At 37.6% G+C, this 57,671-nt stretch carries 57 protein-coding genes (1 of these 57 only partly in view); 41 read left to right on the forward strand and 16 right to left on the reverse strand.

The window, feature by feature from the left end; genetic code table 11:
- Window positions 1-7: 7 nt before the first annotated feature.
- The 4 genes from PEPE_RS01205 to PEPE_RS01220 all read left to right on the forward strand — a co-directional run bounded on the left by PEPE_RS01205 (window position 8) and on the right by PEPE_RS01220 (window position 7,304).
- Window positions 8-1,342 (forward strand): dihydrolipoyl dehydrogenase family protein, encoded by a 1,335-nt coding sequence (locus PEPE_RS01205; protein ID WP_011672951.1) that lies wholly within the window; start codon window positions 8-10, stop codon window positions 1,340-1,342.
- A gap of 56 nt (window positions 1,343-1,398) precedes the next feature.
- Window positions 1,399-2,559 carry a cation:proton antiporter gene (locus PEPE_RS01210; RefSeq protein ID WP_011672952.1) on the forward strand — a complete coding sequence of 387 codons (1,161 nt, stop codon included), beginning with the start codon at window positions 1,399-1,401 and terminating at the stop codon, window positions 2,557-2,559.
- 139 nt (window positions 2,560-2,698) lie between these two features.
- On the forward strand, window positions 2,699-6,124 hold the full coding sequence (locus tag PEPE_RS01215) for a pyruvate carboxylase (protein ID WP_011672953.1): 3,426 nt from the start codon (window positions 2,699-2,701) through the stop codon (window positions 6,122-6,124).
- Window positions 6,125-6,128: 4 nt separating this feature from the next.
- Window positions 6,129-7,304 (forward strand): pyridoxal phosphate-dependent aminotransferase, encoded by a 1,176-nt coding sequence (locus tag PEPE_RS01220; protein WP_011672954.1) that lies wholly within the window; start codon window positions 6,129-6,131, stop codon window positions 7,302-7,304.
- Window positions 7,305-7,357: 53 nt separating this feature from the next.
- On the opposite strand, the gene PEPE_RS01225 is transcribed toward PEPE_RS01220, so the two are convergent.
- Window positions 7,358-8,083, reverse strand: a complete 726-nt coding sequence (locus PEPE_RS01225) for a DUF554 domain-containing protein (RefSeq protein WP_011672955.1) — start codon at window positions 8,081-8,083, stop codon at window positions 7,358-7,360.
- Window positions 8,084-8,222: 139 nt separating this feature from the next.
- On the opposite strand from PEPE_RS01225, the gene PEPE_RS01230 reads away from it, so the two are divergent.
- From PEPE_RS01230 to PEPE_RS01255, 6 genes are all read left to right on the forward strand, one after another.
- Window positions 8,223-9,107, forward strand: a complete 885-nt coding sequence (locus PEPE_RS01230) for a LysR family transcriptional regulator (protein WP_011672956.1) — start codon at window positions 8,223-8,225, stop codon at window positions 9,105-9,107.
- Between the two features lie 112 nt (window positions 9,108-9,219).
- Window positions 9,220-10,695: a UbiD family decarboxylase gene (locus tag PEPE_RS01235; RefSeq protein ID WP_011672957.1), complete on the forward strand. Its 1,476-nt coding sequence runs from the start codon at window positions 9,220-9,222 to the stop codon at window positions 10,693-10,695.
- A 21-nt stretch (window positions 10,696-10,716) separates the two neighbouring features.
- Complete coding sequence (locus PEPE_RS01240) at window positions 10,717-11,313, forward strand: UbiX family flavin prenyltransferase (protein WP_011672958.1); 597 nt, start codon at window positions 10,717-10,719, stop codon at window positions 11,311-11,313.
- Complete coding sequence (lpdD, locus tag PEPE_RS01245; protein ID WP_011672959.1) at window positions 11,285-11,728, forward strand: prenylated flavin chaperone LpdD; 444 nt, start codon at window positions 11,285-11,287, stop codon at window positions 11,726-11,728. Before PEPE_RS01240 ends, lpdD begins: the two co-directional genes overlap by 29 nt.
- A 154-nt stretch (window positions 11,729-11,882) precedes the next feature.
- Window positions 11,883-12,818, forward strand: a complete 936-nt coding sequence (locus PEPE_RS01250; protein WP_011672960.1) for an NADP-dependent oxidoreductase — start codon at window positions 11,883-11,885, stop codon at window positions 12,816-12,818.
- A 126-nt stretch (window positions 12,819-12,944) separates the two neighbouring features.
- Window positions 12,945-13,883 (forward strand): DMT family transporter, encoded by a 939-nt coding sequence (locus tag PEPE_RS01255; RefSeq protein WP_011672961.1) that lies wholly within the window; start codon window positions 12,945-12,947, stop codon window positions 13,881-13,883.
- Between the two features lie 16 nt (window positions 13,884-13,899).
- On the opposite strand, the gene helD is transcribed toward PEPE_RS01255, so the two are convergent.
- Window positions 13,900-16,203 (reverse strand): RNA polymerase recycling motor HelD, encoded by a 2,304-nt coding sequence (gene helD / locus PEPE_RS01260; RefSeq protein ID WP_011672962.1) that lies wholly within the window; start codon window positions 16,201-16,203, stop codon window positions 13,900-13,902.
- Between the two features lie 336 nt (window positions 16,204-16,539).
- On the opposite strand from helD, the gene trpS reads away from it, so the two are divergent.
- The 4 genes from trpS (at window position 16,540) to PEPE_RS01280 (ending at window position 20,837) form a co-directional block, all read left to right on the forward strand.
- Entirely contained in the window at window positions 16,540-17,568 is a 1,029-nt protein-coding gene (gene trpS / locus PEPE_RS01265) for a tryptophan--tRNA ligase (protein WP_011672963.1), read from the forward strand.
- 158 nt (window positions 17,569-17,726) lie between these two features.
- Window positions 17,727-18,656 carry a Ppx/GppA family phosphatase gene (locus PEPE_RS01270; protein WP_002832672.1) on the forward strand — a complete coding sequence of 310 codons (930 nt, stop codon included), beginning with the start codon at window positions 17,727-17,729 and terminating at the stop codon, window positions 18,654-18,656.
- A gap of 5 nt (window positions 18,657-18,661) precedes the next feature.
- Window positions 18,662-19,894 carry a hydroxymethylglutaryl-CoA reductase, degradative gene (locus PEPE_RS01275; RefSeq protein ID WP_011672964.1) on the forward strand — a complete coding sequence of 411 codons (1,233 nt, stop codon included), beginning with the start codon at window positions 18,662-18,664 and terminating at the stop codon, window positions 19,892-19,894.
- On the forward strand, window positions 19,878-20,837 hold the full coding sequence (locus tag PEPE_RS01280) for an IpaB/EvcA family protein (protein ID WP_230491266.1): 960 nt from the start codon (window positions 19,878-19,880) through the stop codon (window positions 20,835-20,837). Before PEPE_RS01275 ends, PEPE_RS01280 begins: the two co-directional genes overlap by 17 nt.
- 49 nt (window positions 20,838-20,886) lie before the next feature.
- Here the strand turns inward: PEPE_RS01280 and PEPE_RS01285 are convergent, their stop codons facing one another.
- The 3 genes from PEPE_RS01285 to PEPE_RS01295 all read right to left on the reverse strand — a co-directional run bounded on the left by PEPE_RS01285 (window position 20,887) and on the right by PEPE_RS01295 (window position 22,440).
- Window positions 20,887-21,294, reverse strand: a complete 408-nt coding sequence (locus PEPE_RS01285; protein WP_011672965.1) for a hypothetical protein — start codon at window positions 21,292-21,294, stop codon at window positions 20,887-20,889.
- A gap of 68 nt (window positions 21,295-21,362) precedes the next feature.
- Window positions 21,363-22,187, reverse strand: coding sequence for a helix-turn-helix transcriptional regulator (locus tag PEPE_RS01290; RefSeq protein ID WP_002832676.1), 825 nt, complete (start codon window positions 22,185-22,187; stop codon window positions 21,363-21,365).
- A gap of 64 nt (window positions 22,188-22,251) precedes the next feature.
- A complete protein-coding gene (locus PEPE_RS01295; protein ID WP_002832677.1) occupies window positions 22,252-22,440 on the reverse strand; it encodes a PspC domain-containing protein in 189 nt (62 codons plus the stop codon).
- 144 nt (window positions 22,441-22,584) lie between these two features.
- On the opposite strand from PEPE_RS01295, the gene PEPE_RS01300 reads away from it, so the two are divergent.
- From PEPE_RS01300 to PEPE_RS01355, 12 genes are all read left to right on the forward strand, one after another.
- The gene (locus tag PEPE_RS01300) at window positions 22,585-23,250 is read left to right on the forward strand and encodes a hypothetical protein (protein ID WP_011672967.1); all 666 of its coding nucleotides are present in this window, start codon (window positions 22,585-22,587) and stop codon (window positions 23,248-23,250) included.
- A gap of 68 nt (window positions 23,251-23,318) precedes the next feature.
- Window positions 23,319-24,167: a DUF72 domain-containing protein gene (locus PEPE_RS01305; protein ID WP_011672968.1), complete on the forward strand. Its 849-nt coding sequence runs from the start codon at window positions 23,319-23,321 to the stop codon at window positions 24,165-24,167.
- Window positions 24,168-24,265: 98 nt separating this feature from the next.
- Entirely contained in the window at window positions 24,266-26,287 is a 2,022-nt protein-coding gene (metG, locus tag PEPE_RS01310; RefSeq protein WP_011672969.1) for a methionine--tRNA ligase, read from the forward strand.
- A 75-nt stretch (window positions 26,288-26,362) separates the two neighbouring features.
- On the forward strand, window positions 26,363-27,145 hold the full coding sequence (locus PEPE_RS01315; protein ID WP_011672970.1) for a TatD family hydrolase: 783 nt from the start codon (window positions 26,363-26,365) through the stop codon (window positions 27,143-27,145).
- The gene (gene rnmV / locus PEPE_RS01320) at window positions 27,132-27,692 is read left to right on the forward strand and encodes a ribonuclease M5 (RefSeq protein WP_002832682.1); all 561 of its coding nucleotides are present in this window, start codon (window positions 27,132-27,134) and stop codon (window positions 27,690-27,692) included. Before PEPE_RS01315 ends, rnmV begins: the two co-directional genes overlap by 14 nt.
- Window positions 27,685-28,578 carry a 16S rRNA (adenine(1518)-N(6)/adenine(1519)-N(6))-dimethyltransferase RsmA gene (gene rsmA, locus PEPE_RS01325; protein ID WP_011672971.1) on the forward strand — a complete coding sequence of 298 codons (894 nt, stop codon included), beginning with the start codon at window positions 27,685-27,687 and terminating at the stop codon, window positions 28,576-28,578. Before rnmV ends, rsmA begins: the two co-directional genes overlap by 8 nt.
- A gap of 126 nt (window positions 28,579-28,704) precedes the next feature.
- Window positions 28,705-29,007, forward strand: coding sequence for a Veg family protein (locus PEPE_RS01330; protein ID WP_002832686.1), 303 nt, complete (start codon window positions 28,705-28,707; stop codon window positions 29,005-29,007).
- Between the two features lie 117 nt (window positions 29,008-29,124).
- The gene (gene ispE, locus PEPE_RS01335) at window positions 29,125-29,976 is read left to right on the forward strand and encodes a 4-(cytidine 5'-diphospho)-2-C-methyl-D-erythritol kinase (protein ID WP_002832687.1); all 852 of its coding nucleotides are present in this window, start codon (window positions 29,125-29,127) and stop codon (window positions 29,974-29,976) included.
- Window positions 29,977-29,985: 9 nt separating this feature from the next.
- Window positions 29,986-30,498, forward strand: a complete 513-nt coding sequence (locus PEPE_RS01340) for a TetR/AcrR family transcriptional regulator (RefSeq protein ID WP_002832688.1) — start codon at window positions 29,986-29,988, stop codon at window positions 30,496-30,498.
- Window positions 30,499-30,606: 108 nt separating this feature from the next.
- Entirely contained in the window at window positions 30,607-31,080 is a 474-nt protein-coding gene (locus PEPE_RS01345) for a universal stress protein (RefSeq protein WP_002832689.1), read from the forward strand.
- A 28-nt stretch (window positions 31,081-31,108) separates the two neighbouring features.
- Complete coding sequence (locus tag PEPE_RS01350; RefSeq protein ID WP_002832690.1) at window positions 31,109-31,558, forward strand: universal stress protein; 450 nt, start codon at window positions 31,109-31,111, stop codon at window positions 31,556-31,558.
- A gap of 139 nt (window positions 31,559-31,697) precedes the next feature.
- A complete protein-coding gene (locus PEPE_RS01355) occupies window positions 31,698-33,137 on the forward strand; it encodes a DHA2 family efflux MFS transporter permease subunit (RefSeq protein WP_011672972.1) in 1,440 nt (479 codons plus the stop codon).
- A 62-nt stretch (window positions 33,138-33,199) separates the two neighbouring features.
- On the opposite strand, the gene PEPE_RS01360 is transcribed toward PEPE_RS01355, so the two are convergent.
- From PEPE_RS01360 to PEPE_RS01380, 5 genes are all read right to left on the reverse strand, one after another.
- Complete coding sequence (locus PEPE_RS01360) at window positions 33,200-34,369, reverse strand: iron-containing alcohol dehydrogenase (RefSeq protein WP_011672973.1); 1,170 nt, start codon at window positions 34,367-34,369, stop codon at window positions 33,200-33,202.
- 190 nt (window positions 34,370-34,559) lie between these two features.
- Window positions 34,560-35,318, reverse strand: a complete 759-nt coding sequence (locus tag PEPE_RS01365) for an ABC transporter ATP-binding protein (RefSeq protein ID WP_011672974.1) — start codon at window positions 35,316-35,318, stop codon at window positions 34,560-34,562.
- 1 nt (window position 35,319) lies between these two features.
- Window positions 35,320-36,231 carry an ABC transporter permease gene (locus PEPE_RS01370; RefSeq protein ID WP_011672975.1) on the reverse strand — a complete coding sequence of 304 codons (912 nt, stop codon included), beginning with the start codon at window positions 36,229-36,231 and terminating at the stop codon, window positions 35,320-35,322.
- Entirely contained in the window at window positions 36,228-37,223 is a 996-nt protein-coding gene (gene trpX, locus PEPE_RS01375) for a tryptophan ABC transporter substrate-binding protein (RefSeq protein WP_011672976.1), read from the reverse strand. The genes PEPE_RS01370 and trpX overlap by 4 nt, the downstream gene beginning before the upstream one ends.
- Window positions 37,224-37,558: 335 nt before the next feature.
- Window positions 37,559-38,254: a GntR family transcriptional regulator gene (locus PEPE_RS01380; RefSeq protein ID WP_002832705.1), complete on the reverse strand. Its 696-nt coding sequence runs from the start codon at window positions 38,252-38,254 to the stop codon at window positions 37,559-37,561.
- 166 nt (window positions 38,255-38,420) lie between these two features.
- On the opposite strand from PEPE_RS01380, the gene PEPE_RS01385 reads away from it, so the two are divergent.
- From PEPE_RS01385 to PEPE_RS01410, 6 genes are all read left to right on the forward strand, one after another.
- A complete protein-coding gene (locus tag PEPE_RS01385; protein ID WP_002832706.1) occupies window positions 38,421-38,732 on the forward strand; it encodes a PTS sugar transporter subunit IIB in 312 nt (103 codons plus the stop codon).
- Between the two features lie 79 nt (window positions 38,733-38,811).
- Complete coding sequence (locus PEPE_RS01390; protein ID WP_011672977.1) at window positions 38,812-39,135, forward strand: PTS lactose/cellobiose transporter subunit IIA; 324 nt, start codon at window positions 38,812-38,814, stop codon at window positions 39,133-39,135.
- A 15-nt stretch (window positions 39,136-39,150) separates the two neighbouring features.
- Entirely contained in the window at window positions 39,151-40,596 is a 1,446-nt protein-coding gene (locus PEPE_RS01395) for a 6-phospho-beta-glucosidase (protein ID WP_011672978.1), read from the forward strand.
- A 42-nt stretch (window positions 40,597-40,638) separates the two neighbouring features.
- A complete protein-coding gene (locus PEPE_RS01400) occupies window positions 40,639-41,394 on the forward strand; it encodes a MurR/RpiR family transcriptional regulator (protein ID WP_011672979.1) in 756 nt (251 codons plus the stop codon).
- A gap of 130 nt (window positions 41,395-41,524) precedes the next feature.
- The gene (locus PEPE_RS01405; RefSeq protein ID WP_011672980.1) at window positions 41,525-42,865 is read left to right on the forward strand and encodes an FAD-dependent oxidoreductase; all 1,341 of its coding nucleotides are present in this window, start codon (window positions 41,525-41,527) and stop codon (window positions 42,863-42,865) included.
- A 31-nt stretch (window positions 42,866-42,896) separates the two neighbouring features.
- Window positions 42,897-43,676, forward strand: a complete 780-nt coding sequence (locus PEPE_RS01410; protein ID WP_011672981.1) for a (S)-acetoin forming diacetyl reductase — start codon at window positions 42,897-42,899, stop codon at window positions 43,674-43,676.
- 43 nt (window positions 43,677-43,719) lie between these two features.
- Here the strand turns inward: PEPE_RS01410 and PEPE_RS01415 are convergent, their stop codons facing one another.
- Both PEPE_RS01415 and PEPE_RS01420 read right to left on the reverse strand, forming a co-directional pair.
- The gene (locus PEPE_RS01415) at window positions 43,720-44,304 is read right to left on the reverse strand and encodes a uracil-DNA glycosylase family protein (protein ID WP_011672982.1); all 585 of its coding nucleotides are present in this window, start codon (window positions 44,302-44,304) and stop codon (window positions 43,720-43,722) included.
- Window positions 44,305-44,427: 123 nt separating this feature from the next.
- The gene (locus tag PEPE_RS01420) at window positions 44,428-45,600 is read right to left on the reverse strand and encodes a GNAT family N-acetyltransferase (RefSeq protein ID WP_011672983.1); all 1,173 of its coding nucleotides are present in this window, start codon (window positions 45,598-45,600) and stop codon (window positions 44,428-44,430) included.
- Window positions 45,601-45,742: 142 nt separating this feature from the next.
- On the opposite strand from PEPE_RS01420, the gene PEPE_RS01425 reads away from it, so the two are divergent.
- The 5 genes from PEPE_RS01425 to glmU all read left to right on the forward strand — a co-directional run bounded on the left by PEPE_RS01425 (window position 45,743) and on the right by glmU (window position 50,492).
- Window positions 45,743-46,630, forward strand: coding sequence for a metal ABC transporter solute-binding protein, Zn/Mn family (locus PEPE_RS01425; protein ID WP_011672984.1), 888 nt, complete (start codon window positions 45,743-45,745; stop codon window positions 46,628-46,630).
- Window positions 46,630-47,310, forward strand: a complete 681-nt coding sequence (locus PEPE_RS01430) for a metal ABC transporter ATP-binding protein (RefSeq protein WP_002832718.1) — start codon at window positions 46,630-46,632, stop codon at window positions 47,308-47,310. Before PEPE_RS01425 ends, PEPE_RS01430 begins: the two co-directional genes overlap by 1 nt.
- Window positions 47,303-48,091, forward strand: coding sequence for a metal ABC transporter permease (locus PEPE_RS01435; RefSeq protein WP_002832719.1), 789 nt, complete (start codon window positions 47,303-47,305; stop codon window positions 48,089-48,091). The genes PEPE_RS01430 and PEPE_RS01435 overlap by 8 nt, the downstream gene beginning before the upstream one ends.
- 155 nt (window positions 48,092-48,246) lie before the next feature.
- Entirely contained in the window at window positions 48,247-49,083 is an 837-nt protein-coding gene (purR, locus tag PEPE_RS01440; RefSeq protein WP_011672985.1) for a pur operon repressor, read from the forward strand.
- A gap of 5 nt (window positions 49,084-49,088) precedes the next feature.
- On the forward strand, window positions 49,089-50,492 hold the full coding sequence (gene glmU, locus PEPE_RS01445; RefSeq protein ID WP_011672986.1) for a bifunctional UDP-N-acetylglucosamine diphosphorylase/glucosamine-1-phosphate N-acetyltransferase GlmU: 1,404 nt from the start codon (window positions 49,089-49,091) through the stop codon (window positions 50,490-50,492).
- 104 nt (window positions 50,493-50,596) lie between these two features.
- Here the strand turns inward: glmU and PEPE_RS01450 are convergent, their stop codons facing one another.
- Window positions 50,597-51,169 (reverse strand): LOG family protein, encoded by a 573-nt coding sequence (locus PEPE_RS01450; protein ID WP_011672987.1) that lies wholly within the window; start codon window positions 51,167-51,169, stop codon window positions 50,597-50,599.
- A gap of 356 nt (window positions 51,170-51,525) precedes the next feature.
- On the opposite strand from PEPE_RS01450, the gene PEPE_RS01455 reads away from it, so the two are divergent.
- Together PEPE_RS01455 and PEPE_RS01460 are read left to right on the forward strand one after the other, a co-directional pair.
- Window positions 51,526-52,506, forward strand: a complete 981-nt coding sequence (locus PEPE_RS01455; RefSeq protein WP_002832723.1) for a ribose-phosphate diphosphokinase — start codon at window positions 51,526-51,528, stop codon at window positions 52,504-52,506.
- 224 nt (window positions 52,507-52,730) lie between these two features.
- Complete coding sequence (locus PEPE_RS01460; RefSeq protein WP_011672988.1) at window positions 52,731-53,792, forward strand: zinc ribbon domain-containing protein; 1,062 nt, start codon at window positions 52,731-52,733, stop codon at window positions 53,790-53,792.
- A gap of 765 nt (window positions 53,793-54,557) precedes the next feature.
- Here the strand turns inward: PEPE_RS01460 and PEPE_RS01465 are convergent.
- Window positions 54,558-54,896 (reverse strand): hypothetical protein, encoded by a 339-nt coding sequence (locus tag PEPE_RS01465; protein ID WP_002832725.1) that lies wholly within the window; start codon window positions 54,894-54,896, stop codon window positions 54,558-54,560.
- Between the two features lie 71 nt (window positions 54,897-54,967).
- Window positions 54,968-55,387, reverse strand: a complete 420-nt coding sequence (locus PEPE_RS01470; RefSeq protein ID WP_002832726.1) for a hypothetical protein — start codon at window positions 55,385-55,387, stop codon at window positions 54,968-54,970.
- A 159-nt stretch (window positions 55,388-55,546) separates the two neighbouring features.
- On the opposite strand from PEPE_RS01470, the gene PEPE_RS01475 reads away from it, so the two are divergent.
- Entirely contained in the window at window positions 55,547-56,197 is a 651-nt protein-coding gene (locus tag PEPE_RS01475; RefSeq protein WP_002832728.1) for an MIP/aquaporin family protein, read from the forward strand.
- Window positions 56,198-56,260: 63 nt separating this feature from the next.
- Here the strand turns inward: PEPE_RS01475 and PEPE_RS01480 are convergent, their stop codons facing one another.
- Entirely contained in the window at window positions 56,261-57,013 is a 753-nt protein-coding gene (locus PEPE_RS01480) for a potassium channel family protein (protein WP_011672989.1), read from the reverse strand.
- Window positions 57,014-57,121: 108 nt separating this feature from the next.
- On the opposite strand from PEPE_RS01480, the gene PEPE_RS01485 reads away from it, so the two are divergent.
- Window positions 57,122-57,671 carry the 5' portion of an asparaginase gene (locus tag PEPE_RS01485; RefSeq protein WP_011672990.1) on the forward strand. Its footprint extends 422 nt past the window's final position, so the window shows 550 of its 972 coding nt (coding positions 1-550); its start codon is at window positions 57,122-57,124; its stop codon lies beyond the right edge, outside the window.

The raw sequence follows: 57,671 nt of genomic DNA on the forward strand, positions 1-57,671 counted from the left end.
AAATTAAATGAAAAAGTATGACGTTGTGATTATTGGAGCAGGACCTGGTGGATTAGGATTAGCTTATCCTTTAAAAGAAGCGGGGTTGGAAGTGGCAGTTGTTGAAGAAAATCTTTGGGGCGGAACGTGTCCTAATCGAGGATGTGACCCTAAAAAGGTTCTATTAGCAGCGATTGAAGCTAAAAAACAAAATCAATATTTGCTTGGTAATGGAATTAAAAATGAGACTCAAATTGATTGGCCTGCTTTAATGCAATTTGAAAAAACATTTACAGATCCAGTTTCTAGAAGCAGCCGTTCAGGTTTAACGGACGCTCAAATCGATGTTTATGATGGACATGCTGAATTTATTGACCACCACACCTTGAAGATCGATCAAACAACCATCACCAGTGAAAAATTTGTGATTGCAACGGGACAACGCCCTAGTCGATTAACAAATATTGAAAATCAAGAGATGATGCAGACTAGTACAGATTTCTTAAAGATGGATCATCTACCAAATGAACTGGCCTTGGTCGGTGGAGGATATATAGCATTTGAATTGGCGATGATTGCTAGTGGCGCAGGGGCTAAGGTACACATTATTCATCATAATCAACGCCCATTAAAAGCTTTTCCTAAAGCATATGTCGATGACTTAGTCGATCAACTTAAAACTCAAGGAGTTGAAGTTCACTTAGGAATTGATTTAAAGCGGGTAGAACCTAAGGATGAACGGTTTGAGTTGAGTGATGGACAAGGTTTCAAGCAAATCGTTGATCAGGTTTTTGTTACAGCTGGGAGAAAACCCAATGATGATAGTTTAAATCTAGAAAAGATTGGTGTACAAACTGATCGTGGTGGAATCGTAGTTAATGAATATTTGGAAACATCGGTTGATAATATCTATGCGATGGGGGACGTTGTTTCCAAGGCGCTTCCTAAACTGACTCCAGTATCTGGATTTGAAGCCCGTTATTTGGCTAAAAAGCTAACGAATGCAACCCAAGCAGCGATTGATTATCCAGCAATCCCTACCGTAGTATACGGAATGCCTAAATTGGCTAAGGTAGGAGTTGAATTGGATGAGGCGCAGCAACATCCAGAACAATATGAAATAAAGACAGCGGAGATGACAGAGTGGTTTACTTATCGGCGTTTACAAGATCCGTTCGCTAAAATTAGTGTTATTCATGAAAAGTCCAGTGGAAAAATTGTTGGTGCAATTACAATGAGTAGTGAAGCAGAACATCTAATTAATGATTTAACGATGATTATTAATCAAGGGGGATTAGTAGATCAAATCAACAATCAAATCTTAGCTTATCCTACGGAAGCCAGTGATTTAGGCTATATGTAGTATACTTAATTAGTGATTGTTATAATTTAGCTTTATTTTGAAAGGAACGTGGTTTAATGGAGTTCGTGGGCGTACTTGTACTAATTTTAGTACTGACCCTTTTAGCTGGTCATTTTGCTCAACGAATGGGATTTCCTGCAGTTGTAGGACAATTATTGGTCGGAATTATTTTAGGGCCTGGAATTTTAGGGATTATTCATTCAGACGAATTGATATCAGTGTTTTCAGAAATCGGGGTAATTATCCTGATGTTTCTAGCAGGACTAGAAAGTGATCTGAAAATGTTGAAAAAATACATCAAGCCGGCGCTGGTAGTTGCGATATTAGGGGTAGTTTTACCCATTGTATTAGTCGGTGGCGCGAGCCTTCTTTTTGGAGTCCATCCGATGGAAGCACTATTCATCGGGGTCATCTTTTCAGCTACTTCAGTTAGTATTTCTGTGGAAGTCTTAAAGGAATATCACACCCTAAATACTAAAGAGGGGGCCACCATTTTGGGGGCGGCTGTAGCCGATGATATTATTGGAGTTTTATTACTAGGTGTTATGATTGCGTTGACTAGTTCTAAATCGGGATCCAATTCAAACGTGGGGATGGCCATCTTTTATCAAGTGTTATTCTTCATTGGAGTATATGTGATCGGAAAATGGGTGGTTCCGATGCTTATGCGCCTTTCAGACCAACTGTTTATTACGGCTTCGCGCCCAGTGATGTCGATTATTATTTGTTTAGGTTTAGCGTGGCTGGCTGATGTAGCCGGTTTGAGCGGAGCGATCGGCGCATTTTTTGCGGGAGTAGCCGTTTCGTTAACCGATGAAGATGATGAAATCAATGAGAGCATTGAACCAATTGGTTATGCTATCTTTATTCCAGTTTTCTTCGTTAGTGTTGGTTTATCAATGAATTTTGATGGACTTCAAACTGTACTGGGACTAATTGTGGTATTAACTATTTTAGCCACTATTACCAAATTATTTGGTTGTGGATTAGGAGCTCGAATGTCGGGATTTGATTTAACTAGTAGTGGGGTAATTGGAGCTGGAATGATTTCCCGTGGCGAGATGGCGCTAATTACTTTACAAATTGGTTATGGTGAACATTTAATGAGTGAAACTTATTATTCAGCAATTGTATTAGTGATTGTTTTGGTTACCCTCATTGCACCGTTTATTTTGAAGGATGCTATTAAGAAAAATAAAGCAGCTACTCATGCTTAAAAACTAAACTTAGAATTTTCATCAAATTCTAAGTTTAGTTTTTTTATTTAGCAAATTACACAACAAGACCCGTTTAATTTGATACAATGAACATTAAATATTGATTAAATCACGAACAATTTAATTAGGGAGGTCCACTATGCACCGTATTTTAATTGCCAACCGAGGCGAAATTGCGACCCGAATTATTCGGGCAACGCATGAACTCGGAAAAACAGCTGTAGCAATTTATGCTAAAGCGGATGAATTTTCTATGCATCGTTTTAAAGCAGATGAAGCTTACCAAGTTGGTGAAGATAGTGATCCAATTGGAGCATATTTAAATATTGATGACATTATTCGTATTGCAAAAGAAAATAATATTGATGCAATTCACCCCGGCTATGGATTTTTGTCGGAAAATGCTGTATTTGCGCGAGCAGTTGAAGCAGCTGGGATTAAGTTCATTGGACCTCGACCCGAATTACTAGAAATGTTTGGTGATAAATTACAAGCTAAAAATGCAGCCATTAAGGCCGGTGTACCAACTATTCCGGGAACGGAAAAACCAGTTAAAGATGTCGATGACGCGCTAAATTTTGCAGAGCAATTTGGCTATCCTATATTTGTTAAGTCAGCGGCAGGTGGCGGTGGAAAAGGGATGCGGATTGTACATCATCAACAAGAAATGCGCGAAGCATTTAAGATGGCTCAGTCAGAAGCTTCTTCGTCTTTTGGTGACGATGAGATTTACCTAGAACGTTACTTAGTTGATCCGATCCATATTGAGGTTCAAGTAGTCGCGGATGAACACGGTGAGATGGTTCATTTGTATGAACGAAATTCATCGATTCAGCGACGCCATCAAAAAATCATTGAATTTGCTCCAGCGGTGGGAATTTCTGCCACCGTCCGTGATCAAATAAGAAAAGCTGCTTTAAAATTATTGAAGTCGGTCGATTATAGTAACGCTGCAACCATTGAGTTTTTGGTAGAAGGTAATCAATTTTACTTTATGGAAGTGAACCCACGAATTCAGGTTGAACATACAGTTACCGAAGAAGTCACGGGAATTGATATTGTGCAAACCCAAATTAAGGTTGCAGAAGGCCAAAGATTGCACGAAGAAATCGGTGTTCCTCAACAAGCCCAAATTGAAGCTGTGGGAGTGGCAATTCAAGCTCGAATTACCACTGAAGATCCAATGAATAACTTTATTCCAGATGTCGGTAGAATCCAGACGTATCGTTCACCTGGTGGAACAGGTGTGAGATTGGATGCTGGAAATGCCTTTGCTGGCGCCATTGTAACTCCGCATTATGATTCACTTCTGACCAAGGCGATTGTCCATGCGCCAACCTTTGACGAAGCCTTGGTAAAGATGGATCGGGTGCTCAATGAATTTGTAATTGCTGGGGTTAAAACTAATATCCCATTTTTAAAGAAATTAATTCATCATCCTATTTTTAGATCGGAATTAGCTCCGACAAACTTTGTGGATGAGACACCAGAACTCTTTGATTTAAAAGCTGAAACCCCGGTAGTTACTCAACTTTTGAGTTACATTGCTAATACTACCATCAATGGTTATCCAGGCTTAGAAAAGCAGAATCCAGTAGTGTTAACTCGGCCAGTCCGTCCACATTTTGAAGCACAAGTACCGCATGAAAATGCGAAACAGATCTTGGATAGTAAGGGACCTGATGCCATGATCAATTGGCTGTTAAAACAAAAGCAGGTCTTGCTAACCGATACGACCATGCGGGATGCCCACCAATCATTATTTGCTACGCGAATGCGGACCAAAGACATGGTAGAAATTGCCGATCAAGTCCAGAAAGGTCTGCCTAACCTATTTTCAGCTGAAGTTTGGGGCGGTGCGACCTTTGATGTTGCTTATCGGTTCCTAGGTGAGGATCCATGGGTAAGACTCCAACAATTGCGGGCTAAAATGCCAAATACGATGCTCCAAATGCTTTTACGTGGGTCAAATGCAGTAGGGTATCAAAATTATCCAGACAACGCCATTGACGAATTTATTCGATTGGCTGCCAAAAATGGAATTGATGTTTTCCGAATCTTTGATTCCCTTAATTGGGTTCCACAGCTTGAAGAATCTATCCAACGGGTGCGTGATAATGGAAAAGTGGCTGAAGCAGCCATGGCATATACTGGCGATATTTTAGATACTAATCGTACTAAATATAATTTGAAATATTATGTGGATTTGGCTCAAGAACTCCAAGCAGCAGGTGCTCATATTATTGGAATCAAAGATATGTCAGGAATTTTAAAACCACAAGCTGCTTATGCATTAATTTCAGAGTTAAAAAATCATCTGGATGTGCCAATTCATTTGCATACGCACGATACTACAGGCAACGGCATTTTCTTATATTCTGAAGCAATACGAGCTGGAGTTGATGTGGTCGACGTTGCCACTTCTGCGCTAGCGGGAACGACTTCTCAGCCTTCAATGCAGTCTCTTTACTATGCGTTGTCTAATAACCAGCGTCAACCAGATTTAGACATTCAAAAAGCGGAAAAACTAGATGAATATTGGGCTGGAATTCGACCATATTACGAAGGATTTGGCACCCAATTAAATGGACCACAAACTGAAATTTATCGAATTGAAATGCCTGGTGGACAGTATACCAACCTGCGCCAGCAAGCTAATGCAGTTCATTTGGGTAAGCGTTGGGATGAGATTAAGGAAATGTACGCGACCGTCAATCAAATGTTTGGCGATATTCCAAAGGTTACGCCTTCTTCTAAAGTAGTTGGCGATATGGCACTATTCATGGTCCAAAATGATTTGACGCCTGAAATGGTAATGAACGATAAGGGACAATTAAGTTTTCCCGAATCAGTGGTAAACTTTTTCCGTGGTGATTTAGGACAACCGGCGGGTGGTTTTCCAAAACAGCTCCAAAAGATGATTCTAAAAGAGCAAGCCCCATTGACAGTACGACCAGGAGCTTTAGCCGATCCAGTTGATTTTGATCAAGTTCGTAAACAGGCAACTAAGGTTTTAGGTCACCAAGCAAGTGATGAAGAAGTTATGTCGTTTATTATGTATCCAGATGTGATGACCGAATACGTTCAACGTCAAAATGAATATGGTCCAGTACCATTATTAGATACTCCAATCTTTTTCCAAGGCATGCATATTGGTCAACGCATTGATTTACAATTGGGACGCGGAAAATCGGTCATTATTGTCCTTCGAGAAATTAGTGAAGCAGATGAGGCGGGCCAAAGGTCACTTTTCTTTGATATAAATGGACAAAGTGAAGAAGTGATTGTTTATGATGTTAATGCGCAGGTAACGAAAGCAAAGAAGATTAAAGCTGATCCTACTAAAGCCGAACAGATTGGAGCTACTATGGCGGGTTCGGTCATTGAAGTTCAAGTAGAAGCGGGCCAAAAGGTCCAGCAAGGTGATAACTTAATTGTCACTGAGGCGATGAAAATGGAGACCGCGTTAAGAGCACCTTTCGACGCGACCATTAAGAAGATTTATGCTACCCCTGAAATGCAAATCGAGACGGGAGATTTATTGATTGAACTAGAAAAGGAGTAATCTGATGGAATTTTCGAAGCGGGCTAATCAAGTTAGTCCATCAGCAACATTAGCAGTTTCAACTGAGGCAAAAAAAATGCAGGCGGCCGGCATCGACGTTGTTAATTTGAGTACGGGAGAACCGGATTTTGCTACTCCTAAGGCGATTATTAAAGCGGCGATGGAAAGCATGGAATCTGGTAAAGCAAGTTATTACACACCAGTCGGAGGGCTCCCAGAACTTCGCCAAGCAGTTGCTACGCACATTAAAACCGATACAGGTTATGATGCCAAAATGGAACAAGTGGCAGTAACGGTAGGGGCTAAAATGGGGCTGTTCGAAACTTTCCAAGCTTTATTGAATGAAGGCGATGAAGTCATGATCGTTGCCCCATTCTGGGTTAGTTATGAGGAACAGGTGAAATTAGCCGGGGGTTCGGTGATTGCCATCCATCCTCAAGCTAGTGACTTGAAAACTACTCCTTCAGAATTAAGTCGTTTTAAAACAGCCAGCACAAAATTGTTAATTTTAAATACGCCTCAAAATCCCTCGGGATTGGTATATTCAGAAGAAGAAACACGGGCGATTGCACAATGGGCGGTCGATAACAACGTAATATTAGTTGCAGATGAGATTTACGGTAAATTAGTTTACAATGGGGCAAAATTCAGTTCAGTTATGAGTATGGGGAATGAAATTGTTAATAATACCATTTTAATCGATGGGGTTTCAAAAGCGTATGCAATGACTGGATGGCGAATTGGATATGTTGTAGCTGCTCCGCAAATTATTCGAAAAATATTGGCTTTACAAGGTCATATGACATCAAATCCGACAGCGGTAGCGCAGTATGCCGCTCTGGAAGCTTTGCGTGGAGACCAATATCCAGTGGAAGAAATGCGATTGGCATTTGAAAAAAGGTTGAACCAAACTTTTGATTTAATGCAAGTAATCCCTGGTTTTAGTTTTGATTATAAGCCGGAAGGGGCTTTCTATTTATTTCCGGATGTTACTGAAGCTATGAAAATTAAAGGATATGCCACATCTACGGACTTGGCGATGGCTTTACTAAAGGAAGCGCATGTAGCCGTTGTCGCCGGTGAAGCGTTTGGAATGCCGGGACATATTCGACTTTCGTATGCGACGAGCCAAACATTATTGAGTGAAGCAGTTCGTCGGATCCAAAATTTTATGAATTAATTAGAGCTATATAAAAAGCAGATACCTAACCGGTACCTGCTTTTTATATGGTTTTATAACATAGGTAAGATAACGGTCATCCATAGCCACGAAATGGGCATAATGATGACCATTGCTGGAATCATGTCAGCAGTTGGGAACATCTTCAACTGTACCATTCTAAAACCAGTTGCTAGCATTAAAACTCCGCCCGCAGCTTTGAAGTCAAAAATCATAGCTGGATTAGTTAATGGATAAATCGAATGAGCCATAAGAAATAAGATGATAAAAATTATAAATTGTGGAATTGCAATTAGGGAAACAACGTATCCAAGGTTAGCTGCAAAAATTGCTGCCGTGAAAAAATCAAGGATTGATTTCGAGATTAAAATGGTTGCATCTCCATTCATACCTTCAGTTAAGGCGCCATAAATCCCTGTACCACTGGCACAGAACAAAACAATTACTGTAACAAGCGTGGCATCAAAAGTTTTTTGATCTAGACCAGTGGGGCTAGATACAAAGCGGGAAATCAATTGTTGCATTTTTGCAGCTCCGCGATTAATTAAATCTCCTAAATGAATTAAGAGACCAATTCCGGTACCAATGATAACAGCAAATATGACTGCTGCCATGTTTTTCATGGGAGCAATTGCATATATTCCCATGGTCATTGAACAGATTCCAAATGCCATGTTTAATCCATCTTTAAAGTTGTTTGACATTTTTCGACCGCCAATTGCTCCGAAAATTCCTCCTAATAAAACTGAAAGAGCATTAATTATAATTCCAACTGGCATAATAAAAGCCTCCTGTGCTTAATTCATTTATATAGTTTGTTAAACTCACAAGAAAGTAGTTTACAGTTTTGAAAAGCACGGAACAATTCAAGTTTTATGGTAAAATATTCCAAACTAGAATAAGTTAGAAGGAACAAAGATGGATACAAAGAAACTAGTTACATTTGTAGATTTAGCTCAAACGAAAAACTACAGTAAAACTGCGGAACGCATTTTTACAACCCAGGCAACAGTTTCAAAACATATTATGGCTCTTGAAAAAGAGTGGAATGTCGAATTGTTTTCTAGGGCTCATCGAGAAATAAATTTAACGGATGTAGGAAAGCTTTTGTTACCTCAAGTGAAGGAATTATTGAGAGTAGAACAAAAGATACATCAAACGATTAATTTGCAACAAACCCAGAAGGAACAGTCACTGGTAATCAAAGGAGTTCCTTCAATTTCTCAGTATCAAGCCTTTGATATAATTACCAATTTTGCAAAACAAAATCCGGAAATAAAATTGAAGTTTAGTGAATCAGAAACAGAACTTTTAATTGATAGTTTGGAACAAGACGAAGCGGATATTATTTTTACTAGAACTTTCGACAAAGCTAATTCTAAATATGAAACTATCGTTAGTGAACATGATTATTTTGTACTACTAGTTCCCAAAGAGAATCCACTAGCAAAAATCCAGCAAGTTGAAATTAAAATGCTTCAAAATGAGTCTTTATTATTATTAGGTGATTCGACAAAGTTGTATACTCCAGTCATTTCAATGTTAAAAGAAGAAGGTATCAAACCCCATATTCTTTACGAAGGTAGGAGAATTAATCTAATTCTAGAAATGCTAAATCAAGGAATGGGAGTATCAATTATGATGAATAAATCTTTTGATTTAACTGATTATCCAGAAGTTGTTGCAATCCCAATTATTCCTAAAAAGACTAGCGAGTTAATCTTTTTGAAAAAGAAAAGTAATATGACCAATGCAGTAAATTCTTTTTGGAAGTTTGCGATAGCAGAAACTCGATTAGAATAAACTAAAACCCCATATATTCCATAATGGAATGTATGGGGTTTTAGTTTGAATTGTTTCGTCGTCAAATTTAAATGATAATGACCTTGTAAAATAATTTAAGGAGGTTCGTAAGATGACCGAACAACCATATGATTTAAGAAAAGTACTCGAAGAAATGAAAAAATTACCTGGACAATATCACGAAACCGATGTTGAAATTGATCCAGATGCCGATTTAGCTGGTGTATATCGTTATATTGGAGCAGGCGGTACAGTAAAACGTCCAACAGCTGAAGGACCAACGATGATGTTTAATAACGTCAAAGGATTTCCAGATAGCCGGGTTTTGATTGGACTTCAGGCTTCGAGAAAACGAGTGGGAAAAATTCTACACCATGATTATAAAACTTTAGGGCAGATGTTAAATGATGCAGTTTCGAATCCAATTGCTCCGACGGAAGTTACAAGAGCAGAAGCTCCTGCGCAAGAAGTTGTTCATTTGGCATCCGATCCCGACTTCGATATTCGCAAGTTATTAGCAGCGCCAACTAATACACAAGATGATGCAGGTCCATATATTACAATGGGTGTTGTTTACGGTCATAGTATGGATAAAAAACAAAGCGATGTTACCATCCATCGAATGGTTTTAGAAGACAAGGATACCATTGGTATGTACATTATGCCTGGTGGACGCCATATTGGGGCCTTTTTGAAAGAATACGAAGAACAAAATAAACCTATGCCTATCACTATTAATATTGGATTGGATCCGGCTATTACAATTGGAGCTACCTTTGAGCCACCTACAACTCCATTAGGTTATAACGAACTTCAAGTAGCAGGAGCCCTAAGAAATGAACCAGTTCAAGTAGTGCCAGGTGTAGAAGTCGATGCTTTAGGAATCGCTCGTTCAGAATGGATTATCGAAGCTGAAATTATGCCAAATCAATCAATGCAAGAAGACATTAACACAAATTCAGGGTATGCCATGCCTGAATTTCCTGGTTATAATGGGACTGCTAATCCGGCTGTTAATGTTATAAAAATTAAAGCAGTAACTCATCGTAAGGACAAACCTATCGTTCAAACAACTATTGGACCTTCAGAAGAGCACGTTTCAATGGCAGGTATTCCAACAGAAGCCTCTATTTTAAGTTTAGTTGGTCGTGCTATTCCAGGAAAAGTTTTGAATGTGTATAATGCGCCTGCTGGTGGTGGAAAATTAATGACGATTATGCAAATTCATAAAGAAAACGAAGCGGATGAAGGTATCCAACGCCAAGCAGCTTTACTAGCGTTTTCTGCCTTTAAAGAATTAAAGACGGTTATTTTAGTGGACGATGATGTCGATATTTTTGATTGGAACGATGTTATGTGGACCATTAATACTCGTTTCCAGGCTGATCGAGATATCATGGTACTGGAAGGAATGCGTAACCATCCGTTAGATCCATCAGAACTACCGGATTATGATCCAGCCCGAATTCGAGTTCGAGGAATGAGTTCTAAATTAGTGCTTGATGGTACAGTACCTTATGATATGCGAGATAAATTTAAACGTGCGGCTTTTAAAGAAATTGCAGATTGGAAAAAATATTTAGATTAATGTGGTAAGTGGAGGGAATAAATGAAGAAGATTGTTGTTGGAATTTCAGGAGCAAGCGGAACTATTTACGGAATTCGATTATTAGAAGTGTTGCATCGTATGCCAGATGTAGAAACCCATCTTGTTATGAGTCGCTGGGCAAAAGAAAATTTAGCCATTGAAGATACAGGTTATACGGAATCTCAACTTAAAGATTTAGCAGATTTTGTATATTCTGAGAAAAATATGGGTGCCACAGTTGCCAGTGGGAGTTTTATCCATGATGGAATGGTAATTATTCCAGCCAGCATGAAAACAATTGCTTCGGTTGCAACAGGGCTAGGTGAAAATTTAATTGCTAGAGCTGCTGATGTGACCCTGAAAGAACAGCGACAGCTGATTGTCGTTCCTCGGGAATCACCATTCAATCAGATTCATTTAGAAAATATGTTAAAGCTTTCTAAAATGGGGGTAGGAGTTATTCCGCCCATTCCTGCGTTTTATAATAATCCTAAAACGATTGATGATATCGTTAACCATACGGTTATGAAAATCCTAGATCATTTGCATATTCAAAATGATGTTAGTTCGAGATGGGAGGGATTAGCTAATGCCCGAAAAAATAATCAAAAAAAGTAGTCAGAATAAGAATTCGTTCGAAGTTAACGTAACTCAGGCTGATTATACTATGACGGCTATGCTTGAACGCCAAAGTTTAGACTTATTGATTCAAATCATTGGCGGAGACGTTGCACATTATGGTGTTGTAATGACAATTGATAAAACCGGACACGAAGAAACCATTGCACTACCAAGCCGCCCGGGACATGTTCATCAAGAAAATGTTTTGATTGACCAAGTTGCTAAAGCAATCAAACCATTGTTGCAAGGTAATGCTTTTTTTGTATCAGGAATGCATGTGAACGATATAACTCCAGAACAAATGCATGCTGCTATTCCTATGGCCCAAACTTTAGGGGAAGAATTAGCTAAGTGGCTTGAAAAACATCCTGGTAGTAAGCCAATTGTGAGCTATGCTAAGAGCAATAAATAATTAAAATAGAATCCTCAGCATTGTTTGTTTTGCAATGTTGAGGATTTTTTATAAGATTTGGCAATAAATGAGACTTAAATGTAGAACTTACTTTTTATAAGTGATATGCTTAAAAAATATATATTGAATTTATCTAAGTCTAGGGGGAACAAAAATGAAAGCAATTGCGATTAGCGCATATGGTGATGTTGACCAACTTCATGAAGAGGAGTTAGATATTCCTCAAATTGCAAACGATGAGGTCTTGGTAAAAATTAAAGCAACTAGTATCAATCCGATTGACTGGAAGGCTCGAATGGGATTTTTGAAGCAAATGTACGATTGGCAATTCCCAGTTGTTTTAGGATGGGATCTTTCCGGAATAATTACCCAAGTCGGTAAAGATGTTAAGCATTTTAAAGTTGGAGATGAAGTCTTTGCTAGACCCGATATTTATGAAGATGGGACGAAAGGGACATATGCAGAATACGCGGCAGTTAAGGAAGATAAATTAGCATTAAAGCCTAGCAATGTTTCGTTTGAAGCAGCAGCTGCAATTCCATTAGCTGGACTGACTGCATGGCAGGTGATTGTAGATCGGTTAAAGATTAAAAAGGGTGATAAAGTTTTAATTCAAGCAGGAGCTGGCGGAGTCGGGATTTTCGCCATTCAAATTGCTAAACATTTAGGAGCCTATGTAGCCACAACGGCTAGCGCCAAAAATGCAGAATTTTTAACTAATTTAGGGGCAGATGAAGTCATTGACTACCACGAACACCAAATTGGGGAAGTCCTTAATCAGTATGATGCTGTTTTTGATACAGTTGATGATTTAGAAGCGGGACTAGCAATTTTGAAACCAACCGGGAAATTGGTCACCATCGCGGGACGCCCAACCCAAGCCCAACAGGACGCTCAACCTTCAGCAACTTCTTGGTGGCTCCAACCAAATGGCAAACAACTGGCTGAACTAGGTGATTTAGTGGCTGAGGGCGAGGTCAAAGTAATTATTGATAGTACATTTCCACTTACTGAAGATGGGTTACGAGCGGCTCACGAACGCAGTCAAACTAACCATGCTAGAGGAAAAATTGTTATCAATGTGGAATAGAAAATGAAAATGTAAAAAGTCATGACATTGTTGCTTGTGTCATGATTTTTTTAGTTTAAAATAAAGTTATAGTAACGATGGAAACGCTTTAACCGAAACTAGGATAGCGTTGAAAGGAAGCACATAATGGGACTATTGATGTTAGGATTGGTTGCGGGTGCGGTAGTACCCTTTCAAACGGCGGTTAATTCACGATTAAGAACGTATGTTATTTCACCATTCGTATCGTCTTTGATTTCTTTTATGGTGGGAACCATCTTTTTGATAGTAATCATTGTTTTAAGCGGTGGACAGCTCTTATTAACTAATGCGCAATTACATGCCATTCCATGGTGGATGTATCTCGGTGGTGTTTTGGGGATGATTGGATTAACAACTAATATTCTTTTATTCCCCATTTTAGGTAGTGTTCAAACGGTGATCATGCCCGTTTTAGGTCAAATTATGATGAGTATGATAATTGATAACTATGGCATGTTTGGCACCACACGCCATCCACTTTCGTTAATGCGAATGGTCGGAGTTCTACTATTGATTGTGGGGGTATTAATTGTGGTCGCCTTACCAGAATATTTAGCACGGAATTCTATGAAAAGACCCCCTGAACAACGAGTTAAGTGGAAATGGTTATGGCAAATTTTCGGCGTGCTTGTGGGCGGAATGCTCGCAATTCAAGCAGCATTAAATGGACGATTAGGTGGGTTATTACAGGCCCCTATTCACGCTGCTTTAATATCATTTTTTATTGGAACAATAATGTTATTCCTGGTAGCTGTATTCCAAGGAACTTTAAAAAATATCCGGCTAGTTGTTCAACAGAAAACACCTTGGTGGGTTTGGATTGGCGGTTTTTTTGGAGCAGCTTATATCTTTTTAAATGCATATTTGGTACCACAGATTGGAACTGGAACGGTAGTAGTGCTAGTTTTACTGGGACAAATTATCAGTAGTTTAAATATTGATCAGTTTGGCTTATTAGGATCGATGAAATCGAGCATCTCAGTTGCTAAGATTGCGGGCTTAATCATTATGATTGCTGGAGTAGGATTAATTGAAGTAATGTAAACAAAAAACTCGACGGTTATTCGTCGAGTTTTTGTGATTTATGAGGAGTGATGTTAAATGATTTTTGAAAACTAAATTGATCAGGCTTAATTTGGGTAATTAAATTGGATACTTTACCAATACTAATTAAGTGTAGTTGATGCATGGCTCTGGAAGCTATCGTATATAAAGTTCCTCGCCACAAACGACCAGGAAAATTAGCTTCGGAAACATTATAGGCAATTACGGAATCAAACTCTAATCCTTTAGCTAAATAAATGGGTAAAACGACAATACCTTTGGGTAAGGAACGGTCGCCATCGTTTAATAAGCTCGGTTTTAATTCGTGAAGCAAGGTTGCTACGTGCTCACTTTCAGCCATGTTCTTAGTTAAAATAGCGATGGTACCATACTGCTGTAATTCATCCCGGCAAAGATTGGTCATATCGACTACGGCTTGTTGTTCATTATCAGCAATGATTACTTTAGGTAAATCTCCTTCACGACTAAAAGCTTGAATTTTATGACCATCAGGTAGAAGTGCCGCGGCAAAATTAGTGATTTGGGCGGTCGAGCGATAACTACGATTTAAGGTAATTAAATTAGCTCGCTTAACATGAAAAGCCTGCTTTAGTTTTGCTAATAGAATTTGTGGTTCGGTAACATCTTTGAACAGGGTCTGCTCACTATCACCTAGTAAGGTGAATTTAGCGCGAGGAAAAGCATGTTTTAGGTACATTAATTGTGCAACTGAGTAGTCCTGCATTTCATCAACGAATACATATTGGAATTTACGATTAGTACCACTTCCAGTAATCAAATCACGGAGAAGCATCATGGGTGCCGCATCTTCCAAATGAATCTGATGAAGTTCAATTGCATCAGTGAAAGCTTTAGCAACTTTTTGCCAATCGAAGTCACCTAAGTCGATTTGACTCAAAAAGTCCGCGTATTGAGAATAGGAATCGATGAAATAATTATTAAAGATAGCGTCATCGATAATTTGGAATTCTTTATCAACTATTTGGCGACCGATAAAATGATTTTCCTCATCATATGATTTAAAGTGACGCGTCCCCACTAATCCATGATATTTTTCGTCGCTAATTTGGTCGATTTGATTTTGAACCCAATCCTGTTTAATTTCCTGATTAACTCGTTTTTGAAGAAGTTTGATTAGCGCATTTTTAGTTTTTAAAAGACGTTCTTTATTGCTCATACTAAGAGGAAAGGTTTCAAAGATAGCTTGAATTTGTTCTTTAGAAAAGAAAATTTCGCCGCGGTAATTAATATTGGTAAATTTAATTTCTTTAGTAGAAAGTTGTTTTTCATAAGCTTGAATTAATTCAATAAAATCCTGACTTTCTTTAAAGTCAATGAGGTTTTGCTCGTATTCAGTGAGTTGGTGTTGATTTTCAAAACGGTCAAATAACGTTTGGACCTGCATGCCCTCCAAACGGCGGCTGAAAAATTCGGCTAAGGTTAGTTGACGCATGTTTCGTTCCCCTAAACTAGGTAAAACGTCCGAAATATAACGGCTATACAACTTATTAGGAGAAAAAAGTACAATTTCATCAGCATTTAATGAAGTTCGGCTATGATATAAAAGAAAGGCGATACGTTGTAGGATAGCAGAGGTTTTACCACTACCAGCCACGCCCTGAACGACTAGAAGATCACTATAAACATCGCGGATTATGTCGTTTTGTTCCTTTTGGATAGTAGCGACGATATTACGCATGTATTCGTCATTTTGTTCGCCTAAAGCTCGTTGAAGAAGCTCGTCGCCAACCGTTTCGTTAGTGTCGAACATATGTTGAATTTCACCATGATTGATAGTGAATTGACGTTTTTTAATGAGTTCAGTTTCCATCATGCCCGCTGGGGTATCATATTTAACTTTTCCCAGAGTACCATTGTAGTAAATGCTTGAAATAGGAGCACGCCAATCGTAAATTAGGAAATTACCATCCCGATCAGCAAAAGACGAAATTCCAATGTAAAGCGATTCAATATCAGGTTCATCAGCATCTTTAATATCAATTCGTCCAAAGTAGGGTGATTTTTGAAGATCGCTTAATTCATCAATTTGGCGTTTTAAAATTGCTTCATTCTCGACAGCTCGAGCTACCAGCCCTTTTTGCTGTTGGATTTCAGCATGGGTTTCGATGCGGTCATCGGCCTCAATCAAGTTAACCTTTGCATTTTGTGAGTAATTTCTTTCAACCTGGCTAGTTTCTTGATGGGCTTTATGATATAAATCTTCTGTATGTTGTTTTTGTTCGTCGATTTTTTCAATGACTTCCGTAACTCGTTGCTGTTCTTGTTGTTGTTCGTCCAAATCAGCCACCTCCTTGATTTTAATGCTTGAATAATTCTAGGTGGAGGAAGAATGAAAGTCAACCGAAAGACCAGCTTGTGAGATAAAGTTAAACTTATTTTGACAAGGCTAACGTTTCTAATTTAAAATGAAAGTAGTAGTTAACCACTAACAGAGAGAGACAGTTGTTGAGAAGTCTCATGGAAGGCGAAATGGATTGATGTTTAACAGGGCGAAATCCCTTATCTTTCACTAGAGCGGTGGCTTTATAATGGAGTCACAAGTTAGGTGGTACCGCGATTTTTCGTCCTATTATTCATTTTTGAATAGTAGGATTTTTTATATCTGGAGGAAATTATGACATCTAAAAAAATTATTTTAACTGGTGACCGTCCCACAGGAAAACTTCATATCGGACACTATGTTGGTTCACTTAAAAACCGCGTTCAACTTCAAAATACAGGTGATTATGAAACTTTCATCATGATTGCTGATATGCAGGCTTTAACTGATAATGCCCGTGATCCTGAAAAAATCCGTAATAGTCTAATCCAAGTTGCTTTAGACTATTTAGCAGTGGGCATTGATCCAGCTAAATCGACGATCTTTGTGCAGTCACAGATTCCAGCACTAAGTGAATTGACTCAACATTATATGAATTTGGTTAGCGTAGCTCGTTTGGAACGGAATCCAACCGTTAAAACTGAAATTAAACAAAAGGCATTTGGGCAAAGTATTCCAGCTGGTTTCTTTACTTATCCGGTTAGTCAAGCTGCCGATATTACAGCCTTTAAAGCAGATACTGTACCAGTAGGGGATGACCAAGAACCCATGCTAGAACAGACGCGTGAAATTGTACGTTCTTTCAACAATATCTACCAAAAAGAAGTGCTAGTTGAACCAGAAGGATATTTCCCACCTAAAGGAATGGGACGAATTCCTGGATTAGACGGAAATGCAAAGATGTCTAAATCATTGGGTAATGCTATTTATTTGGCAGATGACGAAGAAACTATCCAAAAGAAAGTTATGTCAATGTATACTGATCCTCAACATATTCGGGTAGAAGATCCTGGCCATATTGAAGGTAATACCGTATTTACTTACCTAGACATCTTTGATCCTGATAAGCAAAAAGTCCAAGAACTTAAAGATCAGTATCAAGCTGGTGGATTAGGAGACGTTAAAATTAAACGTTACTTAAATGAAGTTCTCCAAAACGAATTACGCCCAATTCGCGAGCGTCGGGAAAGGTATGAAGCAGATATTGACGCTGTATACCAAATTCTAAAAGACGGTAGTGACAAGGCTAACGCGGTCGCAGAACAGACTTTAAAGGAAGTTCGAGATGCCATTGGAATTAACTATTTTGATCACCGACTTTAATCGTAAAAGCCATGCTTCTAAAAGAAGTGTGGTTTTTTATTAAGGATTAATGTAAACGTTTGTTTTTATTTTAGTTGATAGGCGAGATGAGCTCCTTTTCTAATTTAGGTAATGGTAAAATAAAAAAGGAATATTTCAATTTAAATGAGGACACCAGGATGAAAAATTTGGTAATAGTAGATTTAGGATCAAACTCCGCTCGAATGGCAATTAATTCGATTGCTGATGATGGAACCTTTCGAGAAATTAAGCGAGTTAAAGAAGATTCACGAATTTCAGAAGGAATGGGGCGCGAGCGTCTTTTACGTCCCCAAGCAATGAATCGTACCATTGCAGCCCTACGTCGATTTAAAGAAATTTATGAAGAATATCCTAATACAGAAGTTAGAGGGATTACAACAGCAGCTGTTAGAATGGCGCGAAATCAGAACGATTTTTTAAATCGCGTTAAGCAAGAAACTGGAATTAAATTACACGTCTTGTCTGGCGACGATGAGGCCTATTACGATTATTTAGGTGTAATCAATTCCTTGGAAGTTAAGGATTGTTTGATACTTGATACTGGTGGTGCCAGCTGTGAGCTAATTGACGTCCATAATGGAAAAGCGCGAAATATGATCAGTATTCCGATTGGCGCTGTGTCTTTATCGGAACGGTTCCGCTTAACGGACGTAGTTAGAGCAGATAATTTATTTGCCGCTGAAATTTTTGTGAATAAGCAACTACGAGACGTTTGGTGGATTATGGATGCTTTCAATAAACCCATTGTTCTCTTAGGCGGAGCTAATCGGACACTGGCCCGAATGAATCGTCGTCACCAAAAAATTTCTAGAATTAATAATATCCACGGCTATCGGCTCAAAACTGAATCGGTTAACCGAACCTTCAAATCGTTAATTACGCGGAATTTAGAAGCTCGTAAAAAAATGTCTGGGCTTGAAACTACGCGTGCAGATATTATCGTTGGTGGAATGTTACCATTGGTGATGTTATTACAAATGATTGACGCTGATCGAGTAATTTTTTCTGAAAGTGGCGTTCGGGAAGGAATCATTTCGGAGTACATCAATTTTAGAAAAGAGGAATAGTTTTAATGATAGAAGGCTACCACAAATTAACGCGTCAACAGCAACTCGAGCAATTAGCGCAGGAAACTGACGTTGATTTGTCTGAACTAACTGAATTAGCTATGGACTCAATTCATCAACAACAAATTGAAAATTATCTGACTGATTTTAATTTACCAGAAGGAATCGCAGTTAATTTAGTAGTTAACGGTCAAGCTTATGTAGTTCCCATGGTAACCGAAGAACCGTCAGTAATAGCGGCGGCTAGTTATGGAGCTAAAATGGTCCAGCGAGCCGGAGGATTTTCGGCGAATAGTAGACGGATAATGTTGGGCCAGTTATTAATTAGCAGTGCGCAACCAGCCCCCATAATCGATTATGTAAAAAAACAAAAATCACATTTATTGAAGGTCGCTAATGCAGCCCACCCTTCGATGCAAGCTCGTGGAGGTGGCGCAAAAAATCTACGCATTCGGCAGTTAACCGCCACGAAACTGTCAGTTGATTTAATGGTTGATACGCGCGAAGCCATGGGAGCGAATACGATTAATTCCATGGTAGAGGCTGTTAAGAAAGATTTAGTAACACAACAAATCGATGTTGATATGGCAATATTATCTAATTTAGCTGACCAAGCTCTGACAGAAGTTACGTGTCAAATTCCAGTCAACCAACTGGGAGTAGAAGTGGCTAAAAAGATTAGTTTAGCTAGTGATTATGCACAAATTGACCCATATCGGGCAGCAACGCACAATAAAGGGATTATGAATGGAATTGATGCGGTTGTAATGGCGTCTGGTAACGATTGGCGAGCCATTGAGAGCGGAGCCCACGCTTATGCTGCTCAAAATGGTCAATATCAAGGACTTAGTACGTGGGATGTAGTTGGTGATCAACTAGTTGGCAGAATGGAATTACCATTACCAGTGGCAACCGTTGGTGGTTCGATTGGGATTAATACTCAAGCTCAGCTGAACTTAAAATTAATGCAAATTAAGAACGCTAAACAATTGGCGGAAGTAATTGCTGCGATTGGTTTAGCTCAGAATCTGGCCGCTTTGAGAGCTATTGTGTCAGAGGGAATTCAATCAGGACATATGCGACTACAGGCTAAATCACTTTTAATAGAACACGGAGCGACTCAAGCAGAGCTAGGAGATGCGGTTAACCGATTAGTCCAAGCTGAAAGAATTGATGCCAAAAATGCCCAACAAATTATTAAACAGCTAAGAAAGAAGGATAATGATGAGCAAAGTTGAAGTAAATGATACAGTAAAATCGCTTCTTGAAGAAGTTAATGCAAGTTTTCCAGGAGAAGTACGGATTGGTTTTGGTGAAGAACAGGCCGGTTTTGTGCGTCACGACCAAGCCCAGCAATTTGTTGAAGAAGGTAAGATGTTAATCAAGGTCAATGATATTACGGCACCTAATTACACTGCTTCCCATGAGTTAATTCACATGTTAATGATTTTGAAAGGTTTTCCACAACTTTATTTCCAATTATCAACAGGGGAAAAAGATACGGATAATCAATTGATGTTTTTGATTACTGAGCTTTACGATGTAATCGCCCACGAAGTTGTCGTCAAAGAACAACGTCGGCATTATTTAATCGATGATGAGGTGGAAGAAGCTTTCTTTAAAGGGATTGAAGATGCCGTAGAGGCTGAGGATGCTGGTAAAGTTGACGGATTTAGTACTATTCGTCTAATAATGATGATGGATGCCATTACGTTCTATGGAAATGGTTTAGCGAACTTTGAAACGCGGTTGATGGATGCTTTTCCAACAACCTACCAAGCTGCTAAAAAAATTATGCAAGAACTTGACCAACGGACCATCAGTAATCCGTTTGATTTCCGTCGAAAAGTAGTCAAAGCTTTCGAATTAATTGATACTCAATTAAAAGAATGGGATTTACCAGAAATTCATGCGATGGAATTTGCGACATTGGGAAGTGTATTTAGTGAACGTCAACTTCGTTTATCAGTTAAACAATTATTCCAAATCTTCCATTCAGATTTACATGAAAAAGCTCAAGATACACGTGGATTTGTTGGTTTAGGAATTAGCGACCAACAAAACGCCTTTGTGGTACCAACACCTAAAGATATGCCAAGTGACGAATACTTCCGTGAATTATATGCAAAGAATGTTAAAGACTTCTTTGAAGAAATGAAGATGCCTTATACTATTAGATAAAATAAAAATCCTGGACTAAAGTAATTTTAGTTACAGGATTTTTTGTTAGTTATGAAATTGCGATTAATCTTTCTAAACTAGACAGGTTTTCATGAAAGGCATGTTTAGCAATAGGGGCCAAGAGAGTCAACGGTAGTTTTGTTAAAGTCTCGTCCACTAATAAAGTTTGTTCGACCAAGGTTCTGTCGTCTTTGTTAGTTAAATCAAAGTGTAATTCATATTCTAAACGTCCACCAGTGCTAGTGTAAATGATAGAGTTATCCTGACTAGTAACCGAAATTTTTTCAAAATTATTTAATGCAGATGAGGAACGTGAGATTAAAAAATAATCGTCCTTAGGTGATACAGAGTTAATGTCAGGTACCCATTTGGAAAGATTTTGTGGACTTTTTAAAATTGTGGATAATCTTTCTAGATTAGATTGGATGAAGATAGTATTAGTAAATAATTTTTTCAAAGTAAAAACCTCCTTTATTTGGTAACTTAAGCATAGAAGGTTGGATAATTTTTGAAAAATAAGAGTTCTTATATTTTGAAATCCTGATAGGGACGTTCATTAAATAATTCTGTAAAAATTTTAGAACGTTGGGTGGCTTCATTTTGGAGATTAAGGTTGTTGGTTTTAGAAGCTACTTTAGCAAGTAAATAATACAAATTTGCTAACATGTAATGTGAATCATGATTTGTAATAAAACTGAGCCCATTTTCGATTGTATGTGTGCATTCTAAAAAATTCTGTTGATGATAGGCATTAAAAGCTTGTAAATAAAATAAAATATTTAGATTTGGATGGTAAATATTATCTTGAAGATTTTTGAGAGACTGCTGTAAATATACATCACCTGATGAAGAAGTATGTAAATTTAAAATTAAACCCAACGTACCTAAACATAAACGCCTAAGGACGCTTTGTTTAGAAGACTCTGAAGCAAGTGCCAATTTTAAATGTTGAACTGCATGTGTTACATCAAGTTTAAGTTGAAATTCTGAAATTGCTAAATAATAGTAATATGATTGAATTTGTGAAGGAGTGGTTAATGAATTTAAAGTTGAATCTTGGTGGAGTAGTTCAAATAATAGTTGATATTGGTGTTGGTTACATAAAAAATTTAATTTTTGGTTCAGTTTTTTATCATTACTGATTGCATAATTTTCAGCAAGGTTTAGCTGTTCTAAACTGATCGAAAGACGTTGGCAAAGAGCAATTATCAGTTGAGCATTTGGAATGTATTTATTATGCTCTAGAGATGAAAGCATAGCTTGAGAGCAAATACCATCAGCAACCGCTTTTTGAGTTAGTCCTTGTGATTGACGTGTTTGTTTTAAAATATTACCAATTGTGATTTTCATCTTAATAACCCCAATCAAAATAAAAACCAGATGCCAGTTCAATGCATCCAGTTAAAAGTAAGAATTACCTTTCAGGCATTACCATCATGGCTACAATGTAGAGGATTAACCCTGGGAAAAAACCGGTAAAGAGGGTTACGGCAGTGTAAATAATTCGTAAGAGCGTTGTATCAAAATCGTACGCTTCAGCGAATCCACCAATCACACCTGAAAGAACTTTATCGTTTCTGGATTTATACAATTTGTTTCTCATAATTCCCACCCCTTTTCATTTGTTCTCATTATATAACAGTTCGTGGATTAAAGGGAATTATGACGAATCAATCTAGATAGGAGAGCTATTAAATGGTAGAATTGAAATTACTTATGTACTTATACTATGGAGATTTTAAATACTATGAATGAAAAAGGATGGAATCGAACAGCTAATATTGCTGGAATTCTCTCATTAGTTTCAATTGGGTTATTCTTATTTAAATTATTAACAGGTAGCATTAATTTTTGGACAATTTTATTTTTCTCGTTAATTGTGGCAGGAGCGGTTTCCTACGCACTAATCCATATGCTATTAAATGTTCGTAAATTAACGCCTGCTGAAGAATCGGTAGTCAATCAAGTTTCTGATACAAAAGAATTTGTGGGCTTCTTTTTTAGTACTTTGATAATGCTAGCATCAGGTATTGGATTTGAATTTTTTAGTGGAAAACCTTCTGGAAAGGTAGCAGGGACTTTCTTGTTCGTCTATACGGTTACTGCCGCCTTAGTTAAGGTTTATGATATCTATCGTTTGACCATTGCAAAGCAAAAGCATGTCCAATTGGTTAATACTTTTGCATATCGGCGTCTATCCCAGGCTGAAAAAATTGGATTGGTGATATTTTTAATTGGATTACTTGGAATGTTACTAGTACCACCCATGATCTTATTATGTTACTTAGGCTTGATGGTTTTCTTAATCCGTTTAGTATCTAATCGAGTGGAAGGCCGCATCATTGATTTGTTTTTAATGCGTGTTAACATTGCTATGATTATTATTTCAGCAATATTAGTGTTTTTTAAATAAAAATAAATTAGACTGGAATCAAATCAGATGATTTGAATTTCAGTTTTTTTAATTAATGGGGGGATTTTATGATTCAGATTGGACTAAGTACTTGGGCCGATCATCCAGCTTTATCGGTTGAAGGTAAACCTAAATCAACGCTAGAAGAATATGTAGGCCACTTTCCGATTGTGGAAGTGGACAGTTCTTTTTATGCTATTCCATCGTTGTCCAATGTCGTCAATTGGCAACATCAAGTCCCAGATAATTTTAAATTCATCTTTAAAGCTTCTCGGGTTATGACCCTCCACGACGGCGTTGATGGGGATGAATATTTAACACCAGAACGACGAATAGAATTTACTAACTTTAAAAAGGTAATGCAGCCTTTAATCCAAAATGGACAGTTGGAATCTGTATTATTCCAATTTCCACCTTCGTTTCGATGTGATTTGACTAATATCCGCTACTTATTTGAAATTCGCCAAATGATGGATCGAATTCCGATTAGTGTTGAGTTCAGAAATCCCAGTTGGTTCATAGAGGCAGTCGAATCGGACACTTTATCATATTTGGAGCGCCTTAAAATGATAAATGTAATTGTCGATGAGCCGTTTGACGGCAACCAAGGGATGCCTTTGGTACTTCAAGTGACTAGTGCTAAAAAAGCCATGTTTCGTTTGCACGGACGTAATGCTCAGGGATGGTTTACGAGTGGCAAAGAATGGCGGAAAGAACGCACTAATTATCGTTATTCTACGGATGAATTAACGGAGTTAGCACAGTGGGTTAAGGCAGTATCTGAACGAGTTGAAGAAGTAACCATTATTTTCAATAATAATGGAAACCATGATGCTGTCGATAATGCGAAAGAGTTGCAAAAAATCTTAGGAATTCGCTTTGAGGGTCTAGGTCCAGTTCAGATGGATTTGTTTTGATTAATAAATCGTTATTTTCGTTAAAGAGACGGGTTTTTGACGCTATAAAATATGATACAATTACAATTAATTAACTTGACTAGAATAGAGGAACCATAATGGCAGAAAATAACACATACTATATTACTACGCCGATTTATTACCCATCGGGAAAACTTCATATCGGTAATTCTTATACAACAATTGCTTGTGATGCTGAAGCTCGCTTTCAACGTTTAGAAGGAAAGGACGTTTTCTTCTTAACTGGAACAGACGAACACGGTTTAAAAATCGAACAAAAAGCTGAAGCTTTAAACACTACTCCTAAAGCATATGTTGACGGCATGGCAGAGGATATCAAAAAACTTTGGGATTTACTTGAAATTACTAATGATAAGTTCATCCGTACCACAGATGATTATCATGAAAAAGCTGTTCAAAAGATTTTTCAAAAATTATTAGATCAAGGCGATATCTACCTTGGTGAATACGAAGGTTGGTATTCAGTTTCTGATGAAGAATACTTTACTGAATCTCAATTAGCTGAAGTTTACCGTGATGCTGACGGCAACGTAACTGGTGGAAAGGCTCCTTCTGGAAACGAAGTCGAATTAGTTAAGGAAGAATCTTACTTCTTTAAGATGAGCAAATATGCCGATTGGTTATTAGATTACTACCAAACTCATCCTAATTTTATTCAACCGGCAAGCCGAATGAATGAAATGATTAATAACTTTATCAAACCTGGTCTAGAAGATCTTGCGGTTACACGAACTGGTTTTAAGTGGGGAGTTCCAATTAAAAATGACCCTAAACATGTCATTTACGTGTGGATTGATGCGTTGTCTAACTATATTACCGCATTGGGTTATAGCAGTGACGAAGATGGTAACTTTAAGAAATTCTGGCCTGCCAATGTTCATATGGTTGGAAAAGAAATTGTCCGTTTTCATACAATTTACTGGCCAATTATGTTGCACGCCTTAGGCCTCGAACAACCCGACCAAATTTATGGTCACGGTTGGTTATTGATGAAGGACAGTAAAATGTCTAAGTCAAAGGGTAATGTTATTTACCCTGAAACGATTGTTAAAAACTATGGTTTGGATGCTTTACGCTACTACTTATTGAAAGCTATGCCTTACGGAAATGATGGTAACTTTACTCCGGAAGATTTTATTTCAAAAATTAACTTTGATTTAGCCAATGATTTAGGTAATCTTTTGAATCGTACGGTAGCGATGATTAACAAGTATGAAGGCGGCGTTATTCCAACTTTCCAAAGTGGCGTTAATGACGTTGATGTAGATTTGGAAACCACAGCTGCTACGACAATTAAGAACTATGAAGACTTAATGAACAACCTTCATTTTGCAGATGCTTTAGCTGAAATTTGGAAATTAGTTGCGCGTACAAACAAGTATATTGATGAAACTACGCCTTGGATTCTTGCACGAAATGATGACGACGAATCTAAACAAAAATTAGCAAGTGTCATGAATCATTTGGCTGAAAGTTTGCGTGTAATTGCAATCTTGATCCAACCGATGATGACTCAGTCACCAGCTAAAATCTTTGCACAATTGGGCTTGGATGTTAACCAACTTGAACTTCAAGGTTTGAAGTTTGGTGAAATTCCTGCTGATACAAAGGTCGTGGAAAAGGGAACTCCAATTTTCCCTCGTTTGGATGTTGAAAAAGAAGTTGAGTTCCTTAAAAACCAAATGACTCAATCAGACAAGAAAAAAGGGCGAGCTGCAATGGCTGAAGCTAACCAGAAAAAGGCTGAAGCTGTGGCAACAGACCAGAAAAAAGAAATTCGGATCGAAGCTTTTGATAAGGTAGAACTTCGAGTAGCTGAAGTTCTTGAAGCAGGTCCAGTAAAGGGTGCTGACAAGTTATTGAAGTTTAAGTTAGATGCTGGTGATGAAGAACCACGCCAAATTCTTTCGGGAATTGCTCAATCATATCCTGATCCAAGCGTTTTAGTAGGTAAAAAAGTTGTGATTGTTGCTAACTTGAAACCACGTAAGATGCGTGGGGAAATGAGTCAAGGAATGATTTTATCAACTGAACATGACGACCAAGTAAAAGTCGTGATGGTCGACGACCAACACCAAAACGGCGATGTTTTAGGTTAAAAAGATTTAACACAATGGGACTGGTGATGAAACAGGTGTTTTGTCCCAGCCCTTTTTATATTCAAGGAGGCAAAAATGCATATTTTTGATTCACACACGCATTTAAATGATGATGCTTTTTGGGGCAACGAACAAAAGTATATTGAGCATGCCCAAAAACTAGGTGTCATAGCGACTGCTCAAGTTGGTTCCAATACGGTTCTAAATGAACGAGCTATTCAGTTAGCCGAAAAATATCCTCATACCTATGCCATTGTGGGGTGGCATCCAGAGGACGCTAAAGATTTTCACGAAGCTGAACGAATAAAACTATTAGAACAGCTCCAAAACCCGAAAGTGGTAGCCTTGGGTGAAATTGGATTGGATTACCATTGGGATATTTCGCCTCAAAAGGTTCAGCGTCAAGTTTTTGAAGAACAACTTCAAATAGCTATCGAGCAAAATTTACCAATTTCAATTCACAATCGGGATGCTACAGAAGATACTTATGCGATTTTAAAAAATGCTGGTGTGGATAAAATCAAGGGAGTTATGCATAGTTTTAATGGCGATGTGGAATGGATGGAAAAGTTCTTGGATATCGGGCTTAACATTTCATTTAGTGGAGTGGCAAGTTTCAAAAAAACTAAAATAGTCCATGAGGCAGTTCGCCAAGTGCCTTTAGATCGTATTATGGTTGAAACTGACGCTCCATATCTAGCGCCAGAACCACTCCGTGGAAAACAAAATGAACCGGCTTTTTCACTATATGTTCTGGAGGCCTTAGCTCGGCATCGCGATATGGCACCTGATCAATTAGCCGAAATAACTTTTGATAATACTTGTAAATTATATGGGATTAAAAATGAAGAAAATTAAAGAAGTCATTGTAGTAGAAGGAAAAGATGATACTAAAAGAATCAACCTAGCTGTCAACGCTGATACCTTGGAAACTAGGGGATCAGCGTTATCTGATGAAACCATCGAACAAATTCGCCAATTGCAAGAGAGTCGCGGAGTAATTGTGTTTACAGATCCAGATTTCTCTGGCGAAAAGATTCGTAAAACTATTTCAGCCGAAGTTCCTAACGTTAAGCATGCTTTTTTGAAACGAAAAGATGCTGTTCCGGATCATAAGGGAAGCTTAGGAGTCGAACATGCCACTCCGGAGGTAATCCGCCAATCACTTGAGCATCTTTACACGGAAGATGAAGATGCTGCACCGCAAATTACTCAGAGTGATTTGATTGATGCTGGATTAATTGCGGGTTCAGCGGCAAAACAACGGCGAATTCGTTTGGGAGATTTACTAGGGATTGGATACGTAAATGCCAAACAACTACCTAAAAGGTTACAACTGTTCCAAGTTGAAAAATCAGATTTTAATCATGCTGTAGAACAAATTAATGGAGGAATTAATGAATAATCAAATGGATATTGGTAATCCAACTCGAACTCGAGCTATCTTAGAAAAATATGGATTATCAGCTAAGAAAAGTCTAGGACAAAACTTTCTGACTGACCCTAACGTACTTTTAAATATTGTGGATGCTGCGGAAGTATCTCCTGAGGATGACGTGATTGAAGTTGGACCCGGAATTGGTAGTTTAACTGAACAAATTGCCAAACGTGCTCATCATGTCTTAGCATTTGAAATTGATCGTAATCTAATGAACGTCCTAGATGAAACCCTTAGCCCTTACGATAATATCACGGTGGTTAATCAAGACGTTTTAAAAGCAAATGTAAACGAAGAAGTCGAAAATCATTTAGACGGAAAACGTCGTTTGAAATTGGTAGCTAACTTACCATATTACATTACAACCCCCATTTTAAAGACATTTATGGCTAGTACCCTGCCCATCGATAAAATGGTCGTTATGATGCAAAAAGAGGTCGCAGAACGCCTTACAGCCCAACCTGGCGACAAAGAATATGGTTCCTTATCAGTAGTGGTTCAATATCGAATGAATACGCAAATTGAATTTGATGTTTCTTCTAAGGTATTTGTGCCGCGTCCTAAGGTCGATTCAGCCATCGTGAGTCTTACGCCTCGTGCTGGCTGGGAAGTAATGCCAGAAGACGACAAAGACTTCTTTAAGACGGTTCACGGATGCTTTATGCACCGTCGTAAAAATATTTGGAACAATATGCAGGGACTTTATGGTAAAGAACCGGAAATCAAAGCTAAAATCCAAAATGTTTTGGATGATTTAGGTATTGATCCACAAGTGCGACCAGAGCGATTAACCGTGCTGGATTTCATTAAATTGCACAATCGGATTCAAATTGAAGGTCTTAAACGAAAATAATCCGTTTTCATGGGCTTGAAGCATAAAAAAATGAAATGTAAAGCGTTGATATTAAATTGTACGTGTGGTAAAATTGCAAACTTTGTGAAACTATGATAGAATGTTTCACATGGGAAGGTGAAGTTAATGCCAAACACACTAGCTACAATTAAGGATAAACTCGATGGTCGCATCGGGGAAGAATTACTGGTGGTTGCTCAAATCGGACGTAAAAAGATTACTAAGCGTCGTGGCCGCCTGCATATGACATATCCAGCCGTTTTCGTAGTAGATTTGGATCAAGACGAGAACTCCTTCGAACGTGTGTCATACAGTTACACGGATATTTTGACAAGAAACATCGAAGTTAACTTTGATGATGAAATCGACCAAGCTGAGCTGTCAATTGAGCTTGATGATGATGACGTTGAAGAATTTGATGAAGACTAATATCTAATTAAATTGGCGATAGTTGGGGCATTTAAGCTTTTATGACTATTAGCCTTTTTTATTTTTACCATTTTTTAGTATAATTTAGGTTAAAAGCAAACGAAACAGGTGAAGTAGATGGAAATCACCGAGAAAGCTCCAGCCAAGTTAAACCTATTTTTGGATACGCCGTTTAATCATCCTGATGGATTACCAGAATGGAACATGATTATGACCTCGGTCGATTTAGCGGATTATGTAAAAATCGAAAGTATTCCTGGTAAAATGGGAATTAAAGTTCGAACGAATACCGGTTTTTTACCTAACGATAGTCGTAATTTGGCGTATCAAGCTGCCCGGATTTTACAAGAAAAATATCACGTACGTGCCAAAGTAATTATAGAAATACGTAAACACATTCCGGTTGCAGCTGGATTAGGCGGAGGTTCGTCTGATGCTGCTGCCGTTTTACGAGGATTAAATAAACTATGGAATCTTGAGCTTAGCTTAGAAGTATTAGCTAAAATTGGTTTAGAAATTGATTCCGATGTACCATTTTGTGTATATAGTCGCACGGCACATGTTTTGGGAAAAGGTGAAAAAGTAATTCCTTTAAAAAAATTACCTCCTATGTGGGTGGTGATTGCCAAACCGAAACTTAGTGTGTCGACGCCGTATATCCTTAGTAAAATCGAACACAAAGAGCTCCAACATTCTAATATTGAATCAATTTTAGATGCAATTGAGCGTGAAGATTATACAGACATTTGTCGTTATATGGGCAATGTTTTAGAGCAAGTAACCGGAAAAGAACATCCGGAAGTTTTAAAAATTAAAAATCGAATTAAACAATACGGGGCAGATGCAGCTCAAATGAGTGGGACTGGACCAACGGTGTTTGGAGTTGCGTCAAAATCAAGCCGAGCCAAGCACATCGTAAATAGCTTGAAGGGCTTTTGTCATGAAGTATATTTAGTTCGAATTTTGTGAGGTATAATAATGGCTAATCATGAAGCAACAAAACAGAAGATCATCGATGCACTATTTGAGTTGTTAAAAGATAATGACTTAGCCAGTATATCGGTAAGTAATATTTGTCAAACGGCGTCGGTATCTAGAATGTCGTATTACCGAAGCTTTAAAACTAAAGATCAGATTATTGATTATAAAATAGATCAAATTTTTACTGACTTCTTTAACTATCTGATGGTACGTCCTAATCATGATATTGGGACCTTTTTAGAAGCGTTTTTCTCAATCTGTCGGCGGAATGCTTCGTATATTGAAGCCCTAATTCATGCTGATTTAAATGATCGCTTGTATGATAAACTAAACTTTTATTTAACAGATTTAATTGAACAAGGAATCTTTAAACTTCGGACGGATATCCCAGTGATGTGGGTTAATTTTGTGGCTGGAGGACTAAACCAAATGGTTGTACAATGGATAAAAGATGGACTTGTGCAGACTAACCAAGAAATGGTAATGGTGGCTCACCGCTTCTTAAGATAATTTTAAATGAAAAGAGCGGGGACTCGCTTTTTTCTAAGGCATTATTGGTAGCGCTATCTTAAAAAATTTATTATAATGATAACAGAAACGTATAGAGGAGTAATGGATATGCTTGAATATAAGAAGATTTTAGTGCCAGTTGAAGGCTCTCCTAAGGGCGAATTAGCTTTGAAAAAAGCGATTTTTGTGGCGAAGCGTAACCATGCTCACTTAGATATTTTAACTGTAATTCAATCTTCACGGTTTTTAGATGTGTACGGACATATGGGCAGTAACATGGATTATGTTGAAGTATCCCTTCGTAGAGCTAAAGAGTATGTTGAAGATTTGAAGGACCAAATCAAACGTAAATATGATTTTGAAGATGTTGAGGTATATGTGGAAGCTGGCGATCCTAAGGCCATTATCGCTACTGAGATGCCTGAAAAGCTGGGAACAGATTTGATTATGATGGGGGCAACGGGTTTGAACGCTTTCCAACGAGCAATGATTGGTTCGGTAGCGGACTATGTTACAAGAGTTGCATTGATGGATGTTTTATTAGTTCGAACCGAGCTTGATAATCTACCATATTCAAAATGATAATAGGGATTAGCATGGAGGGAAAATCATGAGTTCAAGAGAATTTAATCCGAAAAGATTTAGTAAGATTTTGGTGGGGGTAGACGACTCCCCTGATGCGCAGTTGGCATTCCGTTTTGCAATGAATCGTGCTAAACAGGATGATTCTGAGTTAGATTTGGTTACGGTAATTGAAGAAAATGACATTAATATTTACCAAGCTTTAGATAAAAATTTCATTACGCAAAAGCGAACTGAATTGGAAAAACATCTCCAAAACTATCGAAAAATTGCCTTGGAATTTGGTATTAAAAAAGTACAAACATACATAGCAGAAGGCGAAGCCGGGGAAACTATTGTAAAAAATGTGATTCCTAGTGTTGATCCGGACTTGTTAGTAATTGGTTCATCTTCTAAAACAGGGATGGCCAAATATTTTGGTTCTCAAGCTTCGTATATGGCTAAACATGCCCCAATTTCTGTCTTAGTTGTTAGATAACTTTCAACAGGCATTCTTATCAGAAAGAGACCGTTTACAGAACGGCCTCTTTTTATTTTTCTCAAAAAAATACTTACGAAAATTTTTTCTTTTTGCTATAGTGAACAAGCTATGTTTTTGAAGAAAGAGGTATTTTTTAATGAATAATGAAGAAAAAAGCAACGGCATGACGCAAGCGCGAGTACCAGTTGAACATCCAATGTTGGTAATGGCGAGCATGTTGATTGGGGCCTTTGTGGGAATGTTTAGTGAGACATCTTTAAACATCGCTTTACCACAATTAATGGACAATTTACATGTGACGACGGGTACTATCCAATGGTTAGTTACGGGATACATGCTTGTGATTGGTGTAGTATTGCCCTTTTCTAGTTTAATATCAAAATGGTTTACAACTAGACAGATTATTATTTTTGGTTTATTAGCGTTTATTGTAGGTTCTGTTATTTCAGCTCTATCATCAACCTTTGCATTATTACTGGTTGGTCGAATGATTCAAGGAATCGCTACTGGTTTAATTTTACCTATGATGTTTACCGTAGCCATGTTAGTATTTCCACCTTATAAATTAGGTGCTGCAATGGGCATGTGTGCTTTGGTAATTATGTTTGCTCCAGCCATTGGACCGACATTGACAGGTATTATTTTAGCTAAGTTATCATGGAACTGGATTTTTTGGATGTTCGTTCCTTTCTTAGCAATTGCTTTGTTACTAGCTATTTTTGGATTAAAAAATGTTGGTGAACTTACTAAACCTAAAGTTGATGTAATTTCATTGATTGAATCAATTATCGGCTTCGCTAGTATAGTAACTGGTGTCAGTTTTGCTAGTGAAAAAGGCTGGGGTTCGCCAATCGTACTAGGTATCTTAGCACTTGGAATTATCGTTTTGGCATTTTATGTCAAACGTCAACTTTCGCTTGCTGAACCTGTCCTAAATTTAAAGATTTTTGCCATTCCTGCATTTAGAACTGGTGCAATCTTAGTTATGCTTGATTTTGGTATTATTTTATCAGCAATGTACTTATTACCAATGTACATTCAAAAAGGTTTATTATTACCAGTTGCACTAACTGGAATTATCATGCTTCCTGGTGGTGTAATTAATGCCGCTGTTTCAGCGGTTGCAGGACGTTTATACGACAAGATCGGTGCCAAAGCACCAATTCGTATTGGACTAGTGATTGCATTAATTGGTGCAATTATGTTGGTATGTACTACGGTAAATACTTCAATTGCTTATTTAATTATTGCTCATGTTATTTTGATGATTGGTTGTCCTTTGGCAATGTCACCAGCTCAAACATATGCTTTAAATTCGCTTGAAGGTCCCCAATCTGGTGACGGTAGTACGATCATGAATACCATGCAACAAATCGTTGGTGCGATTGCAACTGCTTTAGCAACAAGTTTATTAGGAATCGGACAAGTAGCTTATCAGAATCATTTTGGTAAAGGTCATTTGAATGCTGCCTTCACTAATGGTACACACTATGGTTTCTACTTTACGATTGCATTAATTATCGTAGGATTAATTCTTTCCTTTAGTGTTAAAAGTAATAAAAAAGTTGCCAAATAAATAAAAAAGATGAACGAGAATTCTGAATCAGAAATCTCAGTTCATCTTTTTTTGTTGAGTAATTATTTTGCGTCGTAAGCTTGTTGGAAAAGTTCCACAATTTGTTGCTTAGTAGCTTTGCGTGGGTTGGAGAAGGCATTGCCATCCTTCAAAGCATTTTCAGCCATTAGTTCGAAATCTTTAGGATCAGCACCCAAATCTTTGATACTTCTTGGAATACCAACATCGTCGTTAAGTTGTTGCATGGCATCAATAGCTTTATCAGCGGCAGCTCTAATGGAAAGGCCGTCGATATTTTCACCCATGGCGACAGCTAAGTCTGCGAAACGATCAGGGCAAGCAACTAAGTTGAAGCGTTCTACAATTGGTAATAGGATAGCACAGCAAACGCCATGAGGAGCGTCGTATTGTCCACCTAATTGATGGGCCATAGCATGTACGTAACCAAGATCGGCATTATTGAAAGCCATCCCTCCCAACATTTCAGCTTCTACCATCTTAGTTCTAGCTTCTAGGTTTTCACCGTTAGATACAGCTTCACGAAGGCTTTCTTCCACTAACTTGATAGCTTGGAGACATTGACCATCAGTAATATCGTTGCGGTTAGTAGAAACGTAAGGTTCAATGGCTTGGACAAATGTGTCCATCCCAGTTGCAGCAGTTAGAGCAGGTGGAACCCCGAGCATTAATTTTGGATCATTAAATGATACGAGGGGAACATTACGCCACGAAACCACTACGAACTTAAGATGCGTTTCTTCGTTGGTAATAACGCAGTGACGAGTTAATTCTGAAGCAGTTCCTGCAGTAGTATTAACCGCGATCAATGGTGGAAGTGCATTTTCGAGCGTTTCGATTCCAGCAAGTTTGGTGATATCGTCGCCATTCGTCAAAATAATACCAGTACCTTTTCCAGCATCATGAGCTGAACCACCACCAATAGTGATAATTCCATCACAGTCATTATCCAAATAAACTTGTTTTGCTTCTTGGATATTTCTAACTTTAGGATTAGGCTCTACTCCGTTGTAAATAACGTAATCGACACCCGCTTGATCAAGTGAACGAAGGGTTTGTTCAACGGGTCCATTTTCCATTTTTTCCAAAAATTTATCAGTAACGATCAATACTTTAGACATATTGACCATCTTAGCGCGGTCACCAATCTTTGCAATAACTCCAGAGCCAAAGAAGTTGACACTAGGCATAAGGAAATCAAAATTTTCTTTCATTTTAAACGCCTTCTTCTTATGTATTTTCTTACTTACGAGCTAATATTAACACGTAATGTATCCGTTTACAATCGTTGATATAATCGCAAGTTAAACGTTTTTATAGGGTTGAAAATAACTCCTATAAAGCATATACAATATGAACAAAAAAGCAAACAAACTCCTATGGAATTTGTTTGCTTAGTTAATATTAATAAATCATTAATTCATCAATATTAGTATTAGCTTTTGTAACGGCATCTAAGTCTTGAGTAATTCGTCCGTCTTTCATTACTAGTAATCGATTGCCATAGGTTACAGCATCAGAAAGTTGATGAGTAATCATGAGGGCAGTTAATTCGTCTTCAGTAACTCGAGTTTGCGTTGCTTCCATTAACTCGGCACTAGTCTTGGGATCCAGGGCAGCAGTATGTTCATCTAATAGTAAAATAGCTGGTTTCTTAATGGTAGCCATCAAGAAACTTAAGGCTTGTCTTTGACCACCAGATAGGTTATCAGTAGGTGTTTTAAGACGTTCGCTTAAACGGTTGGGCATCGTTGCAGTAATCTGCTTAAACTCAGCGAGATGCTGCTTTAAACGGCGTAATTTAAGGTTTCGGCGGCTGCCTCGTTTAGTAGCAAGTAAAAGATTTTCGGCTACCGTCATGCGAGGGGCAGTGCCAAGTTTTGGATCTTGAAAAACGCGACTAATAAATTTAGTTCTTTTTTCTTCAGACATATTAGAAACATCGTGACCATTTACCAAAATCTGTCCTTCATCGATGGGTTGATTACCGGCAATGACATTGAATAAAGTAGACTTTCCAGCACCGTTGGAACCCAAAAGGGTGATGAAGTCGTTCTTATAGACTTTTAGATTAATGTTTTTCAAAATTTGAATTTCTTCAGTCGTGTGGCGATTAACATAGACTGAAACATTTTTAAGTTCTAAAATAACAGGTCGTTCCATTTTAATCACGCTCCTTAGTTGGCATGGCTACCCCATGTTTTAAAATTCGGTCAAAATGAAATTTTTTCCGTAACGTTGGTAGCATTAAGCAGAGCGCTAAGACCAACGATGAGATAAGGTTTAAATCGTTAGTATTGAATCCAGCCTTGAGTACCAGTAGGAGGACGAAACGATAAATAATACTTCCACATACTACGGCTACTAAACGTTGATTCATGGTTAATTCGCCAAAAACTACTTCTCCAATAATAATGGAAGCCAAGCCAATTACGATAATTCCAATCCCCATATTAACATCTGCGTATCCATCACTTTGAGCGATGAGTGCACCAGATACTGCAATCATACCGTTTGAAACCATAAGTCCCATATTTTTCATTTGATCGGTATTGATCCCTAAGGATTTCGCCATTTTTTCATTATCACCTGTGGCAATAAAAGCTTGCCCAAGATTAGTTTGTAAAAAGAGGGCCAGTATAGCTACAACAATGGTAATGATGATCAGTCCGAGGACTACGCTATCAAAAAATTTAGGTAGTGACGCAAAGAATTGTCCACTGAATAAGGTTTGTTTTCCTAGGAGTGAAACGTTAGAAGTTCCCATAATCCGCAAATTAATGGAGTAGCAAGCCGTCATGACTAAAATTCCGGCTAATAGGATTGGAATACGGCCTTTGGTGTAAAGGAGGCCAGTAATTAGCCCAGCAAGCATACCAGCTAGAAAAGCAAGTAATGTCGCGGTCAGTGGATTGAGTCCGTTAGTGATGGCAGTAACGCTAACGGCTGCGCCAAGTGGAAAAGTTCCTTCAACCGTCATATCAGGAAAATCTAAAATTCTAAAGGTGAGAAATAGTCCTACCCCTAGAAGGCCCCAGAGTAGCCCTTGTCCAATAGAAGATGTGATTAAGTTCATTTAATTAACTCCCCTTTCTTTTGTGCTTCTTGCATTAAATCTTTAGGAATCTTGATACCTAGTTTTTGAGCTTGTTTAAGGTTAATAGTTAAATCACCATGCTTGATAAATTCAATGGGTGTCTGACTAATTTTTTCGCCGTTTAAGACGCGAGCAGCCATTTTACCAGTAAGGACTCCGAGTTGATATTGATTAACACTGTAGGTGGCAATTCCACCATCTTTAACCATAGAATCAACGGTTGGAAAGATGGGGACGTTGGCAGCATTAGCATTCTTAACGAGGGTTGACATAGCACCAGCAATCGTATTATCAGTAGGAACGAAGACAGCATCAACATTTTGAACCATATTTTGCGAAACTTGGTTTAAGTCATTCGAGTTTGAAATCGAATAAGCTTTAAGTTTAATTCCAGTCTTAGGTACCAACTGTTTGAATTTTTTAAATTGAGTAATTGCAGAATTATCACTAGATGTGTAGATAATTCCTAATGTTTTTAAATTTGGCATTAATTTTTGGATTAATTCTAATTGTTCTTCTAGTGGTGCTTGATCGGAAACTCCCGTGATGTTTTTTTCAGGGTGCTTTAAATTTTGTACCAAGGAAGCACTTCGTGGATCGGTAACTCCACTCATTAAAATGGGGGTAGTCGAAGTTGTATTAGCCAAGGAAATTGAGGCGGGAGTGGTAATCCCGATTGATAAATCAACTCCTTCATTTTCGAATTTTTCACTCATCGTCTTCAAGTTGCTTTGATTACCTTGAGCATTTTGATAATCAACTTTGAGATTTTTTCCGACTGTATAACCGGACTCTTTTAGACCAGCATAAACTCCCTTTTGAATTTGTTTTAACGCTGGCTGATCCATATATTGTAATAAACCAATGCGTTTAGTCTCATTTTGATGGTTCGAGGTATGCTTTTGTTCAGCAACAAATGCATATCCTAAAAAAATAAAAATAATGGCGATAAAGCTAAGCATTCTCTTCATAACAAGTTCCACTCCTCTAAATTTATAATAAAAAAAGGCAAGCCCATGGGGTTTGCCTAAAAAAAAGCCCACATGGATGTGTATAAAATCCATGCGGGCTTGTTGTTATCGTTTGTTCATCACAAATGAGCCGGCACAGATACGATCTGTCATTCAGGTCGTATCTTGCCTAGACAAAATTACAACCTAATTACCGGCTTTGCCAACCATTATTTACATGTGTTGAATGTAAAAGACTCATTTGTATTACCAACTTTCGAATTAATCTTCCATGAGTATATCTAAAATACTTTTCATTTGTCAACTAAAAATTTAATTTAAAATAATCCGTTGGTTTAGCTTTGATTAGAAGCGTGGAAATAAAATCGAATTTTGCGGTCTAAATAATAAGTTTTAGAGAAATTAAACAACACATTATTTTTACGATAATGTGATTGATATAAAACAATATATTTATCGCCTTGTGGAAGCCCAGTAATGAAAGCAGCTTCCGAAGTGAAAGATTCAATTCCAACGTATTGGTCGCTAGTATCGACGGATACACCATACTCATTTCTAATGAATTCTAATAAGGAATCATGCGCAGCTTCGATTGGTAAAAAGGGGACCTCTTCGCGTTCGTAATAAGCATATTCAAGAGTATATGCTTGACGATTACGAAAACGATAACGAATTACTCGATACAAATCGTCGCCGACTAAGCACCCAAATTCAGCTGCGAGAGCCTCATCAGCTACCACCCGATCGAAAGTGATAACGCGTGAGGTTAGTTTGAGATGATTGAAGCCTTCTGAAACTCCCATGGTTAGGTTAATGGTTTGATCAGCTCGTGGTCCAAAATCGTTGATATAGTAGCCACTACCTTGAACACGGCGAACGAGTCCCTTTTGACTAAGAATATCGACTGCTTTACGGATGGTATTACGACTAACATCATATTCTTGCATCAATTCGTATTCAGTTGGTAATTTTTCTTCAAATAGGTGATGTTTAATTTTGTCAATGAGATCATTTGCGATATTCGTATACAACGATGAACGCCTTCTTTCCTTATCAGTAACGCTGATTGATAACTTTTTAACGAATTTGAATTATTGGTACTTGTAAAATTTGTACCTACGTTTTATAATTCAATTGTATCGTAAGCGGTTTCATAGTCAACCGCCAAATTAAATAAAATTACAGGAGTGACTCATTATGGCTGAAAAAACAATTATGTTAGTATGTGCTGCAGGTATGTCAACAAGTTTATTAGTTTCGAAAATGCAAAAAGCCGCTGAAGCTGAAGGTGTAGATGCAGAAATCTTCGCAACAGCTGCATCAGATGCAGATAATAAATTGGCAGAAAAGAATCCTGATATTTTAATGCTTGGACCTCAAGTTCGTTACCTTGAAGGTAATTTCAAAGAAAAATTGGATATTCCGGTAGAAGTAATTAACATGCAAGATTACGGCATGATGAATGGTGAAAAGGTATTGAAGGAAGCTCTAACATCAATGGGTGTTTAGGTTTAATTGGGCTTTGAATTAAAAGCGCTTTCGTTTTTTGAGGCGCTTTTTTATATAAATAAATTTAAGGAGCATAACAATGGGCGAACAAGAACAAAATCTAGAAGTGATCATGGGACTAATTATTAATGGTGGGAACGCAAAGAGCTCTGCATTTGAAGCTATCAACGCTGCTAAAGCAGGAGACTTTGAAAAAGCAGATGAAAAATTAAAAGAATCTGATGGTTTTTTGACTGAAGCTCATAACGTCCAAACCGGGATGTTAACTGAAGAAGCTAAGGGAAACCATGCTAAAGTTTCACTGCTAACGGTTCATTCACAAGACCACATCATGAATGCCATTACTTTTAGAGATTTAGCTGGAGAAATTGTTGATTTATATAAAAAAATGGCCGAAAAATAAAGTGAGGTTTTAATCATGACTGAAAAGCATTATAAGATGCCGGAAAATTTCTTGTGGGGCGGTGCAGTAGCCGCTCATCAATTTGAAGGCGGATGGCAAGAAGGCGGTAAGGGAGTTAGCATTGCAGACGTGATGACCGCTGGAAACAAAGATACTGCTCGAAAAGTAACGGACGGTATTAAAGATGGAGAAGTTTACCCAAATCACTGGGGGATTGATTTTTATCATCGTTATCCTGAAGATATTAAACTTTTTAACGAAATGGGTTTCAAATGCTTCCGTACCTCGATTGCATGGACTAGAATTTTTCCTAATGGAGATGAAACCGAACCTAACGAAGCTGGTTTAAAGTTCTATGATGATATGTTTGATGAACTGTTAAAATACAATATTCAACCCATCATTACTTTGTCACACTTCGAAATGCCATATCATTTAGTAAAAGAATATGGTGGTTGGACTAATCGTAAATTGATTGACTTTTTCGTACGTTTTGCCGAAACAGTGATGAAACGCTATAAGGGAAAAGTTAAGTACTGGATGACCTTCAACGAGATTAATAATCAAACTGATTGGAGTAATCCTCATCATTTACTTCAAGATTCAGCCATTAAGGTTAAAGCTGGAACACCAGGAATGGAAGAAATGATGTATCAAGCCGCTCATAACGAAATGGTTGCAAGTGCTAAAGTAGTTGAACTAGGCCATCAAATTGATTCGGAATATCAAATTGGTGCAATGATTGCAATGTGTCCAATTTATCCACTAACTGCTAAGCCAGAAGACATCATGATGGCTGAACGTGCTATGCAAACGCGTTACTACTTTGGAGACGTTCAAGCTAATGGTGAATACCCTAATTGGCTTCCTAAATATTGGGAACGCCAAAACATCCATGTCGAAATTAGTGATTATGACCGAGAAATTTTGAAAAAGGGTGCAGTTGATTATATTGGATTTAGTTACTATATGTCATTTACAACTAAATCTACGGATGAAAATACCGACTATGCCTATAAAGAAGCACGTGATTTAGTCGACAATCCTTATGTTCAAAAATCAGATTGGGGCTGGCAGATTGATCCTGTTGGTCTACGTTATTCGATGAATTGGATGCAAGATCGTTGGCACAAACCTCAATTTATTGTGGAAAATGGTTTTGGAGCATACGACCAAAAAGAAGCCGATGGTGCTGTCCATGATGATTATCGCATCAAGTATTTCCACGATCATATTTTAGAGATGGAAAAAGCAGTTGCCTTAGATGGGGTCAACTTAATTGGTTATACTCCATGGGGATGCATCGATTTAATTTCAGCAAGTACTGGAGAAATGGCTAAACGTTATGGATTTATCTATGTTGATCAAGATGACCAGGGTAATGGTAGTCTAGAACGTTCGAAGAAGGATTCATTTGATTGGTACAAACAAGTAATTGCATCTAATGGTGAAGATTTATAGTAAGTTGTTTAAGAATAATCAAGTTTTAAAGAGGTGATGTTGATGTTTAGTTATGAAAAAGTTCAAACGTTGAATCAATTGGAATTGTTTGTGTATAAATACGTAACTAGTCATCTAGAAGAGTGTAAAACCATGACTATTCGAGATTTATCCACGCAGAGTCACGTATCTTCTACGACCATTTTAAGATTTTTGAAGAAAATGGGATTTGAGGGTTTTTCTGATTTTAAGTATGTTTTACGCCATCGAAATGATCGAACTCCTGCTAGTGAATTGAGCCAAGACTTAGGTCCAATAGGTCAATTTCTAAAACAGACTGCTACAACAGAATATACCGAAAAAATGGAAGAAGTTGCTCGCGTGGTTGCACAATCCAACACCCGTTTGTTCTTTGGAATGGGATCAAGTGGTAGTATGGCACAATATGGAGCACGAATTTTATCGAATTATGGGATGCTCACATTGGCCATTACCGATCCTTTCCAACCTCAACCCATCTCGGAACGCGACTATTCTAAAACATTGATTATTTTACTATCAGTCTCTGGCGAAACTGAAGGTGTTTTAACGCAGGCCAATTATTATCGCCAAAATGGGGCAAAAATTGTAGCAATTACTGCTAATAGTACTTCAACGTTGGCGCAGATTGCGGACTATAGTTTAACTTATGATATTCCCGAAAATAAAGTAGGATCGTTGAATTTTACATCGCAAATCCCAGTTGTCTACCTGCTAGAGCAACTTGGTGAAAAAACTAGTAAATTAGTTTATCATCCTGAAATCAGTCATGAAATTTAAATTAATGAAACGATAATCGGTACTTGACGATTATTGTTTCATTTTTTTGTTCTAAAGGACCAGAGTTAAGTTGACAAAGCAATGAAAGCGCTTAATAATTAGATATAGACAAATAGGAGGTTAGTTAATTATGAAAATAGCAATTGTAGGTTGTACACATGCAGGTACCTTCTCAGCGCAACAAATTTTAACTGAGCACCCCGATTATGAAGTAACGGTATACGAACGTAATAATAATTTGTCATTTTTATCTTGTGGAATCGCCCTTTGGGTAGGTAACCACGTTTCAGATCCTAATAAAATGTTCTATTCATCACCGGAGGCCCTAACTAAGTTGGGTGCTACTATGAATATGGAACATGATGTACTTAGTATCGACCCCGATAATAAAACTTTAGAAGTAAAAGATTTAAAAACCGGTGAAATTAAAACAGATACTTACGATAAATTGGTGGTAACTACTGGTTCAGCACCTATTATTCCTCCGATTGATGGAATCGATAATAAACGAGTTAAACTTTGCAAAAATTGGGCTCATGCTGCGGAATTAAAACGAATTGATGATGACATTAACTCAGTAATTGTAATTGGTGCAGGTTATATTGGAGCGGAACTTGCTGAACAATATGCCTTGACTGGCCGCGAAGTAACCTTGATTGATGGATTACCAAGTGTTTTAGCTAAGAATTTTGATCCTGAAATCTCTGATCGAGTAGCTAAAGATTACACTGATCACGGAGTTAAATTGGCCATGAACGAAATGGTTCAAGGATTTAGTGGTGATGATCAGATTACTGTAAAAACCGATAAAGGCAGTTACACGGCCGACTATGCTGTACTTTGCGTTGGTTTCCGCCCACATACAGAATTATTGAAGGGCAAAGTGGATATGTTGAAGAACGGAGCAATTATTACTAATGAGTACATGCAAACTTCGAACCTTGATATTTTTGCAGCAGGAGATTCATCCGTTGTTCATTACAATCCAACTGGAAAAGATGATTACATTCCATTAGCAACTAATGCAGTTCGTCAAGGAATTTTGATTGGACATAACATTGAAAAACCAACGATGAAATATCTTGGTACACAAGCAAGCTCGGCAGTAGCACTCTTTGGTAAGACGATGGCAAGTTCAGGATTAACTGTTGGTGCGGCTAAAGCACGGGGTGTAGAAGTAGACTCTGTAACCTTAGAACAAGACTACCGTCCCGAATTTATGCTTTCAACGACCCCAATCCTAATGCGGTTAGTTTGGGACCCAGAAACACGAGTGGTTCTAGGTGGATCATTCTATAGCGAATATGACTGTGCTCAATCAGCTAATGTAATTTCATTAGCTATTCAAAATAAGATGACGATTGATGACTTATCCATGGTTGATATGTTCTTCCAACCTAACTACGACCAACCGTTAAATTATATTAATGCGTTAGCAATGACGGCGGTGGCCCAAGCGGATGCAAAATAAATAATAAAATAGTTCAAAGAGGCGAAGGATGATGGCAAACAAAACCAAAGTTGCATTAGTAACGGGAGCAGGACAAGGAATTGGGGCAGCAATTGCGACCCGATTGGCTAACGATGGATTTGCGGTGGCAGTGGCAGATATGAATACTGAAACTGCTAACAAAGTTGCTGAAAAAATTAATAGCAATGGTGGAAGGGCTCTTCCAATCGTGGTTAATGTAGCAGAACGTGATAATGTGTTTGAAGCCGTTAGGACTACGATTCAGGAACTAGGTGGACTTGATGTGTTGGTCAATAATGCCGGCCTAGGACCTACCACACCAATTGATACAATTACACCAGAACAATTTGATAAAGTTTATCACGTTAATGTAGGTGGAGTACTTTGGGGAATTCAAGCAGCAACGGAAGCATTTAAGAAATTAGGACATGGTGGAAAAATCATCAATGCGACTTCTCAAGCCGGAGTTGTTGGAAACCCTAATTTGGCCCTTTACTCAGGGACTAAGTTTGCTGTCCGAGGAATTACTCAAGTAGCAGCACGTGATTTGGCGGATTTTGGTATTACAGTTAATGCTTATGCACCGGGAATTGTACGAACTCCGATGATGATGGATATCGCACATGAAGTTGGACAAAATGCTGGTAAAGATGACGAATGGGGTATGCAACAGTTTGCTAAAGACATTACCTTAAAACGTTTGTCAGAACCAGAAGATGTGGCAGCTGCAGTATCATTCTTAGCAGGACCAGATTCAAATTATGTAACTGGACAAACAATTATTGTAGATGGTGGAATGCAATTTCATTAAAATAAAAAAACTTTTGAAACAGGGGAACTGTTTCGAAAGTTTTTTATTTTTTAAGGATATTTTGAACGATTTTTTGTAATTCAGGCACAACTTCCTGCTCGAACCAAGGATTTTTAGCCAGCCAAATGTTGTTACGAGGTGAAGGATGCACCAAAGGAAAGTATTCGGGAAGAAAGTTACGATAATTTTGCACCAGATTAGTTGTAGTGGTAGAGCGAGGAACATTTAAATAATGTTTTTGCGCATAGGATCCGATTAACAGAGTAAGCTGGATGTTAGGCATAATATCCAGCATTTTTTGATGCCATTTTTCAGCAACTTCTTTACGAGGCGGAACGTCGCCACTTTTAGCTTTACCAGGATAATAGAAATCCATTGGAATTACCGCAATATCACCAGAATTATAAAAAGTATCCCGTGAAATTCCCATCCAAGCGCGTAAACGATCACCACTTTGGTCGTTCCACATAATTTCCGTATCTTGGACTTTTTTTCCGGGGGCTTGTCCCACAATTAAAATTTTTGCTTGGGGATTAATACTATAAATTGGATGCCATCCTTTAGCAGTATAAATTGCATTTTGAGGATCTTGCATGATTTCTTCGAAAAAAGGCATGTTGTAGTCCATCGTTAATCCTTCCTTTAAAACTATTTACAAATTATGGTAACACTAAATGGCACTGAGATAGTAAAAAACAAACATCATTAAATATAGATGTTTGTTTTTTTGAAGTAATAGTTTTAGCAATAATTAGAAATAATCTGCCAAAATAGGTTTCTGAGGTACGGTGATGGCATCTAAGTTTTTTACGTTATCTGATGTCCAACCGACGATTTTTCCATGTTCTACCAAGGATGCTGCTGAGCGATATCCAAAAAGAATTTTAGTTAATTGTTGGATTGTAATCGCGGTATGAGTATCTAATGGTACGTTTGATTTTTGAACCGAACGTACTTTTCCGTCAAATTCAAAAGTCCAATGTCCATTATTTTCAGAAAGGACATCATCAATAACATCCAGGGTGAACTTAGCTGGAGTTGATGTAGGATACTTTTCTAAGAAGTCTTGCAAATTAACAATTCGGGCCATCATATAAGGCTGGACGGTAGTTGTCACGCTATAAGGTTCGTCGACTAGATCAAAATCGATATCAGCGACAGGGCTTTGATAGATAAAGTTTTCGGCAGTAGTTCCATGCTTGGTGACGAATTTCCAAAGTGCTTGGCGACTTTCAATATCGGTGTTAGCAACTTCGTAAATGATAAATTCGCTAGCGGTACGTTCGTAGATGACATAACCAGTAGGTTGTTGATGTTCAAAAGCTACGGCCAGTTGGCGATTAGCAAATTTTTTAGGTAGATAATCCCACCACCAATCGGCTCGGTTTAAACCTCCCCGTTGAGCTAGTGGAGACTGTTGATAGATTGATTTTAGTAAATCAGTATTTGAACTAAAGTCAAGGCGTTTAACTTGGACGTTTTCGGTATTTTTTGAAATACGTGGTAATTTATCGCTAGCCATAGTGTAGGTAACATGGTCAAAAACTTGTTCATAGCCAAAGCGTCGATAGTAACTGAAAGCAAATGGTGCGAGGTAGGACAAAGTTACCTGGTTGTCATACATATCCTGTAAAGCAGCTTTCATCAATTGGCTCGCGCCCCCTTTACCAGATGCTTCGGGAGCGCTCATCACATCGCTAATACCGTTCATTTTAAAATTGGTTCCAAAAAAATTTGTTTCAAAAGGAATACTTAAAATACTAGTTTCAATTTGACCGTCAACGGAGATTCCATAGGGAATAGCGTGTTGGAAACGACGATTCCAGAAATCGCGACGGTTAGCGCTATCTTGCGCATTAAATGCATATAGATATAGTTGATAAATTTCTTCTTGGTATTGTTGATCGAGAATAAAATTACTCATTACTAGTTCCCCCAAAACGTGATTAATACTATCATTATACCATTTTTGAAAACGTTATCTTAAAATTAGACGTCCCATATTAAAATTTTTTTGTTATAATTGAATATTGTAAATAGTAATTATTACTCTTTAGGAGAAAGAAATGCGAAAAAAAATAATTTGGTTAGTGTCAATGTTATTGTTTAGCACTATTTTTGTTGCGGGATGTGCTGGACCTAAAAGTAAGTCCAGTGGCAAAGTAGAAGTGATTAGTACACTTAACTTTTATGGAGAAGTGGCTAAAAAGGTTGGCGGAAATCGAGTGCAGGTTACCAACATTATTGATAATCCAGCAGTCGATCCCCATGATTTTGAGCCGACAACTAAGACGGCTAAATTAATGACCGACGCGGATATTGTAGTTGAAAATGGAGTAGGAACAGATACTTGGGTCCAAAAAATCACTCCTCAAAAAAAGCAGCTTAAGGTTTTAAATATGGGGAAACTCACGGGTAAAGTTGATGGTGATAACCCACATTTGTGGTATAAATTATCAACAATGAAAACCTTAGCTAACCATTTAGCTAAGGAATTAGGGAAAAAGGATCCAAAACATCAAAAAGAATTTACCGAAAATGCTAAGAAATATGTTGAATCACTTCAACCAATCCAACAAAAGATTGATCAAATTAGAGCAGAAAGTACTGGCAAAAAAGTAGCAGTTACAGAGCCAGTATATGATTACACGCTGGATGAGCTCGGATATAAAGTTAGCGACCGAGCTTTCGCTTTAGCAATTGAAAATGAAACAGATCCATCGCCTAAAATGGTGGAAAAATTACAAAAAGATGTAAAACAAAAACGGATTGAATTTATTGTAAATAATCAACAAACTGGTAATAAAGTAATCGATGAGCTTCTAAAGCTAGCTAAGAAAAACGATACTCCAATCGTGAACGTCACAGAGACGATGCCGAAGGGAAAAAATTATCAAACGTGGATGCTTTCACAGTTAAACCAAATTAGTAAAATACAAGAGGGTAAAAATTAATGACTGAAACGCTTGTTCAGGTTCAAAAATTAGCAATGGATTTTCCAGGGCAAAAATTATTTAATAATTTGAGTTTTGATGTAGATCGTCGTGACTTTCTAAGCATTATCGGCGAAAATGGGGTCGGAAAGACGACTTTGATTCGCGCACTACTGAATCAAGTTAAGCCTACGAGTGGTAGCATCAAATTTCGTAAAGGGACGAAGGTAGGCTATGTGCCTCAATTTAGGAATATTGAACGAGATTATCCCTTATCTATTCGAGATTTCGTAGCCTTAAATTTACAAAACGGAAAAATGCCGTGGCTATCCAAAATGGAACGAACGCAACTCGATGAAATTCTTGAAGAAACTGATTTAGTTGATATTCAAAATACTAGAATTGGACGAGCTTCGGGTGGACAAAAACAGAAAGCCTATTTGGCACAAGCCTTAGTGGATAATCCAGATTTATTGATTTTAGATGAATCAACAGCTAGTTTAGATACAGTTCGTAAATATGAACTATTTAATTTAGTCCAACACTTTAATCAACAGCATGATTTAACCGTAATTTCCGTTACGCATGATTTTGATTTAATGCAACGCTACTCCAATCGTTATTTGATGCTAAAAGAAGATCACTACGCATTGGGAGAAGTAGCTGATATTAAAAATGAGGAGGACTTGCTAGATGTTTAGTTTTGAGTTTATGCAAAATGCCTACATTGCAGGGACCTTCATTGCCATTATTTGTGGAATTATGGGTGTGTATGTTGTAGGACGTAACATGTCATTTTTATCACACATGTTATCTGAGATTGGTTTTTCTGGAGCTGCTTTTGGTATTTTTATGGGATGGCAAGCCTTATCCGGCATGCTATTATTTACAATCGTTAGTTCGATTTTAATCGGTAAAATGAGTGTACAAGCTTCCAAACGAGAATCTGCAATTTCGGCAGTTTCAAGTTTATTTTTAGGATTAGGAATTTTATTCTTATCGATTTCCAATAAAAATGTTAGCTATGCTACAAATATTTTGTTTGGTAGTGTAATTGGAATTGGGCGAGATGAAGTTAATCAGGTACTGTTGTTAACAATCATTTCATTAGTATTTATTTTATTTTTATACCGGCCCTTAAAATATGATTCCTTTGATCATATCGGAGCTTCAGTCAAGGGAATTCATACCAATTTTGTTTCAATTTTATTTTTAGTGGTATTAGCGCTCAGTGTTAGTACAGCAGCCCAAATTGTGGGCTCATTGCTAATTTTTGTACTGCTAACCTTGCCGGCAGCTGCGGCTAAGATTGTTGCCAAAACGGTAAGTGGAATGATGCTCTTTGCGATTAGTGCCGCTTTAATTGGAGTCTGGTTAGGTTTATATTTAGGCTATGTAACTAATTGGCCAGTCAGCTTCTTTATTGCGCTAATTGAATGTGTAATCTATTTTGGTTCGATGATTATAAAAAAAGATAATTAATTAAAAAGACTGAATCCTAAACGATTCAGTCTTTTTATTATATTTTTGGTCTAAATCCGAACATTATTAATGAACTATGATATTATATTCATTGGTAAGTAAAAAGTAAGTAATTTTTTGCGAATAATACGCAAAAGAAGAGTGGAGTGAAACCAATGAAATTGAAGCGAAGTGAACGATTGATTGATATGACGAACTATTTAATCAATCATCCAAGAACGCTCATAACTTCTGGATTTTTTGTTACAAGATATTCATCCGCTAAATCTTCTATTAGCGAAGATTTATCCATTATGAAATCAACTTTAGAAAAACAACAACTAGGAACCATTGAAATTACTAATGGGGCTGCTGGTGGTATTAAATATCTTCCGGGAATTGGATCAGAGGAGGCTCACAAAGTTGTTGATGAGTTAACTGAACAACTAGCGGATCCAAGTCGTAAACTACCTGGTGGGTATCTTTACATGTCTGATTTGTTAGGCCATCCCAGTACCTTACGGGCCATTGGCCGAATGTTAGCTAGCGAATATATGCGTTCTGATGTTGATGCAGTTATGACTGTGGAAACTAAAGGGATTCCACTAGCTCAAGCGGTTGCGAACTATTTAAATGTTCCATTTATTATTGTGCGTCATGAATCCGTGATTACCGAAGGTTCGACTATTTCAGTTAACTACGTTTCACGTTCATCAGAACGTATCCAAAAAATGGAATTGTCTAAACGTAGTTTACAGCGAGGAATGAAAGTTTTAATCGTGGATGATTACATGAAGGGTGGCGGCACGGTTCATGCCATGGTTGATTTACTGAAAGAATTTGAAGCTGAATTAACCGGCATTGCCGTCTTCGCGGAAGGTACATACAAGGGACAACGTGCGATTGAAGACTTTACTTCCTTGTTAAATGTCGATACATCTCAAGATGGACAGGTCCAAATTAAGGCCGGAAATTATTTTGAAAGAAACTTTAAGGATATTGAGGAGCGCTAGTAATAATGGAAAAAAATACAATCATTTTAGCTGCAGGTCAAGGTACTCGAATGAAATCAAAACTATATAAAGTTTTGCATCAAGTTTGTGGAAAAGCCATGGTGGATCATATGCTAACTCAAGTTGAAAAAACGAATATGGATCATATTGTTACCATTGTTGGGCATGGGGCAGAAAAGGTTCGTGAACTTTTAGGTGATCGTACAGAATATGCAATTCAAGAACAACAATTGGGTACGGGACATGCCGTTTTACAAGCTGAAAAAATTTTAGGTGATAAAGATGGAATGACCATGATCGTTAGTGGTGATACACCTTTATTTACAGCTAAAACTTTTGAAAATCTTTTTGAATATCACCGTCAAAAAGGAGCGGCTGCTACAATTTTAACCGCGCGTACTGAAAATCCATTCTCATATGGACGAATTGTCCGTAATGAGGTTGGCGTTGTTTCTAAAATTGTAGAACAGAAAGATGCTACCACTGAAGAAGCAGAAATTAAGGAAATTAATACCGGTGTATATTGTTTCGATAACCAAAAGCTTTTTGCGGCACTTCATCAAGTGAAAAACGATAATGCTCAAGGTGAATACTATCTTCCAGACGTAATCGGTATCATGAAAGATGCTGGCGAAATTGTTGCCGCTTATGAAATGGCTGATTTCTCAGAATCAATGGGAGTTAACGATCGTTTAGCACTTTCTAAAGCTACTAAGGTTATGCAACGCCGAATTAACGAAGAACATATGGTTAATGGTGTTACAATCATTGACCCCGAAAATACCTACATTGATTATGGAGTAGAAATCGGTCCAGATACCATCATTGAACCGGGTGTTCAAATACAAGGTAATACTAAGATTGGTTCTAGTTCAGTGATTGGAGCGCATTCGAAGATTGTTGATTCAACAATTGGAAATCGTGTAACGGTAACTTCATCACAAATTGAAAGTGCCATCATGCATGATGATAGTAACATTGGTCCACACAGTCATTTACGCCCTCAAGCTGAGATTGGTGAATTTGCACATGTTGGTAACTATTGTGAAGTTAAGAACGCTAAGTTAGGTGCACGGACTAAAATGGGGCATTTGAGTTACGTTGGAGATGCAGATCTTGGTACGGATATTAACATTGGTTGCGGAGTGGTATTTGTTAATTACGATGGTATGAATAAACATCACTCAACAGTTGGAGATTATGCCTTCATTGGAAGTAATTCTAACATTGTTGCTCCAGTTACCATCGCTGATCACAGTTATGTAGCTGCTGGCTCAACCATTACGAACGACGTTAATAAGTTTGAAATGGGTATTGCCCGCGGACGCCAAGTTAATAAAGAAGGCTACTTTAAAAAGCTTCCAGTTTACGATGCGGCATTAAAAGCGGAAGAAGAAAATAATAAATAATAAAAAAGGATTGCTATAGTGATAGTGACCGCTAAGAGTTAGACTAAATTCTAACTTTTAGGGTGGCTATCATGGCAATCCTTTTTTTGGTATTTAAATTTAGATTATGCACTAAGTTCTTGTTTAGTCGATTTACTTTCTGAGGCTGTCAATTCTTCCAGCAAGACTTGGTAATCAGCACTAATCAGTAAATCATCCTTACGTAATGCATCCATGAATTTAGCATCAATAAAATTATTTAATAGTTGAATCAAGTTATCATAAAAACCATTAATATTTAGAATGCCAATTTTTCTTTGAGGGATGATACCAAGCGCCATATTTGATAATAGCTGGCTTAGTTCCTCTAAAGTTCCTAATCCTCCAGGAAGAATTAAAAAGGCATCGCCACTGTTAATTAATAGCTCCTTACGCTGAGCCATAGTAGTCGTTTGAATAAAGGACGTGGTATTTTTTCGAGGAAGTTCATCTTCAAATAGCCCCTCAGGATAAATACCGGTCACTTTTCCTCCATTTTCAAGTACGGCTTGACTAATAGCTCCCATCGTTCCAGATGTAGAACCACCATAGACTAGTTCAATCTTTCTTTTGGCAAGTTCATTGCCGATTAATCGAGCTGTTTCACCATAATTTTTTTGGTTCCCAAAACGTACACCACAAAATACTGTAATTTTCAATTCTATCCCTCCAATAACATCAAGACACTAATTATAGTGGGTGTCGTATTTGAATGTCAATATATGGTATTTATTAATGTGCGTAAGAATATTTGAAGGAACAAAATTATAATTTGAATGTGTTTTAGTTAAAACAGTTGCTAAGAACAATAAAAGCATAATATTCGTTAACTTAAATCAATAAATATAGTCTGAGTTGACATCGACGGTTGTATTTCCTTTAAAATAAGCAATTTTATAACACAAAAACGGGGAAACCAACCGTAAGTAACTTGCTTTTAGGGGGCAAAATGAATTATGATATTATATGGAAAAACTGAATAAACTTAATATTTTATAATCTTTTGGAGGCAAACATGTCTGAACATTATTCCGATCCAAAGCTTAAAATTTTTGCTTTGAATTCGAACAAGCCCTTAGCAGAAAAAATTGCTAAGGCAGTTGGTGTAGAACTCGGGAAAACGTCGGTGGACCGATTCCGAGACGGTGAGATTAGAATTAATATTGAAGAGAGTATTCGTGGAGACGAAGTATATATTGTTCAGTCCACATCTGCTCCAGTTAATGATAATTTGATGGAAATGTTGATCATGATTGATGCTCTAAAGCGTGCTAGTGCTAAGACTATCAACATTGTGATCCCTTATTATGGTTATGCTCGCCAAGATCGTAAGGCGCGTTCACGTGAACCAATTACAGCTAAATTAGTTGCAAACATGATTGAACGTGCAGGTGCAACACGCATTATTGCATTGGATCTTCACGCAGCACAAATCCAAGGTTTCTTCGATATTCCTCTAGATCATTTGATGGGTGCCCCACTATTAGCAGACCATTTCATCGAACGTGGTCTTGATCAGGATACTGTAGTTGTATCACCTGATCATGGTGGTGTTACTCGTGCTCGTAAGTTAGCTGAGTTCTTAAAAGCACCAATCGCTATTATTGATAAACGTCGCCCACGCGCCAATGTTGCTGAAGTTATGAATATCATTGGTGAAGTTAAGGGCAAACGTTGTATCATGATTGATGATATGATTGATACAGCTGGAACCATTACACTTGGAGCTCAAGCTTTGATGGATGCTGGAGCTACAGAAGTATACGCAAGTTGTACACATCCTGTTCTTTCAGGTCCAGCTATTGAAAGAATCCAAAATTCTCCAATTAAGGAATTAATTGTAACGGATTCTATCCAACTTCCAGAAGAGAAGAAGATTGACAAAATTACTAGCATTTCGGTTGGTCCATTGATTGGTGAAGCAATTCGCTTGATTCATGAAAACAAGCCTGTTAGTCCGCTATTCAACAACCGTTTTAGTATTGAAAAAGAATAGTTTTAGATATCGCTAATTTTTATTAGTGATCATTAAAAGATCTCGAAATCTATTTTCGAGGTCTTTTTTGGTAGTAAAAGAATTAAATTTTAATAGAAATGTTTAAAAAGTATAAAGAATTGCTATTAAATAGCTAAAAATCTATGGTTACTTTGAAGCGGGTGGAAAAATGTTTTAAAGTAGAAAATAAAGAATTTTAACTAGACTTAAATGAGGAATGGATAATGAAATATTGTTTGAATTGTGGCGAAGAATTGCCTAAAAAAGCCAATTTTTGTCCTAATTGCGGGGTGATGCTTGAAAATGAAGCAAAAAATGGGCCTTCAACATTAACGCGGGCAGAAATGTACAAACAACGCAGTGAAGAAGCGGAAGAAATTGAAGAAGAACCTCAAACTGAAGAAGCTGAAACCAATAGTCACTCACGTACTCAATCCCATACCGATTCTGAGTGGTGGTCGCAAATTAAGAATTTTATTTTTTGGGTGAAACATAATCCGTTAGTTTCACTTTTACCGATTGTGATTGCTCTAGTAGTCTTAGTATGGCTCAATAGAATTGTAGGAATTGGTTTATTAGTTCTGATTATTTTGTGTGGTTATCTTTATGCTTTAAAGGCTGGTCCAACTGATAATCAGGCGGAATTAAAGTTGCGAATGGGAATAAAGAAAGCTAAAAATGGGATTGCTAATTGGATTCAAGGTCTTAAAAACAAAAAAGATCGTAAAGAAGCTGAGGCTAGAAGTGACTCCGACATAGAAGCAGAAGACTTTGAAGTTCCCGAGGATGTTTTAGAATCAGAAACGATGGTTACTGATCCAGCGACTTCAGCTCAAGCGGAAGTGAAACCCAAACCTAAAAAGGTGGGACATCCACTTCGTAGTAAACTTTTAATCGCTGGTGCGATATTGCTAATCATTTCTACTTATATTGGACCGTTTGCTTCTGCCGTAGTAGCGGGATATAGCACTCCAACTACATTATTGAGCATCCTAAAAACTTTAGGGCAACAAAAGGTATTGCTTGCGTTACTAATAGGCCCCGTATTAATTATTTTAGGTGCGTGGTTTAGATCGCAATGGATTGTTAAAATTGGTAGTTGGGTTAATCTAATTGCTTATGGGTATACTTTCTATATTATTTATAAAAATGAGGCAGAAACGTCAGGATTTCCAGGAATGTTTAATAACGTCCATCTGGGGTGGAGTGGTTATTTAGCAGTAGGGATTACTATTTTAATATTAGCCTTTGGAAGAGGGCGTAAACGAAGAAAAGTGGAACAATAATATTGCAGGAAGCGATTGAGCTTCCTGTTTTTTATTTGAGAGCACAAAAATAGGATTCTAGACTTCTCACACTAGAATCCCTTTATGAGGAAAGATGTCCCAATCTAACGACAATCTCTTTATTGGAAAAATTTACGATCTTTACACCTTCAACTTTACAAAAACGTATTAAATTGTTCAGCCGTCGTGCTTCTAACCTACCTGAGCTTCTGTTGATAACGTCTGCTGTTGTATCGTTCAATCAAACTCTAAATCTGATGAGGTATACACTGTTTCAGGCTAACGGTGAAATAGACGGTCTTGGAGTTTCATTAAGATATTCTTCGAAACGATAGACCTCCATTGAACTAATTTTTTTTGATACTAATTAATCTTGTCTTCATTTAGACAACTTACTCATGTCATCGGACACACCTACTTGATTCAATGTTTAAATGACGTAGAAATTTTCGAACATTACACTTCATACATTTAAAGAAGCTGGCTGTCGCAACTACCAACGAAACCATCGCGTGTAATCACTTTAAAACATCGATGCTTTTAAACATCAAAACCTTACATCGTACACCCATGATGGAAACGATTTGCAATAGTTACTCTGATTTGCCCCTTCACTAGATTCTGACAGCCTAAGAACCGAGGCACTTGAGAAGTTTTTGTTAGAAAGGAACTTTTCCTTTCCTCACTTAGTATATTAACACCTTCTGTAAGCGCTTGCAACAAATAAGTCAAAAAAACATATAATTTTTTTGAAGGACAATAATCCTAGTCCACCCAGACCTTTACTCCGCGATATAGATTGTAAATAAACATTCCTAAAATCAATAATCCAATGAGACCGACGATTCCAAATAATACTAGGGAAGACCCACTCAAATTAGCAGTAGAAAAACTTTGCCCAGTTGCTAATAATCCTAAGAAGAAGGCCACTGGAACTAAAATTGTTGGTAATAAATGAAGCCAAAAAGCAGTAATGGAGTTGCGATGAGCTTCAGGGTGATTACTGTTAGAAGTTAAGGCAAATACGACGATGGGAAAGAGAATGGGCATAAAAAAGATACTTAAATATGATAATGAACTTAAGATTTTATTTTCTGTAGTCATATGAAATCTCCTTTGGGTATAAAAAATGCAAGATTGGGGTTGATTAAATTGCCTCAGCTCTTGCATCTAAGTTATTTGTTTTCTTGTCTAGCTTTAGTTTTTGCTCGTAGTTGATCTTTAAGTTTTTCAATGTCTTCAAAGTGTTTTTCTTGCCACTCCTTGAACGAATAACGCGCATCTGTATCAGTATCGCCAATCTTCATACCAGTTTCTAGCCAAAAAATGGCTTCGGATAAACTACCAAAATTACGCATCCAGAGCGTGTGACCGTTTGCTGAGTCTAATGCCACGTAAGAGCGGAATTTCTTAGTTAAGTAGGTATGCTTACGGATTTTTAAAGCTTTACGTTGACGTGTTAACTTGTAATCAGGAAGAATGTAATGTCCTGGTTTTTCAAGAATAGGCACGTTGTCTTGTCGTTGACTTTTAAATTCTACAAGCATTTCCTTTGCGGTTGGATGGTCGATAATATGTACGTCAAATTTTGCCATGGGAACTCCTCCTGATTACGTTTATATCAATATTTTATCATAAATGTATAACTAATTGAAAAAGATACGCTCAAGATTAATACATTTTATTTGAGAAAATGGTTAAAGTGGTATACAATTTTCGTACGGGTTTTTGCCTGTGGATAGGAGAGATTATTGATGAAGAAATATGTTTCAGAAATTATTGGTACGTTCGTACTTGTTTTTGTTGGTACTGCCGCTGTTACAATTGGTAAAGCCGACGTTTTAGGAATTGGATTAGCTTTTGGTTTGGCTGTTACGATTATGGCTTACTCTGTTGGTGCAATTTCAGGAGGACACTTTAACCCAGCTGTTACATTAGGTATGTGGATTAATAAGCGAATCAGTGGAGCAGATGCTATTTATTATGTTATTTCACAATTTATTGGTGCTGTCCTGGCTTCAGGAATGGTTAAGTATTTCCTAAGTGCTATGGGAGCTTCAACTAGCAATCTTGGACAAACTGATTTTGCAAAAATCTCAGCATTTCCAGCACTCGTAACTGAAACTTTGGTAACATTCCTATTTGTGCTTGTTATCTTGCTAGTTACAAGTAAAAAGTATGGTAATGCTAACTTTGCTGGTTTAATTATTGGATTAACGCTAGCATTCATGATTATTGCATCATTGAACTTAACTGGCGGTTCATTGAACCCTGCTCGTAGTTTTGGTCCTGCAATCTTAGTTGGTGGTTCAGCTTTATCTCACTACTGGGTTTACGTTGTGGCTCCATTATTAGGTGCTGCAATTGCTGCTTTTGTTGCTAAGGCAATGGGTAGCGAAGAATAATAGCTAATCTAAAAAAATAAGGATTAACGCTGGGCGAATAATTTCGTCTCAAAACGTTAATCCTTATTTTTTTCGCGTATTTTTACGTCGTTCTAGATTGAGCTGACGCTGGAGATGGTCGATTTTATGATCAAGTTGATCGATTTTTTTGAAAAGCTTGGTCATATCATCTTCCTGCGTAGCAGCTTCAGAAGTAAAGAATCCTGTAATTGTACTAGTGAGCAAACCAATGAACCCAACACCACCAATCATTAGAAAGGCGGCAATAAATTTACCAATGTTGGTGGTAGGTGAAATATCACCATAACCAACAGTGGTGGCAGTCGTAATGGCCCACCATAGGGCTGAAGGATATGAAATATGTTCTACCACAGAATAAAGGAGCGAGCTTAAAACTAAAATAATCATACTGACGGTAAAAAGGTTTAAGAAGCCCGAGGTATAGATAAACCGATGAACGGTCTTAGAAAATTTTCCATCTAATCCAAAACGCCATAATAAATGATGGCTGCGAATTAATTTGAAAACTCGACCAATTCGAAAGATAGCAAAAGCCGGATGTAGTGGGATTAACGATAACAAATCAAAAGTATTGTCAAAAAGATAACGATGAGCATTTTTATTTTTAGGCATTCTCGCAAAAAAGTCGACCGCATAAATGATTAAAAATACATGCATTAGATTTAAAATGGTCGTATTTTTCAGACTAATACTCTTAGAAAAAAACGAAGCGGCAACGATTAGGAATGAAATAAAAGCAATCATAGCCAAACAACTATCATATAAAATTTGGAATCTGGTTCTATGTTTTATCATATTAACGTCCTCTGAATTAATAGAATTATTTTAACGCATTTTGAGGAGCTGTAAATAGCCAAGAAAATGATATGATATGAATAACTAATAATAAAGAGGAATTTGATAATGAAGAAAATACTAGCATTACATACAGGTGGAACGATTTCGATGTCTGCCAGCAATGATACTGTTAAAACTAATGAACAAAACCCATTACTAGATAGCCAATTTATCAACAAAAATATTGACCTAGTTAATGAAGTGATTTTGAATAAACCTTCAGAACACATTACGCCAGATGATATGTTAATTATTAAAAAAAGGGTCAAAAAGGCACTAGATAACAATGAGTGTGATGGCATTGTAATCACGCACGGAACGGATACCTTGGAAGAAACTGCGTACTTTTTAGATTTAACGATCGAAAATAAAATTCCAGTTGTGCTAACGGGGGCCATGCGCTCTTCCAACGAACTAGGTTCGGATGGTGTGTATAATTTCCAAAGTGCAATTCTGACGGCTGCTTCTGATGAAGCCAGTGATAAAGGGGTTTTAGTGGTCATGAATGATGAGATCCATACTGCCCGTTTTGTTACGAAAACCCATACTACTAATGTAGATACGTTTAGAACCCCAACTTTTGGGCCGCTCGGAATTGTTTATAAACGGGATATCC

This window comes from Pediococcus pentosaceus ATCC 25745, assembly GCF_000014505.1.
In the GTDB taxonomy this organism is placed as follows: Bacteria; Bacillota; Bacilli; order Lactobacillales; family Lactobacillaceae; genus Pediococcus; species Pediococcus pentosaceus.

Bases quoted from the DNA above. Each gene is read 5' to 3' on its own strand.
- PEPE_RS01400 (WP_011672979.1), top strand. From the start codon at position 40,639: ATGTTTAGTTATGAAAAAGTTCAAACGTTGAATCAATTGGAATTGTTT.
- lpdD (WP_011672959.1), top strand. From the start codon at position 11,285: ATGCCCGAAAAAATAATCAAAAAAAGTAGTCAGAATAAGAATTCGTTC.
- trpS (WP_011672963.1), top strand. From the start codon at position 16,540: ATGACATCTAAAAAAATTATTTTAACTGGTGACCGTCCCACAGGAAAA.
- PEPE_RS01345 (WP_002832689.1), top strand. From the start codon at position 30,607: ATGCTTGAATATAAGAAGATTTTAGTGCCAGTTGAAGGCTCTCCTAAG.
- purR (WP_011672985.1), top strand. From the start codon at position 48,247: ATGAAATTGAAGCGAAGTGAACGATTGATTGATATGACGAACTATTTA.
- PEPE_RS01390 (WP_011672977.1), top strand. From the start codon at position 38,812: ATGGGCGAACAAGAACAAAATCTAGAAGTGATCATGGGACTAATTATT.
- rnmV (WP_002832682.1), top strand. From the start codon at position 27,132: ATGAAGAAAATTAAAGAAGTCATTGTAGTAGAAGGAAAAGATGATACT.
- PEPE_RS01330 (WP_002832686.1), top strand. From the start codon at position 28,705: ATGCCAAACACACTAGCTACAATTAAGGATAAACTCGATGGTCGCATC.
- PEPE_RS01430 (WP_002832718.1), top strand. From the start codon at position 46,630: ATGACTGAAACGCTTGTTCAGGTTCAAAAATTAGCAATGGATTTTCCA.
- PEPE_RS01250 (WP_011672960.1), top strand. From the start codon at position 11,883: ATGAAAGCAATTGCGATTAGCGCATATGGTGATGTTGACCAACTTCAT.
- PEPE_RS01275 (WP_011672964.1), top strand. From the start codon at position 18,662: ATGATAGAAGGCTACCACAAATTAACGCGTCAACAGCAACTCGAGCAA.
- PEPE_RS01385 (WP_002832706.1), top strand. From the start codon at position 38,421: ATGGCTGAAAAAACAATTATGTTAGTATGTGCTGCAGGTATGTCAACA.
- PEPE_RS01470 (WP_002832726.1), bottom strand. From the start codon at position 55,387: ATGGCAAAATTTGACGTACATATTATCGACCATCCAACCGCAAAGGAA.
- PEPE_RS01350 (WP_002832690.1), top strand. From the start codon at position 31,109: ATGAGTTCAAGAGAATTTAATCCGAAAAGATTTAGTAAGATTTTGGTG.
- PEPE_RS01435 (WP_002832719.1), top strand. From the start codon at position 47,303: ATGTTTAGTTTTGAGTTTATGCAAAATGCCTACATTGCAGGGACCTTC.
- PEPE_RS01210 (WP_011672952.1), top strand. From the start codon at position 1,399: ATGGAGTTCGTGGGCGTACTTGTACTAATTTTAGTACTGACCCTTTTA.
- PEPE_RS01280 (WP_230491266.1), top strand. From the start codon at position 19,878: ATGATGAGCAAAGTTGAAGTAAATGATACAGTAAAATCGCTTCTTGAA.
- glmU (WP_011672986.1), top strand. From the start codon at position 49,089: ATGGAAAAAAATACAATCATTTTAGCTGCAGGTCAAGGTACTCGAATG.
- PEPE_RS01360 (WP_011672973.1), bottom strand. From the start codon at position 34,369: ATGAAAGAAAATTTTGATTTCCTTATGCCTAGTGTCAACTTCTTTGGC.
- PEPE_RS01480 (WP_011672989.1), bottom strand. From the start codon at position 57,013: ATGATAAAACATAGAACCAGATTCCAAATTTTATATGATAGTTGTTTG.
- PEPE_RS01465 (WP_002832725.1), bottom strand. From the start codon at position 54,896: ATGACTACAGAAAATAAAATCTTAAGTTCATTATCATATTTAAGTATC.
- PEPE_RS01220 (WP_011672954.1), top strand. From the start codon at position 6,129: ATGGAATTTTCGAAGCGGGCTAATCAAGTTAGTCCATCAGCAACATTA.
- PEPE_RS01355 (WP_011672972.1), top strand. From the start codon at position 31,698: ATGAATAATGAAGAAAAAAGCAACGGCATGACGCAAGCGCGAGTACCA.
- PEPE_RS01365 (WP_011672974.1), bottom strand. From the start codon at position 35,318: ATGGAACGACCTGTTATTTTAGAACTTAAAAATGTTTCAGTCTATGTT.
- rsmA (WP_011672971.1), top strand. From the start codon at position 27,685: ATGAATAATCAAATGGATATTGGTAATCCAACTCGAACTCGAGCTATC.
- PEPE_RS01305 (WP_011672968.1), top strand. From the start codon at position 23,319: ATGATTCAGATTGGACTAAGTACTTGGGCCGATCATCCAGCTTTATCG.
- PEPE_RS01340 (WP_002832688.1), top strand. From the start codon at position 29,986: ATGGCTAATCATGAAGCAACAAAACAGAAGATCATCGATGCACTATTT.
- ispE (WP_002832687.1), top strand. From the start codon at position 29,125: ATGGAAATCACCGAGAAAGCTCCAGCCAAGTTAAACCTATTTTTGGAT.
- PEPE_RS01300 (WP_011672967.1), top strand. From the start codon at position 22,585: ATGAATGAAAAAGGATGGAATCGAACAGCTAATATTGCTGGAATTCTC.
- PEPE_RS01395 (WP_011672978.1), top strand. From the start codon at position 39,151: ATGACTGAAAAGCATTATAAGATGCCGGAAAATTTCTTGTGGGGCGGT.
- PEPE_RS01475 (WP_002832728.1), top strand. From the start codon at position 55,547: ATGAAGAAATATGTTTCAGAAATTATTGGTACGTTCGTACTTGTTTTT.
- PEPE_RS01420 (WP_011672983.1), bottom strand. From the start codon at position 45,600: ATGAGTAATTTTATTCTCGATCAACAATACCAAGAAGAAATTTATCAA.
- PEPE_RS01235 (WP_011672957.1), top strand. From the start codon at position 9,220: ATGACCGAACAACCATATGATTTAAGAAAAGTACTCGAAGAAATGAAA.
- PEPE_RS01290 (WP_002832676.1), bottom strand. From the start codon at position 22,187: ATGAAAATCACAATTGGTAATATTTTAAAACAAACACGTCAATCACAA.
- trpX (WP_011672976.1), bottom strand. From the start codon at position 37,223: ATGAAGAGAATGCTTAGCTTTATCGCCATTATTTTTATTTTTTTAGGA.
- metG (WP_011672969.1), top strand. From the start codon at position 24,266: ATGGCAGAAAATAACACATACTATATTACTACGCCGATTTATTACCCA.
- PEPE_RS01215 (WP_011672953.1), top strand. From the start codon at position 2,699: ATGCACCGTATTTTAATTGCCAACCGAGGCGAAATTGCGACCCGAATT.
- PEPE_RS01295 (WP_002832677.1), bottom strand. From the start codon at position 22,440: ATGAGAAACAAATTGTATAAATCCAGAAACGATAAAGTTCTTTCAGGT.
- PEPE_RS01205 (WP_011672951.1), top strand. From the start codon at position 8: ATGAAAAAGTATGACGTTGTGATTATTGGAGCAGGACCTGGTGGATTA.
- PEPE_RS01405 (WP_011672980.1), top strand. From the start codon at position 41,525: ATGAAAATAGCAATTGTAGGTTGTACACATGCAGGTACCTTCTCAGCG.
- PEPE_RS01425 (WP_011672984.1), top strand. From the start codon at position 45,743: ATGCGAAAAAAAATAATTTGGTTAGTGTCAATGTTATTGTTTAGCACT.
- PEPE_RS01370 (WP_011672975.1), bottom strand. From the start codon at position 36,231: ATGAACTTAATCACATCTTCTATTGGACAAGGGCTACTCTGGGGCCTT.
- PEPE_RS01270 (WP_002832672.1), top strand. From the start codon at position 17,727: ATGAAAAATTTGGTAATAGTAGATTTAGGATCAAACTCCGCTCGAATG.
- PEPE_RS01315 (WP_011672970.1), top strand. From the start codon at position 26,363: ATGCATATTTTTGATTCACACACGCATTTAAATGATGATGCTTTTTGG.
- PEPE_RS01410 (WP_011672981.1), top strand. From the start codon at position 42,897: ATGGCAAACAAAACCAAAGTTGCATTAGTAACGGGAGCAGGACAAGGA.
- PEPE_RS01230 (WP_011672956.1), top strand. From the start codon at position 8,223: ATGGATACAAAGAAACTAGTTACATTTGTAGATTTAGCTCAAACGAAA.
- PEPE_RS01240 (WP_011672958.1), top strand. From the start codon at position 10,717: ATGAAGAAGATTGTTGTTGGAATTTCAGGAGCAAGCGGAACTATTTAC.
- PEPE_RS01415 (WP_011672982.1), bottom strand. From the start codon at position 44,304: ATGGACTACAACATGCCTTTTTTCGAAGAAATCATGCAAGATCCTCAA.
- PEPE_RS01255 (WP_011672961.1), top strand. From the start codon at position 12,945: ATGGGACTATTGATGTTAGGATTGGTTGCGGGTGCGGTAGTACCCTTT.
- PEPE_RS01460 (WP_011672988.1), top strand. From the start codon at position 52,731: ATGAAATATTGTTTGAATTGTGGCGAAGAATTGCCTAAAAAAGCCAAT.
- PEPE_RS01225 (WP_011672955.1), bottom strand. From the start codon at position 8,083: ATGCCAGTTGGAATTATAATTAATGCTCTTTCAGTTTTATTAGGAGGA.
- PEPE_RS01455 (WP_002832723.1), top strand. From the start codon at position 51,526: ATGTCTGAACATTATTCCGATCCAAAGCTTAAAATTTTTGCTTTGAAT.